Here is a 43,365-nt window from a genome sequence, read left to right as displayed (position 1 = left end):
ATTTCTATCAAGATCTTTGGTGATAAGGCGTTCTGGCCCGCTTCCATCAGCTTTTGTAACTGCCAAATGTGTTGTAGCATACCAAATTTTTTCAGGCTCAACACTTGTTCTGTAAGCTATTTCACTTCCATCAGGACTCCAGGCCGGAGAAGAATCACTCCCCTCATTTTGGGTCACCTGAATTAATCCTCCCTCTTCTTCACCTTGATCAGCATCTACAACCCAGATGTTATTATTTTGATTACCATCAGGCTCTTCGGTCCTGTTACTTACAAATGCGATCTTTGAACCATCCGGACTCCACGTTGGTGAAGAATGATCGTAATCACCAAATGTAAGTTGTGTAGCGGTACTGTCTCCCGGTGTATATGTGTAAATATGCACTCTTCTTCGATCCAAATAACCGGCATAATCCCGTTTAAACTGAAGCCTGTCAATCACATGCGGTTTGGGATCGTCACTTTCATCTTCTTCTTTATCACGAATCATTAGCAGCAAACGCTCTCCATCCGGCGACCACTCGAAACTGTTAATACCCTGCTCAATATCGGTTACTTGCTGAGCCTCACCGCCACGCATATCCAGTTTCCAGACCTGAGTTTTGCTGTCATTTCTAGATGCACTGAATGTCAGGTAATCCCCTTCAGGAGTCCATTGTGGGTTTCCGGCAGAGTAGCCTTCTGAAGTCATGGGAATTTTTACCGAACCGTCTTTTGAAACCATCCAGATTCTCGTTTCAGAAGATCCTTCGTCAAAATCCGTTTGTGAAACCGTATATGCAATCCAGTTTCCATCGGGGCTTATTACCGGACTGCTTACACTTTTCAAATTGAAGTAATCATCTATTTCAACCGGCCTTTGATCAGATTGGGCGTATGCAAGATTTAGAAATAGAAAAGTGATTAGAATCGTGAGCAGAGAGAAGCGTTCTATTTTCATCAGTAAAAGTAAGACTTAATTATGAGTACCCTTAAGGGTACACAATGCTGATGAATTATGCTAGATATTGAATAGGTATCCCGCACAGAGTTTGAAGTGTCTCTACACTCCAAACTCTATTCAGGAAGATTCTTTTATGGTCTAAGCCGGCCCAGCATGCGAGGAAACGGTATCGTTTCCCGAACATGAGAAAGTCCACAAATCCAGGCTACCGTTCGTTCAATTCCCAAACCAAATCCGGAGTGAGGAACCGAGCCATATTTACGCAGATCCAGATACCAGCTAAACAATTCTTCAGGAAGATCATGCTCGGCAATTCTTGCTTTCAACACTTCGATATCTTCTTCACGCTGACTCCCGCCAACAATTTCTCCGTAACCTTCAGGTGCCAATACGTCGAGTGCCAGTGCCAGTTTTTCATCTTCAGGATCGCGCTTCATATAAAAAGCCTTCACTTCTGCAGGATAGCGATGCACCAGTACGGGTGTATCGTATTGCATGGTCAAAATAGTTTCATCACTTCCACCAAAATCATTCCCCCACTCAAAGTTAGCTGCCGATTTTTTCCAGACCGGAATATTACGAAGATCTTCCTCAATATGATCAGTTCGAGTGTGGATTTCTTTGATTCGCTGATCTATCTGGGCTTTTCTCCATTTTTTCGCAGAACCATGTTCTTTTTTGATCTCTTCAAGCTCATCTTTGATCGAGCTCAATTCTTCTTTCCGATCGCTCTCCATTTTGTCGAGCATCTCTTTAGTCTTATCACTTTTGAGCTGTTCAACAGCCTCAGTGTACGATATTCGTTTAAAAGGTTCTTCAGCGGCTTTTTTAAGAAGCGTGGTATCACGCTCCAGAATTTCAAGTTCATTTTCGTGCTTATCCAGAACGCTCTTAACAATAAACCGTAAAAAGTTTTCTGCAAGCTCCATATTCATATCCAGATCATAAAAAGCCATTTCAGGTTCCACCATCCAGAATTCAGTTAAATGACGGCGTGTCTTACTTTTTTCAGCTCTGAATGTAGGACCGAAGGTGTAAATTTTTCCGTGTGCCATGGCCATTGCTTCGCCATAAAGCTGACCGGATTGGGTTAAATAGGCCTTCTCTTCGAAGTACTCCGTTTCAAACAGAGTTGTTGTTCCTTCAGCTGCATTTCCTGTGAAAATCGGTGCATCCATACGAATAAACCCCTCTTTTTGAAAAAACTGATGAATAGAAAACTGAATGGTGTTTCTGATTTGCATTGCAGCCCACTGCCGCTGACTTCTAAGCCACAAATGTCGATTCTCCATCAAGAACTCAACTCCGTGATCTTTCGGTGTAATTGGGTAGTTATCCGCTACTTGCAAAACCGTTAAATCCGTAACATGCAGTTCATAGCCGCCCACACTGCGATCATCCTTTACCACTTTACCGCTGATCTCTACCGAACTCTCCTGTTTTAGCGTTCCGGCTGCCTCAAAAATTTCTTCACCTACTTCATCCAGAGAAACAATACACTGGCAAAGTCCGGTACCATCTCTTAACTCAATAAAATGTAGAGCTTTACTGCTTCGGCTATTATAGACCCAGCCTTTTAAGGTCACAATTTCATCTTGATGATCAGCTAACTGTTTGATGTAGGTCATGTCTGATTTAAAAATGTTAAACGTTGAAAGTGCTAGTCGAAATTTATTTGTGATTCAAATATCGGGATAAATTCATAAAATATCCGATAGGGCACCAAGTTATCCAGCTGACTGCCTGAAGTATTCTGACAAGTGAATGAATCTCTAAATACCTGATTGTCTGAAGCAGACTTACGGATTCAAGAAACTACCGATTTTCAGGAACCAATAGTGCTTCAGAAAAAATTTCAGGATCAAAAAACTCTTGAGAGAAAGATAGCAGCGATTCTGCTGTAACGGAGTCAATATTTTCTACCAGTTCGTCCAGTGATACAAACCGATTGAAATAGAGCTCACTTTTAGCAAGTCTGTTCATTCGATTACTGGTGCTCTCCTGAGACAGCAAAAGTTTACCCTTAAGCTGCGATTTAGCCTCGCTCAGTTCTTTATCATTCACCTTTTCATTTCGGATGATATCAAACTCCTTGCTAATCAAATCCCGAACATGTGTCACATAATTTTTATCCGTGCCAATGTAAACACCAAACATACCACTATCGGTATAGGATTGATTAAACGTACCGATTGCATAGCAGTAGCCGTACTTTTCACGAATATTTTGATGCAATCTTGAACTCATTCCACCCCCTAAAACCGTATTGGCCAACAGAAGAAGATACTTGTCAGGGTGATCAAAATTAAGAGCCCTTCGCCCCATCACCATATGCGTCTGCTCTATCGCCTTAGACTCTTCAATCTGAAATTTCTCATAATTCGTGAGCGGCTGATCTGCATCAATTGTCGGCTCAGCACTATTCAATTCCAACTTCTCGTTAATTAGCTGAATAACCTCCTCATGATCTACGTGGCCGGCTACGGCAATCAATAAATTATCCGGTCTGTAGCGGTCTGCCATATAGTTGAACAAGTCCTGACGAGTATAGTTTGATACCGTATTTTCAAAACCAATAATGGGTCTTCCAATGGGATGATTTTTAAAAACATTATCGCTAAAGAGTTCAAAAATGTAATCATCGGGACTATCCTTATACATTTTCATCTCTTCGAGAACAACTTTCTTCTCTTTTTGAAGCTCTTCTTCCGGAAATTGAGAATTCTGAACCATGTCGGTGAGCACATCAATTGCTCGTTCAAGCTGAGTGTCTAAGCATCGCGAATAGTAACAGGTGTACTCAGTTGATGTGAAAGCATTAAGATAGCCGCCTACTGACTCCATGCTCTGTGCAATATCGTAGGATGAACGCCTTTCAGTTCCCTTGAATAACATGTGTTCAAGAAAATGGGTCACACCTGCGAGTTCATTTGCTTCATGCCGGCTGCCTGTTTTTACCCAAAAACCAGCCGTTACACTCTTTACGCCCGGTATATTCTCAGTAACAACCTTCATTCCATTTGGCAGAACAGTTTTATTTACTTCGGTTATCATCTCTTTAGTTTGCATATAATGTTATCTAACAATTTTTAAACTTAAAATGAGTAGCCTTTACTACTCGTATATAAACAAAAAAAGCGCCATCGGATTCCGATGGCGCTAGTTTCTTGAAACCGGTTCTTTTAGTTCTCGTCCGGTTTTGGAAGCAGGGCTTTCCTGGAAAGTCTGAGTTTTCCACCGTGCTCAACTTTGAGAAGTTTTACGTCGATTTCGTCACCTACTGAAAGTACATCTTCCACTTTCTTAACGTGACCGTGTTCCAGTTCAGAAATGTGAAGCAGTCCTTCTTTTCCGGGTACAATCTCAACGAATGCTCCGTACTCTTTAATGGCTTTCACAGTTCCTTTGTAGGTAGCACCTTCATCGAGCTCACCGGCAACGGCTTGAATACGTTTTTTAGCAGCTTCAGCCTTCTCAAGACTGTCTGCGCTAATTGTAATCTGACCTTTACCTTCTTCATCCTCTTCGATCCAGATCTCTGTATCTGTCTCTTTCTGAAGAGTTTGAATCACTTTACCGCCAGGACCAATAACAGCACCAATGCTGTCGCCAGATATTGTCATATTAACAAACTGCGGAGCGTATTCGGAAATGTTCTCTTTTGGCTTGGAAATGGTTTCCGCCATTTTTTCCAAAATATGCATTCTTCCTTTGTTCGCCTGTTCAAGAGCTTCTTCAAGAATTTCAAAACTGATTCCCTGAACTTTCATATCCATTTGAGTGGCAGTAATACCGTCAGCGGTACCTGCTGTTTTGAAGTCCATGTCTCCCATGAAATCCTCTTCACCCTGAATATCAGAAAGAACAACTGTGTTATTTTCTCCGACAATCATTCCCATTGCAATACCAGCCACTGGTTTAGGCATAGGTACACCGGCATCCATAAGCGCCATGGAACCGCCACAAACGGAGGCCATAGAAGATGAACCGTTAGATTCGGTAATGTCTGATCGTACTCGAATTACATAGCTGAAATCTTCAAATTCGGGAAGAACCATTTTTATAGCTCTTTCAGCTAAATGACCGTGACCAATTTCACGCCGACCGGGTCCGCGCATAAATCCGGCTTCTCCAACACAGTAAGGAGGGAAATTATAGTGAAGCATGAACTTCTTATCTTCCTCGTAATAGAGAGTGTCAACACTTTGCGCATCGCGCTTTGTACCCAATGCTACTGAAACAAGTGCCTGTGTTTCACCGCGGCTAAATATTGCAGAACCGTGTGCTCTTGGCAGATATCCAACCTGTGTCCAGATATCGCGAATATCTTCAGGACTACGACCGTCAATTCGTTTTTTGTTTTCAAGAATCATATTACGAACGGTGTCTTTGACCATATTTCCGAATATCTCGGAAATTTCTCCGCCTGCTTCTTCAAAACCTTCTTCAGCTGTAATATCCTCTTTTACAGCTGTTTTCACTTCTTTAAGTTTAGCATTGAACTCCTCTTTGCTAAGTCCCATGCCAACAATTTCTTTCAACTGATCACCAACATGATCAGCAACTTTACTTTCAAGATCTTTATTTCCTTCAGCCGGAGTGAATTCACGTTTTTCAACGCCATATTCTTTTCTAAGCTCTTCCTGAAATTCACAGAGTTTCACAATTGCTTTATGCCCTTCTTTAACGGCTTCAAGCATCTCTTTCTCACTGATCTCTTTCATTTCGCCTTCAATCATAATCACGCTTTCGGCAGTACCGGCAACGATTATGTCCATGTCGCTTTTTTCAAGCTCATCAATGGTAGGGTTGATAATAAATTCACCATCAATTCGTCCTACTTTAACCTGAGACATCGGTCCGTCAAAAGGAATACTAGAGATGTGTGCTGCTGCAGAAGCACCAAAAGCTCCTAAAACGTCAGCCTGATTTTGTCCGTCAGATGAATAAATCTGGCAAATAAACTGTGTTTCATTCACATATCCTTTAGGAAAAAGAGGTCGTAAACTTCTATCGATTAAGCGACTGGCAAGGGTTTCATCATCAGATGGACGCCCTTCTCTTTTCATAAAGCCACCCGGAAACTTACCGGCAGCTGTAAAGCTCTCTCTTAAGTCAACAACCATTGGGAAGAAGTCCTGTCCCGGTTTTGCTTCTTTTGCACTAACAACAGTACAGAGTACCATTGTGTCGCCCATTCTTACCATTACCGCACCGTCCGCCAGTTTGGCTAATCGACCGGTTTCTACCGATAACGTTTTGCCTGGTGCAAATTCTACACTTCTAAAATCTTCTTTCATAATATCTATCTATATCTATTTTTTCTTTCGTCGACTATCCTTTTAATAAAGCAGTTCAAACAAAAATGACAGAATTAATTTTCGATCACATTTGAGGATATAAAAAAAGGCACGTAATAAATTACGCGCCTTTAGAGAAATGCTTATTTACGAATACCCAGCTCTTGGATAAGTTCTCGGTATTTTACAATATCGGTTTGCTTAAGATAGTTAAGAAGTCTTCTTCTTTTACCAACCATCTTTAAAAGACCACGACGTGAAGAGTGATCTAATTTGTTCTCACTCAAATGATTCGTCAAATCATTAATTCGCGCAGTTAAAATAGCTATCTGTGCTTCAACTGAACCGCTGTTCTCGGCGTCGCCGCCATGCTTTTCAATAATTTCTGCTTTTTGTTCTTTTGTTATACTCATCTGTTATTTATGAAGGTTCTATTAAACTCTTATAGCGTTATAAAATAAGCTTATTTAAATTGTTTTGCAATATGCGGAGATCGGTTCTTGAGTATCCTTTTTGAGCTCTTCTTATCACTGTTCAATTGTTCAATAAGCTGCTCAACTCCGTCAAAATTGCGCTCATCCCTGATTCTGTCAACAAACTGAATCTGTACTTCTTTTCCATATATGTTTTCATCAAAATCAAAGATGTTCACTTCAAGTGTTTCCTGTTCGCCCTCAAAAGTCGGACGAACACCGATATTCATCATTCCTGAGTGATATTTTCCGTCTACTCTTACCCAAACTGCATAAACACCTCTTTTTGGAATAATTTTCTTAGAATTCTGTGGCATTATATTAGCTGTTGGAAAGCCGATATGTTTACCTCGCTTGTCTCCATGAACAACCGTTCCGTTTAAAATATAATTTCGCTTCAAAAAGGAAGCCGCAAGCATCATATCCCCATCATTTTGGATAGCTTTTCTTACGGCTGTACTGCTTACCGTTCGACTACCCACTTCCTGCTTAGATACGATTCGAGAATCAAAACCCAGTTCATTTCCCAAATTTTGTACCGTCTCAATAGTACCTTCACGATTTCTGCCAAAATGATGATCGTATCCAATTACAAATTCTGAAACACCAATTTTTTCCCAAATTACATCTCTTACAAATTCTTCTGAAGTAAGAAGAGAAAAGTCTCGGTCAAACGGTATTACCACCATTTCATCTACATCCAGATCGGCCAACAATTCCGCACGCTCCTCTAGTGTACTTAGCAATCGGATTCCATCACTGCCGGGGTTAATAATATCCCTGGGATGTGGGTCAAATGTAACAATTACACTGCGGGCGTCTCGTTCTCTTGCTGACTCTACTACTTTATTTATCAATACACGGTGACCAGCATGTACTCCATCGAATGTACCCACAGTTAGAACAGTGTTTAAATTGCGTTCGGCTTCATTCAAAAAAACTATATCAGACATTTTTTTGGGCTCTTATTTTTGGCAATTAGATAGGTTTATAATTACAACTTTCAATCTAGGTAGGTTTTCATGAACCGGTTAAATTCGTCCGCTGATAACGCACTATGAACATTAAAAGATCCGATCGCAGTTCGTTCAAGTCCGGACATATAAGCCCGGCTTCCTAGAGCTAAACCCAGATCATGTGCAATAGACCGAATATATGTACCTTTTCCACATTCTATGCGCAGTGTGATTTCAGGCAGATCTACACTTAAAAGTTCTGTCTGATAAATTTGAACCGGTCTTGGAATAATTTCAACCTTTTCGCCTCTTCGGGCTTTTTTATACAATCTTTCCCCTTTCATCTTGATAGCTGAGTAGATTGGCGGCTTTTGCATGATTTCACCACTAAAATCGTGTTTAAGCACATCTGCTATTTTCTCTTCTGTGATATGCTCCCATGGCGCTGTTTCATCCGGTTCCAATGCAGCGTCATAAGAGGGCGTGGAAGCGCCAAATGTAATTTTTGCGACATACTCTTTGGGAAGTTGCTGGACCTGTTCTATCGATTTTGTTGCTTTACCTGTACAAACTACAAGTACCCCGGTTGCCAGAGGATCCAGCGTTCCGGCATGGCCCACTTTTTTGGGCGGCACCCGATATCGAATAAACTTAACCAAGTGAAAACTGCTCCACTCCAGAGGTTTATTCATGACAACTACTGCACCCGATGTGAAATTCTCTTTAGGAAAAGAGTTTGGATCTGTATTGCGATCAACAACCGGGAGTTCAGAAAGAGGAATGGCTACAGCCATATTTACTCTTCGTCTTTATTACTTTCTTCTCGCTCTTTACGGACCTTTTCAAATAGATTCTCAATCTTATTTACGTACTCTGCAGTGTCATCTTCGTAGAAAAGAAGTTCAGGAATTCGCCTTACCTGATTTTTAATTTTAGAGGCTAGCTCGTACCGTATCTCATCCTGATGGTCATCAATGTATTTATAAATTGATTCCACCTCTCTGTTCGGTGAAAACACACTGAGATATACTTTTGCAATCGACAGATCATCGGTCATCCGGACCTGGGTAACGGTAATAAACGTTCCCGAAGGTTGATAGTTTCTCTGAAGAATCTGGCCCAGATCTTTTTTAATAACTGAACTAAGTCTCTCTGTACGGATACTCATAATCGTTGGCTCACTAATTAAATCTGAATGAGCAAAGTTGGGAGCTTCACTCAAATCAGATATTCTAATTGATTGCTATTTGGAATGGCAAATTACCGTGCGTCATCAAGGGTACGTTTCTCTTCAACTACTTCGTAGCTTTCAAATTCATCTCCAACTTTAATGTCGTTGAATCCTTTGATACTAATTCCGCATTCATATCCGGCCTGTACCTCTTTAACGTCATCTTTGAATCTTTTCAGAGAATCAACTTCGCCGTCATAAATTACAACACCGTCTCGAATAATCCGGATTGGATTGTTACGATTGAGTTTTCCTTCCGTAACATAGCAACCGGCAATAGTACCAACCTTCGATACTTTAAATACTTCACGAACGGTAACCATCGCTTTCATCTCTTCTGAAATCTCAGGGCTCAACATACCTTCAAGTGCATCATGCACCTCATCTACAGCATCATAGATTACGCTGAAGAGTCGGATATCAATACTTTCTGTTTCAGCAAGTTTTCTGGCACCAGCTGATGGCCGAACCTGGAAACCAATGATAATACCATCAGAAGCCGAGGCAAGAAGAACATCAGACTCTGTAATTGCACCCGATCCGGTATGAATAATGTTAACAGAAACTTCTTCTGTACTTAATTTCTGGAGTGCTCCGGAGAGAGCTTCAATAGAGCCATCCACATCAGCTTTGATAATAATGTTCAGTTCAGAAACCTCACCGAGAGCCATTCTCCTGGAGAGATCATCCAATGTCATATGTTTCACACGACGTAAAGACTGCTCTCTTCGAATCTGCTGACGTTGATTAGCAACTTCTTTTGCAGTCTTCTCATCTTTTGGAACAATCAGTCGATCACCGGCCTGTGGTGTTCCGTCAAAACCGATTAGCTGCACAGGGCTTGATGGCCCGGCTTCCTGCAGTCGGGTTCCATGTTCATTCTCCATAGCACGTACACGACCAAAGACCGGACCGGCAACAAATGGGTCTCCTACTTTCAGTGTACCGTTTTGAACAAGAATATTTGCAACCGTTCCTTTCCCTTTATCAATTCGGGATTCCAGAACAATACCCTGAGCCAATCTGTCGGGGTTGGCTTTCAACTCAAGGAGTTCAGCTTCAATCAGTACTTTTTCAAGAAGGTCGTCAATTCCATCACCTGTTTCGGCAGATACCAAAGCAACCTGATTTGTACCTCCATACTCCTCAACAATTACTCCATGTTCAGAAAGCTGTTGCTTAATTTTTTCAGGGTTTGCTCCCTCCTTATCCATTTTATTAATCGCAATAACTATGGAAACTCCTGCGGCCTTGGCGTGATTAATCGCTTCAATAGTCTGAGGCATCACAGCATCATCGGCTGCAACAACCAGAATTACAATATCTGTCGCCTGGGCACCACGACTACGCATCGCTGTAAACGCTTCGTGACCCGGAGTATCCAAAAATGTAATTCGCTTATCATCATCCGTTTTTACTTCATAGGCACCAACGTGCTGTGTGATACCTCCGGCTTCACCCGCGGCAACTTTAGCTTTACGGATATAATCTAGAAGGGATGTTTTACCGTGATCAACGTGACCCATTACAGTAATAATCGGAGCACGTGGTTCCAGGTCTTCAGGATCATCCTCTTCAACTTCAATTTCTTCTTCAATCATCTCTTCAGCATCTACGAATTCAACTTCGTAGTCATATTCTGCTGCTACCAGTTCTATAGTGGAAGCATCCAGCCGCTGATTGATTGATACCATCATCCCGAGGTTCATACATGTTGTAATCACATCGGTGGGTTTCACCTCAAGTTCATCTGCCAAATCACTTACCGTGATAAATTCGGCTACTTCAATAAATTGTGATTCGAGCTCTTCCATCTCCTCCTGCATGGCAAGCTCTTCCTCTCTCTCCTCTTTACGCTGTTTTCTGCGCTTCTGCCGTTTACTACCAACAGTTCCGCCACTCTGCATTTTCTGCATCGTTTCGCGCATCTTTTTCTCTACATCTTCCTCATCAACTTTAGAGCGACGTCCTTTTTTCTTGCTCTTCTTCGCTTTTTTGGAAGGCTTATCTTCTTTCGGTGCCTTCTTCTCTTTTTTAGCCTCAGCGGTATCTTCGTCTTTACGATCTTTTTTGCGTTTTCTAGTCTTACGCTTTTTACGCGGCTCCTTAGAAAACTCAACTTTCCCGACTACTTTTGTACCGGAAAGCTTTTTATTGGAACGACCGCGAATAATTTCTTCCTCATCATCTAATTCAGAATCATCCTCTTCTTCCTGATCCTCATCCTCTTCATCATAATCTTCAAGGTCCTCATCGGAATCGTCCTCTTCTTCTTCATCGTCATCAGATTCTTCTAAATCATCTTCGTCATCTTCCTCTATCTCTTCATCAGAGTCAATTTCTTCTTCAAGATCCTCGTCTTCATCGACGACTTCTTCTTTCGTATTATCAACAGAAGGCTCTTCTTCCTCTTTTGACTCTTCAGTCTTAGCCTCGACTTCTTCTTCGGACGCGGTTTTTTCAGCTTCAGCTTTTTCCTTTTCTATCTTTTCAGTATCGGATGCCTCCTCTTCTACTTCAGCCGGTTCGGTTTTTTCAGGTTTTATAGTCTCCTCAGCCTTCTCTTCTTTTGCTTCTGCCGGCTCTTCCTGGGGTTCAATTGTTGGCTCTTTCGGAGCAGCCTCTTCCTTCTTCTCTTTTTTAGCCTCCTCTTCTTCGTCAATCGGCTCTAAAAAGTTATCTATTGAAACACTTTCATTTCTACTGGAAAGAATTTGATTCCGACGACTCTCATACTCTTCTTTAGCCTTTTCATGTTCGCGGCTCTTTGCTTTGTCATCACCGTAAACTCCATCCAGCACCTCGTACATCTCGGGCGTAATTTTAGAGTTTGGCCGGTTTGCAACATCAAAGCCATTGTCACTCAAAGTATCCACGATAGATTGAGTGGCAACGTTAAATTCTGATGCTACTTTAAAGAGCTTCTTCGGTTTTTGGTCCGTCATATATGTTTATTTGCGTCGGTTTGTCAAATTGTAAAACTAATAGAGTCAAGTGCTGAAAGGTACGATCAATCTTCCTCGTCCTCAAATTCGTAGGCGATGATATCAATGATTTTTTCAGCTTCCTCTTTGGTGATTTTTCCTTCGGTTCTGCGAACAATTTCATCTTCATCAAGTTCCAGAACAGCTCGTGCACTATCACATCCGATTTCGAAAAGCATATCAACTGTCTCTTTACCGAAGTCTACTTCAAATTCGGTCAAATCAATATCATCTTCCTCTTCTACTTCTCGGTAAACATCAATTTCGCAGCCTACAAGTTTTGAGGCCAGGCGGATATTAACACCACCTTTTCCAATGGCTTTTGATACTTCATCTGCAGGCACTAATACATTCGCCTGCTTGCCGTCATCGTTAATCTCCACCTTCACAACTCTCGCAGGCTGAAGAGCACGCTTAATAAATTCAATCTTATCTTCGCTGTAGTTGATAACGTCGATATTTTCATTTTGGAGTTCGCGTACAATGGCATGAATTCGAATTCCTTTCATCCCAACACAAGCTCCTACCGGATCAACACGCTCGTCATATGATACTACAGCCACTTTTGAGCGATCTCCGGGTTCACGAGCAATTCGCTTTAATTCAATAATTCCGTCAAACACTTCTGGAATCTCATTTTCAAACAATCTTTCCAGGAATAGCGGTGATGTTCTTGAAATAATAACCGTTGGGTTTCCGCCTATACGTTTTACTTCAGAAACTACTGCACGTATCGTGTCGCCTTTTCTATATCTGTCTTTGTAAATCTGTTCATTCTTTGGCAACAGTAATTCAACACCGTTGTGATTTACCAGAATGTCCTTATTGTGACGAACCTGATAAACATCACCTAAAACAATCTCACCTACACGATCAGAGTATTCCTCGAAGACATTATCTTTCTCGATTTCGCGAATACGCTGAGCAAGTTGTTGCCGTGCCATAGAAACTGCTCTTCGGCCAAAGTCTGTTATAGAGATCTCTTGTGCATATTCATCATAGAGCTCTAAATCCGGATCGTGCTTTTGAGCCTCTTCCAAAGTAATCTCAGTCACTGGATCGGTTAGTTCGTCAGCCGGCACAACTTCACGAATATGAAGAATCTGAATCTCTCCGCGATCTGCGTTTAAAATAACCTCAAAAGATTCATCTGAGTCGTACTTTTTACGAATCATCGTACGAAATACGTCTTCTAAAATAGATAGAAGAAGATCTTTATCTATGCCTTTATCTTTTGCAATCTCTGCAAACGACTGTATAATTTGCTTTGAAATTTCGTTTTGCATCTGGAAATAGGATTTAAATTCGTTGCCGGCTAAATTTTCGGTACTATTTTTGTTTCTACTATATTCTCAAACGAAATCACTACCAAATTATCATCTTCTGGTTTTATCTCAATTTGAGAATCCGTAACTGTCTTCATTTCTCCTTCTACAGTAATGTACTCACCATTTAAATTGTACTTAACTTTTGCAGTCCGACCCTGATTCTTCGCATATTGCCTCCGATCACTTAGTGGCCTACTTAATCCGGGAGATGAGACATTTAATCTATATGCTTTACTTAAAAGATCTTTTTCATCCAGAATATAACTAACTTCTTTGCTCACTCGAGCGCAAGCGTCCAAGTCAACGCCTTCGTTTTCAGTATCTACTAAAATCCATATTTCCTGGATCTTTGCATTTTTAACTTCCACACCCACAAGAAACATATCTTCTTGCTCTACAACAGGTTGCGCAATTTCTTTAATTGTATTTATAATAGTACTGCTCATAAGAATCATAACTCTAAGTACAAAAAAAAGTGAGGACCTCCCGGTGCTCACTTTTCAGATCCGAAAATTAACTTTATTTGTTGAAAAAACCAACTAATAAAACTTGTGAATTCACCTCTTAAGATGTACTATTGATCCATTAGTTCTACAGAAAACATTTCAAATATGATCAAATATTTTCTTCTGGCTTCATCATTTTTACTTCTTTCTTGTAACGGCGAGGCTGATACACAAACCGACACACAAGAGACCAGAGAACTGTCCTACACGGCTTCTGTGTCATTTTTAGAACAATCGGATGAGGAAATAATTTCAGTTCGAGCGGCGCTAGCCGATGACGACGACAGTAGGAGTGAAGGCTTAATGAATGTTCATAACCTGCCTGACGACGCCGGCATGCTCTTTATTTTTGATGATGAAGCCCCAAGAAGCTTTTGGATGGCTAATACACCCATTTCACTGGATATACTTTTTGTAAATTCTGAAATGGAAATCGTACGAATTCATCGTAACACTCCACCCTATTCTCATAAAAACATCGTTTCTGAATCCCCAGCAAAATATGTTGTAGAGGTGAATGCAGGTTTTACCCTTAATCATGACATTCGCGAAGGAATGAAAATCAGTTTCACCACTCAGTAAACACTAAGCTTCTTTAGCTGTCTCTTTGTTCTCATGTTGATTCAGCAGCTCTTTCACTTTTTTTACGTTTTCAGGAGATCCAATATAGATCGGACTTCGTTCGTGAATAGAACCGGGCTTTTTTTCCATAATTCTCTCTTTACCATCAATAGCAGTTCCTCCCGCTTGTTCGATAATAAAACTCAACGGGTTACACTCGTACATCAATCGTAACTTCCCTTGCGGATACCTGGTGCTCGCCGGATATATAAAAATACCACCCTTAATTAATGTTCTGTGCAGATCTGCAACCATAGATCCAATATACCTGGCTGTGTAGGGTCGATTTGTAGACTCATCTTCAACCTGACAGTATTTTATATATTTTTTCAGCCCCTCTGCCCAAGAGTTATAGCTGCCTTCATTTATACTGTAAATATGGCCCTCTTTAGGAATCTTGAAATTATCTTCTGAAAGGATGAATTCACCAATACTCGGGTCTAGTGTAAATGAGCTGACACCCAAACCGGTTGTATAGACCATGATTGTACTTGAGCCATAGAGTACATAACCGGCCGCAACTTGTCTTGTTCCCGGCTGAAGCGCATCTCCCTCTACCAGTTTATTTTCAAATCTGGGCTGGCGCATATAGATTGAGAAAATACTTCCTATCGACACGTTTACATCGATGTTGGACGACCCATCCAGCGGGTCCATATAAACGATATATTTTCCACCCTCACTATTTAGTCGAACAATACCGTCGTTCTCTTCAGAAATTACCATACAGGTAATCATGGAGCGATCCAACGCTGAGATTAACTGCTGATCTGCAAATAGATCGAGTCTTTTCACAGACTCTCCGTGAACATTTTTCGAACCGTCTACACCAAGAAGGTTTGTAATTCCTGCTTTATTTACTTCTCGTGATATGATTTTTGCAGCCAAACCAATATCCCTTAATAACTGCGAGAGTTCACCGGTTGCTCCCGGGAATTTATTCTGTGCCTGAATGATATACTCATCCAGTGTGACCAGTTTTCTGGACTTTGCGGTAGACGTTGATTCCATAGCTCCAAACAATTTGTTAATACACTTTCCCTAAAAGTGATTCGGAAGAAAGTTAGTTATACTTTATCCCTGAGGTCTTCCAATACTTTTAAATAAAGCTCTTTTGATTTTAATTTAAACTCGTCGATCGTACCATCATTATTGATTACATAATCGGCATAACTTTTTAAACTTTCAAAGTCAGGTTGCTTATTCATCCTGTCCAGAACATTTTTTTCACCAACCTCGTCCCTTTCCTGAACTCGCTTAATTTGATCCGATTTTGAAGATGTGACTAGAATAACAGCATCCAGCTCCTCAGGACGTCCATTATTTAACAGAAGTGCCGCTTCTTTTACCAGTACTTCTACTCCCTCATTTTTAGAATTTTCTATAATTTCCTGAAATTTTTCTCGGACAGCCGGATGCACAACTCTATTTAACTCTTCAACTCTGTCTTTTAGAAACGCCTCTTCGATCAGATGCTCTTTATTCAATGACCTATTCTCGGTGTAGGTTTCCTCTCCAAATAGTTTCGTCAATCTTTGTATAACGCTCCGATCTTCCACCATCAGCTGTTTAGCAAGATCATCTGCATATACTACCTTTGCACCTAACGATTCCCAAACTCTGCAGAGCGTGCTCTTTCCTGATCCAATACCTCCGGTTACACCGGCAACTATCATGCGACTTCCCCAACATTTGTAGTCAGCAGATAAGCTTTCATAAATTCATCCAGGTCTCCGTCCATGACTCCTTGCACGTTTCCCGTCTCATGGTTGGTTCGATGATCCTTTACCATATTGTAGGGATGAAAAACATAGGATCGAATTTGAGATCCCCATTCATTACTGCTCTTTGAGTCTTCAAGTTTCTGCTTTTCTCTCTCTTTGATCTGCTTTTCCAATTCGTAAACTTTTGACTTGAGCAATTTCATTGCCTTTTCACGGTTTTTAAGCTGTGAACGTTCTTGCTGACACTCCGAAACAACACGTTCTTCTGATCCATCGCTCAACTTTCCGGTCCAAATCAAACGAACGCCGGTCTCAACTTTATTAACATTCTGCCCGCCTGCTCCACTGGCGTGAAATCGCTGCAGTTCAACATCAGAATCATTCAGATTAACCTCGATTGTATCGTCAATAATAGGTGAGACAAATACTGAGCTAAAAGAGGTGTGTCGACGCGAATTGCTGTCGAAAGGTGATATTCTTACAAGCCGGTGCGTACCGCTTTCCGATTTAAGAAAGCCGTAGGCGTTTGGGCCACTGACTTCAATGGTTGCACTTTTCAAGCCGGCTACATCACCGTCTTGATACTCTACCACTGAAACTTCGTAATCTTTGCTTTCTGCCCATCTGGTGTACATCCTGAAAAGCATCTCAGCCCAATCCTGACTTTCCGTACCACCAGCACCCGGATTAAACGTCATAATAGCATCACGATGATCATCCTCGCCACTAAGCATATTCTGTAGCTCAAGATCTTTCAGTTTTTTGCGAAACTGTTCAATTTCATTGCGAAGATCATCTTCCACGTCTTCACCCTCGTCAAGAAACTGAAAAAATACGCGAATACTTTCACGGAGTTCATCCAACTCATCCCATTTTTCTACAAGGTTTTTTTCCCTGTCCAGTTCCTGCATTGTCTGCTGAGCTTTCTCCGGATCATTCCAAAATTCGGGATCCTGAGTCTTCTCCTGCAGTTCTATAACTCTAACTTTTCTTTTATCGTAGTCAAAGATACCCCCTGAGCGTGTCCAGTCGCTCGAATAGAGGTTTAATTTTATCGAATTGAATGTTCTCCATGAGACAAATTATCGGTTTAAAAGTTTGGCAACTACAATACCCGCAATAAGTCCGCCGGCAACTGCTGCACCAACACTTATTTCAGGATTCTTTTTCACGTATTTCTTCGCCTGTTTATACTCCTTTCTGAGTTCTTTTTGAAGGCGATCCCGCTCTTTTTGAAGCTTAATCACCATATCATCGTAAGCATCGTTTAATGCTTCTTTCTCTTTCTCTATTACGTCTTTTAATTCTTTCTCCAGCTTCTTTGCATTTTCCATTTTGTGCTCCATGAATGATTATTGTCAATACCTAAAAATCAACTTTTATCCGGTTCTATGCAACATTAAGTGCACCTGTTTCTTATGATCAACAGTGCGTAAAATCAAAAAAATTATTAAGGTGTAAAACAGTGTGCATAACCGGTTAATCATCCCCATAAAATATTAAACCAATTACTCAGTACCGGAAGTAATCACATCCTGATCTCTGTACTGCAACTCATATAGCTTTCTGTAGATACCATCTTCTTTTTCCAATAATGAATTATGAGACCCCTCTTCTCTGATTTTTCCTTTGTGCATCACAAGTATTTTATCGGCACCACGAATTGTTGAGAGCCTGTGAGCAATAACGATGGAAGTTCGTCCCTTCATCATTTTATTACATGCTTTTGAGACAAGCTCTTCTGTTTCTGAATCCACGCTTGATGTTGCTTCGTCCAGAATCAAAATTTTGGGATCATACACCATTGCTCTAACAAAACAGATGAGTTGTCGCTGTCCCATGCTAAGTGAAGCGCCGCGCTCGTTTAGTACATAGTCATATCCGCTCGGTAGTTTTGAAATAAACTTATGAGAGTCTACCTCTTTAGAAGCTTTGATGACTTCTTCCCTTGAGATGTTTTCATTTCCAAGGGTAATATTTTCCAAAACTGTTCCCGAAAACAGAGCATTATCCTGTAAGACCAGGCCGAAGTTTTCCCTTAAACCAGTTAGAGAGAATTCCTTAATGTTATGATCGTCCAGCAAAATCTCGCCCTCTTCTATATCATAATACCTCATCAACAAATTGATAATGGTCGATTTCCCTGCTCCCGTAGCTCCTACAATAGCCAAAAGCTCTCCCGGTTCTGCTTTAAATGATACATCTTTTAGTATCACTTCATCATCTTTGTTGTACGAGAACCACACGTTTTTAAACTCTACTTTACCGCGAACATGATTAATTTGAATCGGGCTCTCTGATTCAATCACTTCTTTCTCAGTGTCCAACACGTCAAAAATACGCTCTGAAGAAGCGAGTGCGGACTGCAGGGTGTTGTATTTTTCTGACAGTCCTCGAATCGGGTTAAAGAATTGACGCACATACTGGATAAAAGCTAACAATACACCAAAAGTCACTTCATCCATCAAGGCTCTTGCTCCTCCGTACCAAACCACCAGAGCCATTGCCAAACTAGCCAGAACTTCAACTACGGGCCAGAATATTGAGAAGTAGAATATGGTTTGAATATGAGCTTCCCTGTGATCCGCATTGATTGATTCAAACCGGTTCTTCTGCTTCTTCTCTCTGTTGAAAAGCTGAACCACTGCCATTCCACTTATATGCTCCTGAACAAAAGAGTTAAGGCGAGCTATTTGATCCCTTACCTCTAAGAATGCAGAGCGTACCTTACCTTTGAACCAAAACGTGGAATAAAAAAGAATAGGAAGTACCAAAATCGCAATGATGGTTAGCTCCCAGCTCATTGCCAACATAAAGTAGAGTATGAAGAAAATCCTGAAGAGATCTCCAATCATATTCACAATTCCGTCTGAAAGTAATTCGCTCAGCGCTTCAATATCATTTGTAGTACGAGTTATCAGGCGGCCAATTGGATTCTTATCAAAAAACTGAACGTGAAGAGACTGAATCTTCTCAAAAACCGCATTACGAAGACGGTAGAGCGCTCCCTGACCAAACCATCTTGTTAGATAGGTATTAGCAACTAAAATGATAAACTCTCCTACCAGCGCGAGGCCAAGAAGCATAATGATCCACAGAAGGCCACTGTAGTCATCTACAGCAATGTAGTCATCTACAGCTATTTGTGTAAGCTTCGGGCGGACTGTGCCTAGAAAAGCGGCAGACAAGGTTAACCCAATGGCTAGGAGTGCCCACCATTTGTAAGGTTCAAAAAAGTAGTAAAGCCGTCGAATCAATACAGAATCGACGGCTTTGGAATCCTGTTTATTACTCAAATCTATTCGATTTTAAAATCTGTCGAAATCGTCGAACGGTGTTCTTGGAGTAATGTGTTTTGGCGGCCTTGACGTTCCTTCATTACTATCGTTCTGGTCGCTTTTTTCTCGATTATCGTAACCCTTTGAAGAGCGGTCTTTTCTCTTTCTGCCCTGATCGCTTCGGCTTCTTCTACTACTGCTGCCACGATCTGAGCTTCTGCTCCTGCCGGATGAAGACTTTCGTTTTCTGAAATTCTTCTTTCTCCGATCACTGCTTCCCCGACTGCTTTTGCCGTCAGAGCTACTGCTCTTTTTATCATCAATTTCTTTGATGTAAACTTTCTGCTGAACAATTCCTTTCTCTTGCGAAGGATTTGTAAAAATCGGTCGTAATTCTGTGGCAAGCCAAGCCGGGAAAAATTTCTCACGTGCTTCCCGCAACAGAATAAAAGGATTTGTGTATCTGGCAGAAAAATGACTGATCACTAACAATTTAGTTTGTGCTTCATTTGCTACCCGTGCTGCATCGGCAGATGTGGAATGACCCGTTTCAGCAGCTTTTTCCGCTAAATTTTCACTGAATGTTGCCTCGTGATAAAGGATGTTCGTATTCATCGCCAATTTCACAGAATTTGGACAATACTTGGTATCTGTGATATATGCAAAACTGTCTCCGGGTCGCGGGTGCCCTACAATCTCATAAGATTTTATAACCGTACCATCTTCTAGCTCAACATCACCACCCGCTTTAAGAGCTTTATACTGTTCATCTTTTGTAATTCCAAGATTTTCTGCTTTTTCAGCATCAACTTTTCCGGGTTTATCTTTTTCCTGAAAACGGAAACCCATGCAAAACTTGGTGTGATTTAGCGGACGCGCTTCAACATAATATTCATTTTCATCCACTACACGTTCAGATTCAATATCTTCAGCTACTTCTACATAGTTGATATTAAAACTCAGTTCCAGACCGGGAAATTTAACATTCCACTCAACGAACTCCTTTATGCCTTCCGGCCCAACAATCGTGAGATCATTTTCTCTGCGCTGAAGCTGAAGTGTAGATATTAGTCCAATGAGTCCGGCGTAGTGATCAACATCGAAATGAGAAATGAAAATGTTTTCAATCTTCGATCGCTTTAATCCCGCCTGTAGCATTCTCATCTGTGCATTCTCGCCGCAATCAAAAAGATGGATATCTCCTTCGCGCCAAAGTGCCACAGATGATAAATGTCTGGTTGCTGTTGGAGTTGCTGATGCAACACCTAAAGGTACAATGATCATAGTTTCTCCCGCTATGTTTTATAGGGTTTTTGCCTTTCAAACAAAAGTCCCCTGTTAAGCATTTATATTTGAGCTAATTCTTGTTCGAGCAATTGTTTTTGATACATCCTTGCATAGTATCCTTTTGTTGCAAGTAAGTCATCATGAGAACCGTGTTCAATTATAGAACCGTCTTGAATATAAAAAATTATATCGGCGTTTTTAACTGTAGATATTCGATGCGAAATCATGATGGTTGTTCTTCCTGACAACTTTTCGTTTAAATGATTTAGTATGGCTTCTTCAGTATTGGTATCTACAGCGCTTAAAGAATCATCAAGTACAATTATTTTTGGATCCTTGATAAGTGCTCTTGCTATCGCAGTTCTCTGTTTTTGTCCACCCGATAGGGTTATACCCCGTTCACCTACCATTGTCTCAAATTTTTTCTCAAAATCCAAAATATTATCCAGTACCTGAGCATGCTTTGCAGCCTCTTCAATCATTTCCATAGAGGCATTTTTTACTCCAAAGGCAATATTCTCTTTTATAGTAGTAGAAAACAGGAAAGTCTCTTGTGGCACATATCCTATTAAATCTCTGAGCTGAGTTAAATTCCATTTTTTGATGTTAATTCCATCAATTAAAATTTCACCTTCAGTTGGATCAAATAGTCTGGGAATTAAATTAACTAGCGTCGACTTACCTGACCCGGTGCGTCCCACAATAGCCACTTTACTGCCGGGTTCTAATTTGAAGTTTATATTTTTAAGTGCTGTTTCATCAGCTCCGGGATACGAAAAGCTTACATTTTTAAATTCTATCTCACCTTCAATATCTTCTTCAGCTCTCTTCTCTTTATCATCCTTAATCTCAACAGGTTCCATTAGCATTTTATCAATTCTCTCCCAAGAAGCTAATGATTTCTGAAGCGTGTTAACCGTGTAACCCAAAGATGCAACAGGCCAAGTTAAATAAGCGACGTAAATTACAAATTCTGCGATATTACCAACTGTTATTATACCGTCAATCACCATCAAGCCACCCTGCCAGACAACAATTACTACACTCGCCCCGATAAGTAAATTCAATGTTGGATGAAAGAGTGATTCCACCATGTCCAGCTTCAATTTTTTCTGACGATATGAATCACTAATCTCTTCAAAACGATCTTGTTCATACCCTTCTCTGTTAAACGCTTTAATCAATCGAATGCTGTTGAATGATTCCTGAGCACGTCCTGCAACTTCAGAGTATTGATTTTGAATAATCAACTGATATTTGTTGATGAATCCGCTTACCCAATAAGCAAATGCGGACAGAAAAGGAAGTGGAATGAGAGCCCAAAAAGTCAATTCGGGATTTACAATAATCATCATGGTGATAATAAATCCGGCCCTCGTAAATGTGTTGATGGTATACATCAAAACCGGGCCAAAATAATCACGAACTCTTGCAACATCTTCAGTAGCCCTTACATAAACATCTCCCGACTTATTAGATGCAAAATATCTTTGGGGTAATTTGAAAAGCTTATCGATGATCCGGTTCCGGATATCAAATTCTATTTTGCGCGAACTGACGATAAGCGTTTGCCTTGTGGCAAAAAGTAAAATACCGTACATCAATACAGTACCTATCAACAGAAGCGAATTGTAGGCAAGAACTACACCGGCTTCACTACTGAACAGAACCTGAAAAACAGATGTGAATTCTCCTGAATAATCATCCACAACGAGTTCTACCTCATCCATTGTTCTCCGGATAAAAACCGGTATCCAGATGAGGAAAAAATTAGACGCTGTTAAAAAAAGAGCCCCTAATATTAAGGTTCCTTTGTATTCCCGTAAGTATCGATTTAGCTTCTTAAGTGAATCCACTCTCAGGTTTATTGATTATGTAACACTCTTTGAAAACCTGATGGAGAATTTAATCATTCCCAACCTTTATACTTTTCAACCCAGTGACTGGCCAGCTTATATCCTGAGGTGTATGCAGCATCTAGATCACCGCTTTCAAAATAGTCTCCAACCAGAGCAAGCGGTGTCTCTTCAACTTCCAATTCGAAGAATGGTTGTTTTAATGTTTTAGCCGGCTGACTAAATTTCCAAAAGTGCAGTTGACTCCATTCAGGAGTCACGCTCCAGCCTCCGATAATTTGGGAAAGCTCAGACAGCAGAGCTTTCTTAACGGTTTCTTCATCTGAATGCCTGTGTTTACCGGCAAATGAATTAGTAGAGTGAACTACTAAAGTACATTCGTTATTTAAATCGCGTTTTGAGGCCTCATTAGATATAAACCGAATGGAACTGTTTTTACAATGAATTCCATTCCAGTCCGGGATTTTCTGTTCTCCGTAACCAAGCATTAATGAATACGAGGGCCTGTATGAAATTTCATCGATATCCCGTATCATTTTTAGCGTGGAAATCTCATCTGTTGTTGTATTAAGAATACCGTAAGCCTGAGGAGCAGGGGTCGCGATGATAACTGCATCTACTCCAAAGGTTTCCCTGGACAAAAGGTTAATCATCCAGGAACGCTTTTTACTTCTGTTCTGCCCAATATGAGTGAGACCGCCAACTCTTTCATTATTATTCACATCAACCCAGCGGCTCAAATATTTACCGATGGAGTTCATTCCATCAACGGCTGTGAATGTGGCACGGTCTTGTTGATTGGGATTACGGTCAATCATTTTTTCGCTATCCCAATACTTAAAATTATCTCCCCAAAGTTTGATAATTTTTTTTTCGAGCAGTTCAGCCGTAAATTCCTGAAATTCTGGCGAGTTGGCCGTGAAATACGATACACCATGATCCAATTTTAATTTTAAATCATCTCCGGCATACCGTGTAGCCATGCGGCCGCCATACCCCCTGCTCTTTTCAAAAATGGTTACATCATGGCCAGCTTGTGACAGCGTCCGGCCTGCTGTTAATCCTGCAATTCCTGCTCCGATAATCCCAATTACCATATCAATACCTTAATACCAGTTAACAATTATTTAGTCATTGTCTTTAGAAAATCTTGAAGCGATTAAGTTAAAGAACTATTCAAACTACTTCTTGACTAATTTCAAACGATTTTTCTTAAATATCATAAACGGTTACACGAGGTGTAGCGGCTTTCTTATCCATCAGTGCCGGCCAATAAGCTAAAACTTCACTCGCTTTTGGGCGTCCGCCTGCAAACCCTGTTACTCCGCTCGGACCTGTCAAAATTAATGGTGCTATTTCCTTACCAAACCGATTCAAGTCTTCACGAGAATCAGCGTGAACCGATACACGCAGCTGCACCTCATTGAGTTCGCTCAAATCCCGTTTCAATTCATCCATATCCTCATTACAAGCATTTAAACCAACAAATTCTATATTTGTGTCTCTGAATTGAATTCCAAGCTTTTCAGCTCGTTTCAATAATATTTCTCCGGCTGCCCTGGCTTTTTTCACTGCATCGGGCCAGCTGTAAACTAGTGTGGACGAAAGTTTGTAACCATCAATATAACTTGCGGAGATTTTGTAGGTTGGTGTGTCTGGTTTGCCTTTTATACCCCAGACCTTCACGCGGTTTTCACCGTCTTGTTCTATTTGTATTGTTGAAAAGTCTGCAATACAATCCGGCGTTATGTAGCTAGCGGGATCGCCAATCTCATAAAGCAATTGCTCTTTAACCGTCATTTCTGAAACCAACCCGCCTGTATTTTCATGCTTGGTCACATAAAATGAGCCGTCAGGATGTGCTTCAATAATCGGAAAGCCGATATCAACAAAATCTTCTACTTTTTCCCAGTCTGTAAAATTACCGCCTGAAACCTGACCACCGCATTCAATAATATGTCCGGCAATGGTTCCGGTCGACATAAGATCATAATCGCCGAAATCCCAGCCAAATTCGAAAGCCATTGGTGCAAGTGTCAACCCTGTATCGGTAACACGTCCCGTAATGACAATATCTGCACCTGTTTCAAGTGCTTCCACAATAGGACGACAGCCAAAATAAACGTTGGCACTCAACAGTTCATCCTTTACAGTAGAAATCGGCTCACCGGTTTCCATATTTTTAAGCTCATGCCCATCTGCAATGATGCTATCCAAATCAGGAAGAATATCGTCTCCATCAACTACAGCAACCTTAAGCCCGGTGTACCCTTTTTCATTCGCCAGTTTTACAATGGCATCTTTACAGGCAACGGGATTCACACCTCCGGCATTTGAAATAACCTTCACTCCTTTATGCTTAATTTCATCCAGCGTTCCTTCTATGACATTTACAAAGTCGCGGGCGTAACCGTGATTTTCATTTTTCATGCGTTGTTTTTGCATGATCGACATTGTTACCTCAGCCAAATAGTCCATTACCAGATAATCAATATCACCACGTTTTACCTGCTCAACCGGTGCATCCGGCAAGTCACCCCAAAACCCCTGCCCTGATGCAATTCTTATAAACTCTTTCACAAATAGCTCCTTTTTTTATTTATAACGTCGAGAATTAAATATCGTGATTTTAAGTGAAGTTCTGAAACCTGATTCCTTCTAATTGACTGCTGTTGATTTAAATGCAAAAGCAGTACTCAATGCGTTTTTAAAAAAGAAAACAGAACAGTTTTCCAAATCACGATGAATTTGGTTTGTATATGATTTCAACCTAAAAGTAATTCAATCACATAAATTAAACCTGTAGTACACCGGTTTTAAAATCGGGGATAACAGGATTGTGATCCACACATTCCAAAGCTTCTGAAATTCTGGCGCGGGTAGATGACGGATGGATAATTTCATCGACCCATAATCTTGCCGCTGCGTACCGAACATCTGTCTGCTTATCATATCTGCTTTTTATTTTCTGCAGAATGTCAGCTTTATCTTTATCCGAGAGCTCTTCCCCTCTTTTTTCCAGAGAAGAGACCTGAATCTGGGTTAGTACTTTTGCAGCCTGGGTCCCTCCCATAACAGCAATCTGGGCTGTTGGCCAGGCGTAAATAAATCTCGGGTCATAAGCCTTACCGCACATTGCATAGTTGCCCGCGCCGTAGCTGTTACCCACGATAATGGTGATTTTTGGAACCGTGGAGTTTGCTACCGCATTCACCATTTTAGCACCATCTTTAATGATACCACCATGCTCACTTCTCTTTCCGATCATAAATCCAGTTACATCCTGGAGAAAAATAATGGGCACATTCTTTTGATTGCAGTTCATAATAAAGCGCGCCCCTTTATCAGCACTATCAGAGTATATAACCCCACCAATTTGCATTTCGCCCTGTTTATTTTTCACTATTTTCCTCTGGTTGGCAACAATTCCAACACTCCATCCGTCGATACGGGCGTAACCGGTAATAAGCGTATTGCCATACCCTTCCTTGTACTCTGTAAAGGAGCCGGAATCAACCACACTTTTAATTACCGTATGCATATCATAAGGTTTGGTTCGGTCGGCCGGGAATTCCTTAAGCATTTTTTCAGGCGTAATTTCAGGTTTCACTGCTTCTTTATGGTTAAAGCCGGCTTTCTCTTTTGGCCCGAGTTTATCAACCAAATCCCTGATGGTCAGCAAGCACTCGGTATCATCCTTCATTTTATAGTCCGTAACGCCGCTGATTTCTGTATGAGTTGTTGCACCACCCAGCGTTTCATTATCTACATCCTCGCCAATTGCGGCTTTAACCAGATAGCTTCCGGCTAAAAATACACTTCCTGTGCCGTCAACTATAAGAGCTTCGTCACTCATAATTGGAAGATAAGCCCCTCCCGCCACACAACTTCCCATTATCGCAGCAATTTGTGGAATTCCTTTAGCACTCATTACAGCGTTATTTCTGAAAATTCTCCCAAAATGTTCTTTGTCAGGAAAAATCTCATCTTGCATTGGTAGATAAACCCCGGCTGAATCGACCAGATAAATTATTGGCAGATGATTCTCCATTGCAATTTCCTGAGCCCGTAAATTTTTCTTTGCCGTCATTGGAAACCAGGCGCCGGCTTTGACGGTAGCATCGTTGGCTACAATCATACAGGTTTTGCCACTCACTTTTCCGGTTCCCATCACAACTCCGGCCGACGGACACCCGCCTTCCTCCTCATACATTTCATAAGCTGCCCATAATCCAAGCTCCGTCAGTTTTTCGCCTTCATCAAGAAGCATATCAATGCGTTCCCTGGCCGTCAGTTTTCCTTTTTTATGTTCCTTTTCAATTCTTTTTTTACCGCCGCCCTGTTTAATGTTTTCTTCTTCCTTTCTCAATGAGTCTAATAATCCGTCGAGCCAGTCTTCTTTCATGTTTTTGGTAGATTTAAATTAATTTTTTCGGATTGATAATACTGATTGTATCGTTCTCGTTCCAAATAAGTCAAGGATTTCGTACGTTCAATTCACAAACTATTACGAGAAAACAATATAATGCATAGAATAACGGGTTTCCTCATCGCAATACTTCTATTCTCAGTAGCAGATATTAATGCTCAGAGACAAAATTCCTATAAATCGCTACTCAGGCAGATCGATCAGCCATCTGCTTTTTCCGATCATGTAGTATTACCTCAAAATGATTCTACTTCAGTAGCTGCGGTTCTTTTTCGTATGGAACATGATTTTTTACCATTTCTAAAAAAGCGATCCAATATGGATGCACCGGCAGACGATTTGGAATATTTTGCCCCGGTTCGAATCGGGCTCGAAGTTTTTGAAGGTGAACCTCGCAAATCCCGCCGCCAATCAACTCCATCGGGTGTCTCGGTTTTCAGAGATATGTGGAGTGATACGGTTTGGGTTTCAACATTTGAAGATACGCGATCTCGTTTCGATCATACTCAGGGCGTACTTTCAGGAAGTTTGTCACCCGGAGAGTATCACTATCAAATTCAGCTTGCTAGAGGAGGTTCTGAACGAGAACTTCCTTCACAGGTTCGTCCGATTACTGTAGCAAACCCTTCCGAACTTGAAAAAGCAGATTTTATGATCACAAATAGTTTGGAAATGAGTGGCAATGCGATAAGCGCCGTTATGCTAAACTATGGACAAAACGTTCTTTATGGACAGGATTACACTGTTTTGATTCGATTGCCGAGTGCAGAGGCAGACGATTTAGAAGAACGATACGAACTGTCAGTTCAAAGATCCCAAGACGGTGAGGCAATCTCATCTGCAGAACCTCATTTCAAAAAAATGATTGGTTCTGAGAGTTTGTTTTTAGCTTCTGAATCTTCAATCAGCAAACAGGGTGAAAAAATCTCTCTTCAATTTCAAACCGGAGAAAATGGATTCCGGTATGCTTTTGTAAATATTCCGAATGTTGAATTTGAGAATGCAGAGTATAAAATTGAACTGAAAGATTTGACACAGGATCAGGTTGTCGGTGAAAAGACCATACAATCTAGATGGATTGACATGCCGGTCTCATTATATAATCTTGACATAGCCATTGAAATGTTGAAATTCATTGTCAGCGATCGCGAACTGCGTAACCTAAGTTCAGGATCTAAAACTGAACAAGAACGTAAATTCAGGGAGTTCTGGGCAGAAAGAGATCCTACTCCGGATACAGAATACAATGAGTTAATGGCTGAGTACTATCAAAGAATAGATTATGCGTATCAAAATTTTTCCAGTCTTCAAGTTCCCGGATATGAATCTGATCGTGGAAGAGCCTACATTCTCTATGGTCCACCAGATAATATAGATCGTCGTTTGCTGCCAAATCAGCCTACTCGTGAGATTTGGGAATACCCTAATCGAGAACTTATTTTTGAAGCCACATCAGGTTTGGGTGATTTTAAATTAGTCTCTGAATCATAAATACATCACCTTTAGAACATAATCGAAGTATCTCAGTTGGTAATATAGAAATGAGTTTGCTCAATTCAGAAAACTCTAAATATACCATAGGATTAATTGGACCGGGCACTTAAAAGTTTTACCATTTTTTTATGAAACCAACGATTGCTATCAGCATGGGAGATTTTAATGGTGTCGGACCTGAAGTGGTCCTAAAACACCTCTCCAATCTAGATCTCTCCTCTTCTACTCCCGTAATTATTGGCTCGGAAACAGTATTTCAATTCTATGAAAAGAGTTTGAATATTTACGTAGATAGGCATCGGATTTCAGGAACATCCGACATAAAGGAAGACTCAGTCAACATGATGTCCATTTCTGATATTGACGAAGCAGATATACAACAATCAAAAATTACCAAAAAGGCCGGGCTTGCATCCATGAAAGCAGTAGAGTACGGGATAAATAGTTGCCTTGCCGGGCAAACAGATGCACTCGTCACTGCTCCAATTTCAAAAGAGGCCATTCATAAAGCCGGCTATAATTACCCGGGCCACACAGAATTTTTAGCTGAAAAAACAGGCACTGAATTGGTTACGATGATTTTAGCCACTGATCAGCTCAGAGTCGGACTGCTTACCGGGCATATTCCAATAAAAGAAGTAGCAGGTTCTATTAATTCAAATGACATTATCTGCAAGATTGAAAGTTTAGAAAAGAGTCTAAGGGAGAATTTTGGGATTAATCACCCAAAGATAGCCGTCATGGGCTTAAACCCTCATGCCGGAGATGGAGGAGTTTTGGGCTCGGAGGAAACGAATTACATTCAACCGGCTGTAAATGAAGTTCAAAACAAAGGAATCGACGCTGAAGGCCCCTTTCCGGCAGATGGTTTTTTTGGCAGCAGAAAACATACTCAATACGATGCAATCTTAGCTATGTATCACGATCAGGGATTGATACCTTTTAAAGCATTGAGTTTTGGCAAAGGAGTTAATTTCACAGCAGGATTACCTATTATTCGCACATCACCCGACCATGGAACAGCGTTCAATATAGCTGGTCAAAATAAAGCGAATCCTGATTCATTCACTTCCGCCTACGATCTTGCCGTTAAAATGGCTTTGATCAAAATAAATAGAAAGAACTGATCGTGACGAATAATAAACAGGTCGAACCAGCATATTCAGTTTTGGCTGAAATCTACGATGATGTAATGATTGGTGTGGATTACGAAACCTGGACAGATTATATAGACGAAATTATCTATCAGTATCACCCTTATGCTGTTACTGTACTTGAGCTTGCATGTGGTACCGGAACCATGGCACTTTCACTGGAAGAACTCGCTGCTTATGATATTACGGCTACAGACGGTTCTGAAGAAATGATTCAGGTAGCAAAACAAAAAGCGAGGAGCGCGAGATCTGATGTTAAATTTCTGACCCGTAATTTCCTTGATCTCAACATGGATCAAACATTCGATGTTGCATTTATGGTCTTCGACAGTCTCAATTATCTACATAGCGAGCAAGATATTCTTAAAATGCATCGCGAAGTTAAAAAGGTATTGAATCCGGGTGGTATATTTATTTATGATTTTACAACTCCCCGAAATTCAAGGATTGCAATTAAACATTTGAATAATGAATCCAAACGGGTAAATAATTTGTACCGCTATCACCGAAAAAGCAGCTACAACGCCAAAAAAAGGGAACACACAAATCGCTTTATCATTGAAAAGCTTAGTAATGAGAGCGGCAATGTTGCTGAAACCTATCATGAGAAACACCTACAGAAAATATATACACTGCCGGAGATAGAAAATATCGTTAAGAAGACAGAATTTTCTATTTTAAATGCGTTTGACGGATTTGCGCTTGAACCCGCTCACGAAAAAAGTTTAAGAATAACGATGGTGTTGCAATGAGTGAAAGTGATGTAATTGAGATGCATGATGTAACGGTAGCTTATAACAGCGAACCGGTTTTAGACAGCGTAAATTTCGAGCTCGGTGTTGGAGAGTTTTGCTACGTTATAGGTAAAACAGGTGCCGGTAAGAGTTCTTTTCTCAAATTACTTTACAGTGATATAAAACCAAATCATGGCACGATCCGGGTAGCTGACTACAGTGTAAGCAGCCTGAATGACAAAGAGATCCCCCATCTACGGCGCCGGATTGGAATTGTATTTCAAGACTTTCAACTGCTGCCCGATCGTAACGTATTTGAAAATGTAGCATTTGCCCTTCAGGTGACAAATCATAAGAAACGATTTATCAAACATCGTGTGCTTGAGGTTCTCGGACTTGTAGGGTTGAGCCACAAACGAAAAGCGATGCCCAAGGATCTTTCAGGCGGTGAACAGCAACGTGTGGTCATTGCCCGGGCACTGGCCAATGAGCCGCGCCTTCTGTTGGCAGATGAGCCTACAGGTAATCTTGATCCGGGTGCAAGCAGCTCGATCATGGAGCTATTACAACAAATCAATAATCGCGGAATGGCCGTACTGATGGTTACCCACGACTACGATATGGTTCGCAAATATCCTCATCGAACCGTCCAGATCAGAGACGGCGGGCTGCATGAAATTCATGTGTTATAGAAGAGATATCCTAAAGGCAAAATTCACATGATCCGGGCGGACCATTTTAAAAAATTCTGTCTATAAAAAAGAAGAGCCCGGGCTATCAACCAGGGCTCTTTTCTACGTTGGCTTATTATTCGGGGTACTCATGTAATACCAGGGTAGATATTACAATGAATACGTACTACTTCAGGATCATAATGTTCCGAAGTTTATAAAATTATTTTTCTACATCGGTTCTACCCTTCCATGCTGAGGCTGAATGACAATTTCTTCAACAAGCGAACGGGGTGAGAGTGTAGCTAAAGTCACCAGTATTTTTGCGACATCTGTCGGGTTAATTAATTTTTCCGGACTCATGGTTGAGTCATCCCAGGAAGGTGAATGAGTTTGCCCCAAATTGATCGCAGATACACCAACATCTGTATTTTTAAGTTCATCACGAAGTGAACGTGTGTAACCGAGCAGGGCATGCTTTGCCGACGAATAAGCACCACTGTCAGCCAAACCTCGAATTGATCCTACTGAACATATATTTATGATCAATGAACGATCAAGCTTTTTCATTTGAGGTAAAAAACGTTTTGTCACATTAACTGCAGTAAACAGGTTAATGTCGATCTGTTTATGAAATTCAATGTTAGACGTCTCTGTTACTTTCTTGTAAAGGAAGCTGCCGGCATTATTAATAATAATTCCCGGTTCTGGAAATCCGTCCGGGATCTGTAACGCGCTGGTTCCATTCTCGTCGGTAGCATCACAAGTAAGTATTTCAACATTTCTTGACCCGGTATCCAGACAGAGTTTTTTAGTTTCTAAAAGATTTGTCTCATTTCGAGCTAACAATATTAACGGGCGATCGAGTGCAGCGGCAAAAGCAATAGATATACTTCTTCCTATTCCCTGACTCGCACCGGTAATGAGTACAGATGATTCTTCGTAAGTCATTTTAAAATAAATATAAGGTAAGTAAGTGTTTGCAGTTCTGTTAAGGTACGTTTATGAACTTATGTGTCTGCAAACTAATTCCCCATTCAGGATTATTTTTTACATAATCCACAATCAGCGGTATCGACTTTGGAGTTTCCCACTCAGGCTGTAATAGTAACTGTGTATTGGAAGGGCATTTTTTTGCATTCTCTTCCGCCCAGTCTAAATCTTTGTTCGTCAAAACCACTACTTTGAGCTCATCTACATATGGAAACACTTCATCCAGTGGTTTCTTAAAACGTTTTGGAGAAAGTGTGATCCAATCAAGCTGTCCTGATAGCGGAGAAGAGCCGCTGGTTTCGATATGAGTTTCAAGACCGGCCTGTTTCAGGCGAACTGTTAACGGTTCAAGGTTGTGTAGCAACGGTTCGCCCCCTGTTATTACGGCAAATTTAGCACCGCTATCCACTGCTCTTTTTACGATCTCCTCAGTTTTTACCCGTGGATGTTTCTCTTCGTCCCAGCTCTCTTTCACATCACACCACCAACAGTTAACATCACATCCGGCTGTTCTTATAAAATAAGCCGGACGACCGGTATGCACGCCTTCTCCCTGAATAGTGTAAAAATCTTCCATCAGAGGATATTCAACCTTATCCAAGGCGTTGGTTTCTTCAATACTAATTTTTGCTGTTTCTTCTTTCTTAAACATCCTTGTCGGTGTATTCAACCCAGCTATTTTCAGTCTCCCAAACGGTGACAACTAACTCAATGTTTTCGGGTATTCTTTTTGTTGTTTCTTTGTGGATATATTCTGCAATTCTCTCTGCAGTTGTTGCGACGGGAATCTCCTCATTTATTACAGAGTGATCCAATCCGCCCTTTTTTGAATCGGAAGCTGCCCATTTGAGTTCCTTGAAATCACATACCATATCAGGTGTACTGAGGTATTTGGATGGATTCAGTTCATGAGATTTTGCAGAGATATGCACTTTATAAGTATGACCGTGCATTCGCCCACATTTTCCGTCATATCCATCTATAAAGTGAGCAGCATCAAATTTAAATTCAGTATTTAAAGTCCAGGTCGGCATTGTTTACCAGTTCAAGCAATTCTAATTATTTCTAAGCTTGAAAAATTAAGCATTTTTTCAGCCAATTCAGAGTAATCCGCCAATCAGCTTAGAATATTTGAATTTAACTCCTCAGATGGATTCCAAAAGTGTTTCTCCATATCAACGGTGTACTCTTCCTTGAACGTCACTCCCTCCTGCTCCAGTCTCTCTCGCATTGTATCACCGGTAAAATAGCTTCTTCCTGTAAGTTGCCCCAGACGATTGAGAACCCGATGAGCCGGTACAGCTGCTTCCGGTGGTTGACCCGCCAGCTGATTGAGTGCATATCCAACCATTCGCGCTCCCGATTTCACACCAATAAATCCTGCAATAGCACCATAGCTGGTCACCCTCCCCACTGGAATTTGCTGTACAACTCTGTAGACTTTTTGGTAAAAATCATTTTTTGGCATTGTTTAATGTAATTGATTATAGAGATATGGAAACCCAAGCTTTGAGAAATGCACTAAGAAAACTACTTCTTTCCCTATTCTAAAAGCGATTCAAGATCTGAAATCTGTTCAGCGGTCAAAGTTCCTTGATTTTTTGCAATACCCAGACAAACACGACCCAATGCCATGTATAAACTTCTATTCTCTTTATCCGCGGAGATTTTATCCAGATGGTCTTGAACAGTGGAGGAATCCCCGCGGGAAATGGGTCCGGTCAATGAATGTACTGCACCCTTTTCCAGAATATTCTTCAAAGTCTGGTGAATCAGCGGTTCCAGTATATTCACTCCTTCCTCTACTCCGTAATTTTTCAAAATAGTATCGGATCTGTTCAGTAGAGCCACAAGGTAATTTGAAGCAAAAACAGCAGAAATATGAACGGCTTTCTTCTGATTTTCATCCAGGGTAAGCGGAGTTGAATTCAAATCTTCCACAATCTCTTTCAGTTGCTGAACAAAAGAGTCATCTCCCTGCAGGCTGATATAGATATTTTTAAGCCGATCGGAGTCATCCCCTTTTTTAAAAGTTTGAATCGGGTGCATTGAAGCTATAGAAGCTCCCTTTTGGGCAAGCAAATCTAAAATTGAGGCGGGTTGGCTTCCCGAGCAGTGAATTACTCGTTTATCGCTCCAATCAATATCTGTATTAGCAAGTTGTTCAGCAACTGACTTAATTACGGAATCCGGAGTTGTGATAATAATAATGTCACCAATTTCCGACTCTTCAGCAGGAAGTGAATAATCAAGCTCCGATGTACGACCGTATTCTGTATCGTAAACTGTACCCGATGTGCTGTTCCATACAGAAAAAATCGAGAAACCCGCCTTTCGAAAATAATCAATCCAAACGGAACCTAGTGCTCCGCTGCCGATTACGGTAATGGCGGGGTTTGTAACCATTATTTTAAAATCGCTTGCCGCTGCATTTCTGCATACCCGGCAAGAAGATTGGCATGATCTGATGATGAATCATCAATGGAACTAAAATTGATTTTCAAGCCCCATTTTTTTGCCACAATCAAACCTGCAACAAATGCACCAATGCCTTCGATATTTGAATCTCCGGTATTCACATAGTTCATCAAACCGGTCATATTTCCTTCATTATGAAAAGAGAGAACTTTTTTGAGTTCATCACGGTTTTCACTCTCCATATCACAGCAGAAAACAATAAGTGCATTCTTTGATGCCAAAATCTCTTCTAAAGCAAATGCTAGCTCTTTAATAATAAATGAGTTTTCATCTGTAATCTGAATACTCAATACAGTAAAGTCTTCGAGCGTACACTGCAGCAGCATCAATTGATCATAAAGGCTCAGCTCCTCGTCAAACGCTTCATCATCGATAAAGAAATCATCATCTTCATCACAGAAGTCATTTCGGAGTTTATCATTCGCCAATACTTCTCCTAGTGATGTTTTAACGGATTCAAAGGATGGCATAGGCAATTTCTTTTCGGCACTGCCGGGATGAGACTCGACAATCACAACTGTGTCGAAGTCGTCCTTATCAATGTGCGAATAAATAGTAAAAACATCATCGATATTGCTCCGATCAATAATACGAGGAGAAAAGAGAATTCGAACGGTTTCCGACTTTTCAGTCTGTTCAGATTTGGCTCTGTCCAAACCTTGGGTTATCTGGTCACGGTTTAGGGAAGTGATGTCCATAGAATTAGTGATTCTTTTGGGAAATGTTATGGTAGTATTTTATAGCAAATGGATATCCAATGGTCTTGATGGATAAAGCTACAAATTTTTGCTCTGTTTCCATCATCAAATTCTGCATTAAAGTGATGCTCATTTTCAATGGAAATGGTTACGTGATTCATCGGTTTTCTCAGCCCGGTACCGATCATCTTTAACGCGGCCTCTTTAAACGTCCAAACGCGAATTAACGCGTTGTCTTCATAAAGTGTACTTTTCTCATCTTTTGATTTCATTCTGGCAGCCAATCTATCATGCACGTCCCGGGATGTTCCTTCCATGTCTACCCCAACATTCATGGATGTTGAAATAGCTGCAACAATGGCGTCCTGAGTGTGAGAAAAACTTACCGATACCTCCTTCCCGTCAATAAAGGCCTGAGGCTTCTCATATTTCTCTGTAAATACATCAATCGTTTTACCATTGAGAAACTGGTCAGCCATTCGTTTCAACAAAATCGTTCCGGTAATACTCTCTGATGTATTACGGTCTCCTCCAATAGTCTCAATAGTCAGCGGTTCATAGGCCACTATGACTTCTTCGGGTATAGATGGGTGCACTATCAATTCTGGCAATATTTTCTCTTTTACGATCATTAAGAGAGAATCTAATTGATTCAATGGATCACTCCCAATGAGAATGTTTTAAAGAATAGGTGTATTGTTCTAATATACGAAAAATGATTCTGCCAATTACAGTTCAGTTTTTGTATCTTTGAAAGCTTAATCTGATGAATAATTCGACATAAAATATAGATAATTAAACAATGAGCAACGCTGAACCTTCAGTAAGTGAACAGCAGGAAATCAGACTGGAAAAGCTTGACAAACTCAGAGAATATAATGTTAATCCTTTTCCTTATGAGTACGATGTAACTCACTATTCTCAGGATATTTTAAATAACGAAGATCACTATCTGACCGACACACCTGATGAACCCGAAGATGCAGAACGCGTTTCTGTTGCGGGACGTGTAATGACCCGTCGGATTATGGGAAAAGCCGCTTTTTTTACACTTCAGGATTCAAAAGGAACCATTCAGGTTTATATTCGCCGGGATGATGTTACAACTGAAGATCTTGGTACGGATAACTACAATAAGATTTTTAAAAAACTGACCGACATCGGGGACTATGTCGGAATTAAAGGATTCGTTTTTAAAACGGGAACCGGCGAAACAACAATTCATGCCGAGTCTTTTGATTTTCTTGGAAAAACGGTTCGCCCCATTCCAACACCCAAAGAGGTCGAAAATGAAGCCGGAGAAACTGTAACTTATGACGCATTCACGGATAAGGAACAACGCTATCGCCAACGATATGTTGATTTGATTGTGAATCCGGAAGTGCGAGATGCGTTTGTAAAGCGTACACAGATGGTTCAAGCTATGCGCAGCTTTATGAATGAGCGTGGCTATCTTGAAGTGGAAACTCCCATACTTCAGCCAATTTACGGAGGTGCATCTGCAAGGCCATTTGTCACACACCACAACGCTCTCGACATCGATCTCTACCTACGCATAGCCAATGAGCTCTACCTGAAACGGTTAATTGTTGGCGGATTTGACGGGGTCTACGAATTTTCTAAAGATTTCAGAAATGAAGGCCTCTCCCGTTTTCACAATCCGGAGTTTACACAGGTCGAGCTTTATGTGGCCTGGAAAGATTACAACTGGATGATGGATTTTATGGAGAAGATGGTTGAACATGTAGCTCAAACCCTTCACGGTTCAACCAAAGTGAAGGTTGGCGAGCACGAGATCGACTTCAAAGCTCCGTGGCCACGAATACCTATGTATGAAGCGATTGAGAAAGAGACAGGTCACGATTTAAGTGATAAGAGTGAAGATGAAATTCTTAAGATTGCCAAAGATCTTCACATTGAACTGGAAGATGGTATGGGCAAAGGCAAGCTAATCGATGAGATTTTTGGTGAACATGTAGAACCGAAGTTAATTCAACCTACATTCATTACCGATTATCCGATTGAGATGAGTCCCCTGGCGAAGAAACACAGAACCAAAGAAGGTCTCGTAGAGCGTTTTGAAGCAATATGCAATGGAAAAGAGATTGCAAACGCTTTTACCGAGTTGAACGACCCGGTAGATCAGCGTGAACGTTTTGAAGAGCAGGCCCGGCTCCGTGCCGGCGGTGATGATGAAGCGATGACCGTAGATGAGGATTTCCTCCGCGCTATTGAGTACGGGATGCCACCAACAGCCGGAATTGGAATTGGAATCGACCGGCTTGCGATGATCATGACCAACTCCGACTCCATCCGCGACGTCCTTTTCTTCCCTCAGATGAGACCGGAATAGTTTATTACGTCCCGTCAGACCGCTGCTAGCGGTCTGACAGATATTTATAATGTATTTGACTCCAGACCTGTCAGGTTTCCAAAACCTGACAGGTCTTTTTTTCTGCCTGCTCATTAATTCTGATCTCCAACTCCTTGCATTACTCCCGGGAAGTCAGCACTTTCATGGACTGAATTTAAAACCATATGTTCAACTTTATGATGCGTACCTTCATACTTCTTCTTTCACTCACCTCAATATTACTCCCATCAAATCAAGTAGCGGCTCAGCCTTCAACACCTCAGTCCCTGGATGGCTTTTCTCAAGACCGGGTTGCTTCCCAGGTTGAACTGGAAAAGACTTTAATTCAATCCCTTAAACCTGAGATGTACAGAGAACATCTCTATCGCCTCACACGAGAACCCAACATTGCCGGAACTGTGGAAAACCGGCGGGTCATTGAATATATGACCGAGTCGATGGAACAAGCCGGGCTACATGTAGATCACTATGATTATGATGTCTGGCTGCCGGAACCGGGTGAAGTTAGCATCGAAATTGTACGTCCAAAAAGAGAACCATTAAACAATAAGGAGTACATTCTCGAAGAGGATCTTTACACTGAAGACGAACGGTTAAATCACGGCTGGAATGCTTATAGTGGCATTGGTGATGTTACAGCAGAAATTGTCTATGCAAATTATGGAACGAAACAGGATTTTGAGTTACTGAATGAACTTGGGGTTTCAGTGGAAGGGAAAATTGTGGTTGCCCGTTATGGCGGAAACTTCCGCGGTTACAAAGCCAAATATGCCGAGGAGTACGGAGCTATTGGTCTCATTATATATTCCGATCCGGCCAACGGCGGCTATGTAAACGGCCCCGCCTACCCTGAAGGTAAGTTTATAAGTGAAAGTACTATCCAGCGCGGATCTGCTTTGACGACTGAGTACTACGGCGATCCACTCACGCCATACGAACCTGCCCTGCCTGTCGACGGTGATATTGAAATCGAACGACTCGCACCGGACAATGTCGGTTTTCATACCATCCCTATTGCTCCTCTCCCGTACGCTTCGGCTCAAAAAATACTGGAGCAGATGGATGGTACTCCTGTCCCAAATCAAAATTGGCAGGGAGGCCTGCCCTTTACCTATCGTCTGACCAGTGACTCCCCGGTCGAGGTGAATATCAAAGTAGATCAGCCTGCAGAACTGAAACCTATCACCAATGTGATAGGTGTTATTGAAGGTTCTGAATATCCGGATGAGTGGATTATCATGGGAAGCCACTTCGATGCCTGGGGATTTGGCGCCATCGACCCAAACAGCGGCACGGCAATGTTGCTTTCTGTGGCAGATGTACTGGGTGAAATGGTACAGAATGGATATCAACCCAAACGAAGTATTATGATCGCACATTGGGACGCCGAAGAGTATCTACTAATCGGATCCTCCGAATGGGTTGAGCATCTGACGGATGAGCTCAATGCTAATTCCATTCTCTATTTAAATGCAGATGCAGCCGTAACCGGTCCATCTTTTAGCGCCTCATCCTCCCCGTCACTGAAAAAACCAATTATTGAAGCCTCAAAAATGGTGCAGCATCCCGACACCACTCTGTCACTTTACCAATCATGGTCAGGAGATTCAGACTCACCCTCAATTGGTAATCTGGGTGGTGGCTCAGATCACGTTGGATTGTATATGCACATTGGGGTTCCTGCGGCAGGAATCAGTATGTCGCAGTGGTCGCCGGTATATCACTCCAACTACGACACGTTCGAATATTACAAATCTCACCTGGATGGATCCTTCTCTTACGGTCCGGCACTCGGAGGAGTTTATGGAACGGTTGCCCTCCGATTTGCCAATGCAGATCTTCTCCCATATGATTTTGAACGATACCACGAGGATCTGATTTCGCATCTGGATGATATACAGGCCAAAGCCGAAAATCATGATCTCTCCATTTCCGCGGGGCCGATGGAAGAGCAATTAAATAGTATGGAAAGCCTTGTTTCTCAGCTGGCTGATAACATGAATAAATTAACCGTTTCCGATTATACAAGGTTGAGTCGGGTTGAGATCAATCAAAAGCTCATTCAGTTAGAAAGGAATTTTATTTTAGAGGAAGGAATGCCCTACAGCTCATGGCTCAGATCACTCTATGCATCACCTGACCCGTACAGTGGATATGCATCCTGGATGCTTCCCGCATTTCAATATGCCATTGAAGAGGAATTTAATGACGACAAAATCTCCCAATGGGTTGATATTCATGCTGAGGCGTTTAAAGCCCTAAATGATAATCTGTCTGAGTTAATTGATATGACTTCAGCAGAATAGATTTCGATCAGCGGTCAAAATAACTTCAAAATTCTTTGGTACTCAATATTTCTTATACTTGAGCAACAAAATTAAAAGTTCATCTGTTACACTCAGGCACCTTAGTTCTTCACAACAAGAAATTTCATGAAATTTACCTGGTATATAGCCGGACGCTACTTTAAGGGCAACAAGCGTGAATCACGGTTTCTCTCCTTTATAAAAATTATGGCCATTGCCGGGGTTGCCGTTGGTTCTGCCGGGCTTCTGATTGCCCTATCGATCGTTCATGGATTTAAATCCACCATAAATGAAAAAATTGTAGGGTTTGCCCCGCATATCACAGTCAACACGTTTATGAACGATCCCATGGACAGGGCTGATACGCTTCAGGTTTTTCTGGATGAGATCCCTGGCATTGAAAAGGCTCAGCCGGTCATTCTTGGGCAGGTTATGATTCAATCATCCAGAGACGTAAGCGGCAGTGGAATTAAAGGAGTTCCCGTAGACGGGGACGTCACACAGCTAAGGGAGTACATCTCTGAGGGTGAATATCAATTAGGCCCCACCGAGTCTGGACTTCCGGGAATAATTTTGGGGTCGGCACTATCCAGAAATATTGGTGCCGGTATTGGCGACAAAGTAACGGTTTATGCCCTCGACGGGATGCCCTCCCCCCTTAACTCGCCGGAGATCAAACAGTTTACTTTAACAGGTATTTACCAGACCGGTATTGCCAGGTTCGATGACAATTTCGCTTTGGTTAACATCGATACTGCCCGCCAGATCTTTGAGTTTAATCCACGTCAGGCCAGTTCGTATGATATTAATGTGGGAAATCTGAAGGATATCACGCCAATCTATCGGACTATTCGGGATGAAACCCGGTTCCCATACATCACCGAAAATGTATATCAGCGCTATCGAAATATTTTTGCCTGGGTAGATCTGCAAGAACAGACCATTCCCCTGGTGATAGGTGTAATGGTCATTGTCGCTGCCTTTAATCTTATTGGCACAGTTTTGATGATGGTGCTGGAAAGGGTTCGCGACATAGGAATTTTAAAAACCATTGGTGCGAAAAGTAAGGCTATACGGAGAATTTTCCTTTTGGAAGGGCTCTTCGTAGCGGCATCCGGCCTGATTATCGGGATGGGTATATCCCTGCTTTTCTATTGGCTACAGATAAATTATCAAATCATTCCACTCTCTGAAGAGAACTACTATATGAGTACGGCTCCGGTTGAACCCCACCTGCTCGATTTCTTGATTGTGAGTGGTATCACGATTCTGCTTTGCGCCCTCGCCTCCTGGCTACCTGCACGTATTGCGGCTAAAACTGATCCGGTAAAAGTGCTATCGATCGGAAAGTAAAACGTTAGGTATTTAAATATTTCACATGACTCATTGATATTTTAACAATATGGCAAAAGTCCTCAAGTCGTTAAATAATTAGTACTCTTGACGCTCTCTTTTAGTTTTTTAAATTGGCTTCTGTGAATAATCAATTCATTTGGCAGGATTTTTCATTAATAATTTTCATCACTTTTATCACTTATGGAAATATTAGGAATCGATGTTGGCGGATCTGGCATTAAAGGAGCCATTGTGGATACAGAAAAGGGTGAGCTCATCACTGAACGATATCGTATTCCCACACCAAAACCGGCCACACCGGATGTGGTTATTGAAACCATTGAGGCGATAATTACTAATTTTGACTGGCATGGCCCCGTGGGTTGTGGTTTTCCGGCAGCAGTAAAAAATGAGATCGTTAAAACAGCTTCAAATATTGATGATTCATGGATCGGGGTGAATGCCTCAGCAAGAATAGAAAAGAAAACGGGCTGCCCTACTCACCTTGTTAATGATGTAGATGCAGCAGGGATTGCTGAGGCAGAATTCGGAGCGGGAAAAGACCGATTCGGAACTATTTTTATGGCCGCCTTTGGTACCGGGATCGGAACAGCTGTTTTTCACAACCAGCAACTGGTGCCAAATACTGAATTGGGACACATCCAACTGAATGGTATGGTGGCTGAGGATTATGCCGCAAACTCCATCCGGAAGAAAGAAGGTCTGAGCTGGGAAACATGGGGCGAACGGGTGAATAAATATCTTCAGCTCATCGAAACACTACTCTGGCCCGATCTGATCATAATTGGAGGTGGTGTAAGCAAAAAATTCAATAAATTCGAGGCTTTTATTAATGTAGAATCAACGGTAGTTCCTGCCGAAAACCGCAACCATGCAGGGATTATTGGAGCCGCACTGGCCGTGCATTCAGACCAAAAAGATAGCTTTTTGTCATGAATCTACTTCTTATACAGTGGTAATATCATAATTACCCAATTCGCTTTTCCCATTGTTTTGTGAATGATTTTGTAAATATCTATACCCACTTGACGCTCTCACCTAAGTTAAGAACAGATTCTATGCATGAATGACAGTTACTATCTAAAAAACATTTGGTAAGACATCACTACTTGGCCAATTCAACAATTTGCAAAACACTAACTTATTGCTAGATTAGCATATACAAGTATAAACTAACTGATTTAAAAAAATGGAATTTCTAGCTTATATAGTCGGCCTTATCTGTGCAATCTATGTCATTGTTGAAGTTTGGTCTAAACAGCCTGGCATGGGCACCGGAGAAAAAGTCTTATGGACAATTGCTGCCCTCTTTTTTAATATTCTAACCGCCATTATTTACTTCTTTGCGAAGAAAAATTAACCGGCCTTCCGTCTTAATAGAAAAATCTTTATCAGTCTTACTTTAAATCAGAGTATTGGTTATTTGGTACTCTTCAGGTGACATTATACACCAACCAACCTTTACTACTTCTCTGTACTAAATCTCCAGAATATTAGTGCTAAGAAAAGAATTGTCAATTTAAGATTTTGATAAATTTGCGCTAATCAGAATTTAGTTGTTTATATAGCTTGATTTATCATTTCCTTACCAGCTCTTTTAATCCGGTATATCTCAGCGTTTCTCTTTGAATGCCCTTCGCAAATAGGTCTAAATCACCATAAAGATTAAAACTGCTGCGAGCTCTTGTGATAGCCGTATAGAGCAGTTCACGTGTTAAAATTGGGGTATCCCTTTTAGGTAGTAACAAATTCACGTCTTCAAACTCAGACCCCTGACTTTTATGAACCGTTAGAAAATAGGCCGGTGCATAGTCGGTCAGGCGATTTGGCTGCAACTTTTTAATCTCAGAACCTGATTCCACATAGACTTTCACCTTACCATCCTCATCCCTAGTACAGACTCCCAGATCCCCATTAAACACTCCCTGTGAATAGCTGTTTCGTGTGATAATTATCGGACGACCGTGATACCAACCATTTTCGGGCTGAACCATACGCTGCAACACCAGGATTTTTTCCACCAAACGATTCAGCTCCCGGCTCCCTTCCGGCCCTCGCCGAAGCACCGTAAGCCATGCCGAGCTTTTCCAAAAAGCCATCACTTCTCTTACATCACTTATCTCCCTGGCTTTTTTCACCTGCCCGGCTAGTGTTTTTGCCAAATCTTCCAAACTGTCCCGACTGAAATCAAA

The 43,365-nt window shown here is 41.3% G+C and carries 39 protein-coding genes; 10 read left to right on the top strand and 29 right to left on the bottom strand.

Features of this window, described 5'->3' with window-relative positions:
• The 11 genes from ACESM0_RS03070 to rimP all read right to left on the bottom strand — a co-directional run.
• A partial coding sequence (locus tag ACESM0_RS03070; protein ID WP_372903530.1) for a TolB family protein occupies positions 1-939 on the bottom strand: 939 nt, incomplete at its 3' end.
• Positions 940-1,073: 134 nt separating this feature from the next.
• Positions 1,074-2,570: an asparagine--tRNA ligase gene (locus tag ACESM0_RS03065; protein WP_372903528.1), complete on the bottom strand. Its 1,497-nt coding sequence runs from the start codon at positions 2,568-2,570 to the stop codon at positions 1,074-1,076.
• A 187-nt stretch (positions 2,571-2,757) separates the two neighbouring features.
• Complete coding sequence (locus ACESM0_RS03060; RefSeq protein ID WP_372903526.1) at positions 2,758-4,011, bottom strand: M16 family metallopeptidase; 1,254 nt, start codon at positions 4,009-4,011, stop codon at positions 2,758-2,760.
• A 113-nt stretch (positions 4,012-4,124) separates the two neighbouring features.
• Positions 4,125-6,242 carry a polyribonucleotide nucleotidyltransferase gene (gene pnp / locus ACESM0_RS03055; protein ID WP_372903524.1) on the bottom strand — a complete coding sequence of 706 codons (2,118 nt, stop codon included), beginning with the start codon at positions 6,240-6,242 and terminating at the stop codon, positions 4,125-4,127.
• Positions 6,243-6,385: 143 nt separating this feature from the next.
• Positions 6,386-6,655 (bottom strand): 30S ribosomal protein S15, encoded by a 270-nt coding sequence (rpsO, locus tag ACESM0_RS03050; protein WP_372903522.1) that lies wholly within the window; start codon positions 6,653-6,655, stop codon positions 6,386-6,388.
• 50 nt (positions 6,656-6,705) lie between these two features.
• The gene (locus ACESM0_RS03045) at positions 6,706-7,668 is read right to left on the bottom strand and encodes a bifunctional riboflavin kinase/FAD synthetase (protein ID WP_372903520.1); all 963 of its coding nucleotides are present in this window, start codon (positions 7,666-7,668) and stop codon (positions 6,706-6,708) included.
• Between the two features lie 50 nt (positions 7,669-7,718).
• Positions 7,719-8,465 (bottom strand): tRNA pseudouridine(55) synthase TruB, encoded by a 747-nt coding sequence (truB, locus tag ACESM0_RS03040; RefSeq protein WP_372903518.1) that lies wholly within the window; start codon positions 8,463-8,465, stop codon positions 7,719-7,721.
• Positions 8,466-8,467: 2 nt separating this feature from the next.
• Positions 8,468-8,839, bottom strand: coding sequence for a 30S ribosome-binding factor RbfA (gene rbfA / locus ACESM0_RS03035; protein ID WP_372903516.1), 372 nt, complete (start codon positions 8,837-8,839; stop codon positions 8,468-8,470).
• A gap of 92 nt (positions 8,840-8,931) precedes the next feature.
• Positions 8,932-11,847, bottom strand: coding sequence for a translation initiation factor IF-2 (gene infB, locus ACESM0_RS03030; protein ID WP_372903514.1), 2,916 nt, complete (start codon positions 11,845-11,847; stop codon positions 8,932-8,934).
• A gap of 65 nt (positions 11,848-11,912) precedes the next feature.
• Positions 11,913-13,172, bottom strand: a complete 1,260-nt coding sequence (gene nusA, locus ACESM0_RS03025; protein ID WP_322572058.1) for a transcription termination factor NusA — start codon at positions 13,170-13,172, stop codon at positions 11,913-11,915.
• Positions 13,173-13,201: 29 nt separating this feature from the next.
• Entirely contained in the window at positions 13,202-13,660 is a 459-nt protein-coding gene (rimP, locus tag ACESM0_RS03020) for a ribosome maturation factor RimP (RefSeq protein ID WP_372903512.1), read from the bottom strand.
• A gap of 165 nt (positions 13,661-13,825) precedes the next feature.
• Between rimP and ACESM0_RS03015 the strand changes: the two genes are divergently transcribed.
• Positions 13,826-14,302 carry a DUF192 domain-containing protein gene (locus tag ACESM0_RS03015; protein ID WP_372903510.1) on the top strand — a complete coding sequence of 159 codons (477 nt, stop codon included), beginning with the start codon at positions 13,826-13,828 and terminating at the stop codon, positions 14,300-14,302.
• Between the two features lie 3 nt (positions 14,303-14,305).
• Here ACESM0_RS03015 and fbp read toward each other — a convergent pair whose 3' ends face one another.
• The 10 genes from fbp to ACESM0_RS02965 all read right to left on the bottom strand — a co-directional run bounded on the left by fbp (position 14,306) and on the right by ACESM0_RS02965 (position 26,891).
• Positions 14,306-15,352 carry a class 1 fructose-bisphosphatase gene (fbp, locus tag ACESM0_RS03010; RefSeq protein ID WP_372903508.1) on the bottom strand — a complete coding sequence of 349 codons (1,047 nt, stop codon included), beginning with the start codon at positions 15,350-15,352 and terminating at the stop codon, positions 14,306-14,308.
• A 56-nt stretch (positions 15,353-15,408) separates the two neighbouring features.
• Positions 15,409-16,017, bottom strand: coding sequence for a dephospho-CoA kinase (gene coaE, locus ACESM0_RS03005; RefSeq protein WP_372903506.1), 609 nt, complete (start codon positions 16,015-16,017; stop codon positions 15,409-15,411).
• Positions 16,014-17,139 (bottom strand): peptide chain release factor 2 gene (prfB, locus tag ACESM0_RS03000; protein WP_372903504.1). Its coding sequence is split into 2 segments (ribosomal slippage): positions 16,014-17,069 and positions 17,071-17,139, totalling 1,125 coding nucleotides; the frame shifts between segments, so codons are not numbered across the junction. The genes coaE and prfB overlap by 4 nt, the downstream gene beginning before the upstream one ends.
• Before the next feature lie 8 nt (positions 17,140-17,147).
• Positions 17,148-17,411: a hypothetical protein gene (locus tag ACESM0_RS02995; RefSeq protein WP_372903502.1), complete on the bottom strand. Its 264-nt coding sequence runs from the start codon at positions 17,409-17,411 to the stop codon at positions 17,148-17,150.
• A 162-nt stretch (positions 17,412-17,573) separates the two neighbouring features.
• The gene (locus ACESM0_RS02990; RefSeq protein ID WP_372903500.1) at positions 17,574-19,361 is read right to left on the bottom strand and encodes an ABC transporter ATP-binding protein; all 1,788 of its coding nucleotides are present in this window, start codon (positions 19,359-19,361) and stop codon (positions 17,574-17,576) included.
• 12 nt (positions 19,362-19,373) lie between these two features.
• A complete protein-coding gene (rnz, locus tag ACESM0_RS02985) occupies positions 19,374-20,627 on the bottom strand; it encodes a ribonuclease Z (RefSeq protein WP_372903498.1) in 1,254 nt (417 codons plus the stop codon).
• A gap of 62 nt (positions 20,628-20,689) precedes the next feature.
• Positions 20,690-22,486 carry an ABC transporter ATP-binding protein gene (locus ACESM0_RS02980; protein ID WP_372903496.1) on the bottom strand — a complete coding sequence of 599 codons (1,797 nt, stop codon included), beginning with the start codon at positions 22,484-22,486 and terminating at the stop codon, positions 20,690-20,692.
• 53 nt (positions 22,487-22,539) lie between these two features.
• Positions 22,540-23,583 carry an NAD(P)/FAD-dependent oxidoreductase gene (locus tag ACESM0_RS02975; protein ID WP_372903494.1) on the bottom strand — a complete coding sequence of 348 codons (1,044 nt, stop codon included), beginning with the start codon at positions 23,581-23,583 and terminating at the stop codon, positions 22,540-22,542.
• A 115-nt stretch (positions 23,584-23,698) separates the two neighbouring features.
• Positions 23,699-25,066, bottom strand: coding sequence for an acyclic terpene utilization AtuA family protein (locus ACESM0_RS02970; protein ID WP_372903492.1), 1,368 nt, complete (start codon positions 25,064-25,066; stop codon positions 23,699-23,701).
• 214 nt (positions 25,067-25,280) lie between these two features.
• Positions 25,281-26,891: an acyl-CoA carboxylase subunit beta gene (locus ACESM0_RS02965; protein WP_372903490.1), complete on the bottom strand. Its 1,611-nt coding sequence runs from the start codon at positions 26,889-26,891 to the stop codon at positions 25,281-25,283.
• Between the two features lie 120 nt (positions 26,892-27,011).
• Between ACESM0_RS02965 and ACESM0_RS02960 the strand changes: the two genes are divergently transcribed.
• The 4 genes from ACESM0_RS02960 to ftsE all read left to right on the top strand — a co-directional run bounded on the left by ACESM0_RS02960 (position 27,012) and on the right by ftsE (position 30,989).
• A complete protein-coding gene (locus ACESM0_RS02960) occupies positions 27,012-28,406 on the top strand; it encodes a GWxTD domain-containing protein (RefSeq protein WP_372903488.1) in 1,395 nt (464 codons plus the stop codon).
• A 131-nt stretch (positions 28,407-28,537) separates the two neighbouring features.
• Positions 28,538-29,536: a 4-hydroxythreonine-4-phosphate dehydrogenase PdxA gene (gene pdxA / locus ACESM0_RS02955; protein WP_372903486.1), complete on the top strand. Its 999-nt coding sequence runs from the start codon at positions 28,538-28,540 to the stop codon at positions 29,534-29,536.
• Positions 29,537-29,538: 2 nt separating this feature from the next.
• Positions 29,539-30,315 carry a class I SAM-dependent DNA methyltransferase gene (locus tag ACESM0_RS02950; protein ID WP_372903484.1) on the top strand — a complete coding sequence of 259 codons (777 nt, stop codon included), beginning with the start codon at positions 29,539-29,541 and terminating at the stop codon, positions 30,313-30,315.
• A complete protein-coding gene (gene ftsE / locus ACESM0_RS02945) occupies positions 30,312-30,989 on the top strand; it encodes a cell division ATP-binding protein FtsE (protein ID WP_372903482.1) in 678 nt (225 codons plus the stop codon). The genes ACESM0_RS02950 and ftsE overlap by 4 nt, the downstream gene beginning before the upstream one ends.
• A 210-nt stretch (positions 30,990-31,199) precedes the next feature.
• Here the strand turns inward: ftsE and ACESM0_RS02940 are convergent, their stop codons facing one another.
• The 7 genes from ACESM0_RS02940 to ACESM0_RS02910 form a co-directional block, all read right to left on the bottom strand.
• Positions 31,200-31,919, bottom strand: coding sequence for an SDR family NAD(P)-dependent oxidoreductase (locus tag ACESM0_RS02940; protein ID WP_372903480.1), 720 nt, complete (start codon positions 31,917-31,919; stop codon positions 31,200-31,202).
• A gap of 40 nt (positions 31,920-31,959) precedes the next feature.
• A complete protein-coding gene (locus ACESM0_RS02935; protein WP_372903478.1) occupies positions 31,960-32,613 on the bottom strand; it encodes a 7-carboxy-7-deazaguanine synthase QueE in 654 nt (217 codons plus the stop codon).
• Entirely contained in the window at positions 32,606-32,995 is a 390-nt protein-coding gene (locus tag ACESM0_RS02930) for a 6-pyruvoyl trahydropterin synthase family protein (protein WP_372903476.1), read from the bottom strand. The genes ACESM0_RS02935 and ACESM0_RS02930 overlap by 8 nt, the downstream gene beginning before the upstream one ends.
• Positions 32,996-33,078: 83 nt before the next feature.
• Positions 33,079-33,429 (bottom strand): MGMT family protein, encoded by a 351-nt coding sequence (locus ACESM0_RS02925; protein WP_372903474.1) that lies wholly within the window; start codon positions 33,427-33,429, stop codon positions 33,079-33,081.
• A gap of 74 nt (positions 33,430-33,503) precedes the next feature.
• Complete coding sequence (locus tag ACESM0_RS02920; protein ID WP_372903472.1) at positions 33,504-34,367, bottom strand: Rossmann-like and DUF2520 domain-containing protein; 864 nt, start codon at positions 34,365-34,367, stop codon at positions 33,504-33,506.
• Positions 34,367-35,137, bottom strand: coding sequence for an AmmeMemoRadiSam system protein B (gene amrB / locus ACESM0_RS02915; protein WP_372903470.1), 771 nt, complete (start codon positions 35,135-35,137; stop codon positions 34,367-34,369). The genes ACESM0_RS02920 and amrB overlap by 1 nt, the downstream gene beginning before the upstream one ends.
• A 26-nt stretch (positions 35,138-35,163) precedes the next feature.
• Positions 35,164-35,748, bottom strand: a complete 585-nt coding sequence (locus ACESM0_RS02910) for a 4'-phosphopantetheinyl transferase family protein (protein ID WP_372903468.1) — start codon at positions 35,746-35,748, stop codon at positions 35,164-35,166.
• Positions 35,749-35,939: 191 nt separating this feature from the next.
• Here ACESM0_RS02910 and lysS point away from each other — a divergent pair, with 191 nt between their 5' ends.
• From lysS to ACESM0_RS02885, 5 genes are all read left to right on the top strand, one after another.
• Positions 35,940-37,490, top strand: a complete 1,551-nt coding sequence (lysS, locus tag ACESM0_RS02905) for a lysine--tRNA ligase (RefSeq protein WP_372903466.1) — start codon at positions 35,940-35,942, stop codon at positions 37,488-37,490.
• Between the two features lie 197 nt (positions 37,491-37,687).
• Complete coding sequence (locus ACESM0_RS02900; protein ID WP_372903464.1) at positions 37,688-39,817, top strand: M28 family peptidase; 2,130 nt, start codon at positions 37,688-37,690, stop codon at positions 39,815-39,817.
• Between the two features lie 126 nt (positions 39,818-39,943).
• Positions 39,944-41,170, top strand: a complete 1,227-nt coding sequence (locus ACESM0_RS02895; RefSeq protein ID WP_372903462.1) for an FtsX-like permease family protein — start codon at positions 39,944-39,946, stop codon at positions 41,168-41,170.
• Between the two features lie 183 nt (positions 41,171-41,353).
• Positions 41,354-42,109: a polyphosphate--glucose phosphotransferase gene (ppgK, locus tag ACESM0_RS02890; protein ID WP_372903460.1), complete on the top strand. Its 756-nt coding sequence runs from the start codon at positions 41,354-41,356 to the stop codon at positions 42,107-42,109.
• 253 nt (positions 42,110-42,362) lie between these two features.
• Positions 42,363-42,533, top strand: coding sequence for a PLDc N-terminal domain-containing protein (locus tag ACESM0_RS02885; RefSeq protein ID WP_372903458.1), 171 nt, complete (start codon positions 42,363-42,365; stop codon positions 42,531-42,533).
• A 217-nt stretch (positions 42,534-42,750) separates the two neighbouring features.
• Here the strand turns inward: ACESM0_RS02885 and ACESM0_RS02880 are convergent.
• The coding region (locus ACESM0_RS02880) for an ATP-binding domain-containing protein (protein ID WP_372903456.1) at positions 42,751-43,365 on the bottom strand (615 nt) is incomplete at its 5' end.

This window comes from Rhodohalobacter sp., assembly GCF_041686455.1.
Taxonomy (GTDB): Bacteria; Bacteroidota; Rhodothermia; order Balneolales; family Balneolaceae; genus Rhodohalobacter.
The sequence above is the reverse complement of the archived record's forward strand: the minus strand, read 5'-3'. Positions and strand labels throughout refer to the sequence as shown.

Bases quoted from the DNA above. Each gene is read 5' to 3' on its own strand.
- ACESM0_RS02920 (WP_372903472.1), bottom strand. From the start codon at position 34,367: ATGGTTACAAACCCCGCCATTACCGTAATCGGCAGCGGAGCACTAGGT.
- ACESM0_RS02900 (WP_372903464.1), top strand. From the start codon at position 37,688: ATGATGCGTACCTTCATACTTCTTCTTTCACTCACCTCAATATTACTC.
- ACESM0_RS02975 (WP_372903494.1), bottom strand. From the start codon at position 23,583: ATGGTAATTGGGATTATCGGAGCAGGAATTGCAGGATTAACAGCAGGC.
- ACESM0_RS02995 (WP_372903502.1), bottom strand. From the start codon at position 17,411: ATGGAGCACAAAATGGAAAATGCAAAGAAGCTGGAGAAAGAATTAAAA.
- rimP (WP_372903512.1), bottom strand. From the start codon at position 13,660: ATGAGCAGTACTATTATAAATACAATTAAAGAAATTGCGCAACCTGTT.
- rnz (WP_372903498.1), bottom strand. From the start codon at position 20,627: ATGATCATTGTACCTTTAGGTGTTGCATCAGCAACTCCAACAGCAACC.
- lysS (WP_372903466.1), top strand. From the start codon at position 35,940: ATGAGCAACGCTGAACCTTCAGTAAGTGAACAGCAGGAAATCAGACTG.
- ACESM0_RS03065 (WP_372903528.1), bottom strand. From the start codon at position 2,570: ATGACCTACATCAAACAGTTAGCTGATCATCAAGATGAAATTGTGACC.
- ACESM0_RS03015 (WP_372903510.1), top strand. From the start codon at position 13,826: ATGATCAAATATTTTCTTCTGGCTTCATCATTTTTACTTCTTTCTTGT.
- ACESM0_RS02965 (WP_372903490.1), bottom strand. From the start codon at position 26,891: ATGAAAGAAGACTGGCTCGACGGATTATTAGACTCATTGAGAAAGGAA.
- ACESM0_RS03060 (WP_372903526.1), bottom strand. From the start codon at position 4,011: ATGCAAACTAAAGAGATGATAACCGAAGTAAATAAAACTGTTCTGCCA.
- ACESM0_RS02940 (WP_372903480.1), bottom strand. From the start codon at position 31,919: ATGACTTACGAAGAATCATCTGTACTCATTACCGGTGCGAGTCAGGGA.
- ppgK (WP_372903460.1), top strand. From the start codon at position 41,354: ATGGAAATATTAGGAATCGATGTTGGCGGATCTGGCATTAAAGGAGCC.
- ACESM0_RS02895 (WP_372903462.1), top strand. From the start codon at position 39,944: ATGAAATTTACCTGGTATATAGCCGGACGCTACTTTAAGGGCAACAAG.
- rpsO (WP_372903522.1), bottom strand. From the start codon at position 6,655: ATGAGTATAACAAAAGAACAAAAAGCAGAAATTATTGAAAAGCATGGC.
- ACESM0_RS02960 (WP_372903488.1), top strand. From the start codon at position 27,012: ATGCATAGAATAACGGGTTTCCTCATCGCAATACTTCTATTCTCAGTA.
- ACESM0_RS02885 (WP_372903458.1), top strand. From the start codon at position 42,363: ATGGAATTTCTAGCTTATATAGTCGGCCTTATCTGTGCAATCTATGTC.
- ftsE (WP_372903482.1), top strand. From the start codon at position 30,312: ATGAGTGAAAGTGATGTAATTGAGATGCATGATGTAACGGTAGCTTAT.
- coaE (WP_372903506.1), bottom strand. From the start codon at position 16,017: ATGATAGTTGCCGGTGTAACCGGAGGTATTGGATCAGGAAAGAGCACG.
- fbp (WP_372903508.1), bottom strand. From the start codon at position 15,352: ATGGAATCAACGTCTACCGCAAAGTCCAGAAAACTGGTCACACTGGAT.
- ACESM0_RS02930 (WP_372903476.1), bottom strand. From the start codon at position 32,995: ATGCCGACCTGGACTTTAAATACTGAATTTAAATTTGATGCTGCTCAC.
- amrB (WP_372903470.1), bottom strand. From the start codon at position 35,137: ATGGACATCACTTCCCTAAACCGTGACCAGATAACCCAAGGTTTGGAC.
- nusA (WP_322572058.1), bottom strand. From the start codon at position 13,172: ATGCAAAACGAAATTTCAAAGCAAATTATACAGTCGTTTGCAGAGATT.
- truB (WP_372903518.1), bottom strand. From the start codon at position 8,465: ATGGCTGTAGCCATTCCTCTTTCTGAACTCCCGGTTGTTGATCGCAAT.
- ACESM0_RS03045 (WP_372903520.1), bottom strand. From the start codon at position 7,668: ATGTCTGATATAGTTTTTTTGAATGAAGCCGAACGCAATTTAAACACT.
- ACESM0_RS02935 (WP_372903478.1), bottom strand. From the start codon at position 32,613: ATGTTTAAGAAAGAAGAAACAGCAAAAATTAGTATTGAAGAAACCAAC.
- ACESM0_RS02925 (WP_372903474.1), bottom strand. From the start codon at position 33,429: ATGCCAAAAAATGATTTTTACCAAAAAGTCTACAGAGTTGTACAGCAA.
- rbfA (WP_372903516.1), bottom strand. From the start codon at position 8,839: ATGAGTATCCGTACAGAGAGACTTAGTTCAGTTATTAAAAAAGATCTG.
- pdxA (WP_372903486.1), top strand. From the start codon at position 28,538: ATGAAACCAACGATTGCTATCAGCATGGGAGATTTTAATGGTGTCGGA.
- infB (WP_372903514.1), bottom strand. From the start codon at position 11,847: ATGACGGACCAAAAACCGAAGAAGCTCTTTAAAGTAGCATCAGAATTT.
- pnp (WP_372903524.1), bottom strand. From the start codon at position 6,242: ATGAAAGAAGATTTTAGAAGTGTAGAATTTGCACCAGGCAAAACGTTA.